The following is a 53,640-nucleotide window of genomic DNA, read 5'->3' on the forward strand; positions in this document are numbered from 1 at the left end:
AAACAAAAAACGGCGGGGAAATAACCCCGCCGCTGTCTGTCGCGCCTCGCAAGGGGCGCGACAGTCCTGTCTAACTCTTACATTCCCAGATCTTTTACATGCCGATGTCGAACACGTTCGGCAATTGGCCCGCCAAAGGCAGCGCAGTGGCGCCCAGGAAGGTCGCCACCATCGCCATCAGGCGACGGTTGTTCTGGCGCTTGCCGCGCATCTGTCCGGCGATCCACTCCAGCATCTCGCTGTTGACCTTGGCGGCGTAGGACGGCGCCCAGCTCTCGATCTCTGCCGACAGCGCGACGCTGCGCGGCGGCACCTTCAGGCCCGAGGCGCTCGCGGCGTAATGGGCAACGGCCTTGGCGAGCAGGTCGTCGAACTGGCCGCCATCGGTGCGCTCGGTTGCGGCTTCATTGATCTCGAACAGCGCCTCGGCTTCGGCGCGGCTGACCGGCTGGTCGTTGACGGCCGTAGCGGTCAGGATGCGCGCGCACCAGGCGGTGTCATCGGCATCGAGCGAGCGGGAAAAGTGGACCCGGCCCTTGGTGGTCGGGCCTTCGCCCGTGATCACGCCGTCGCGCACGACGGTCAATGCATGAGCCGCGGTATCGCGGCAGGACGGTTCGAGGGACGGCGACTCAACAGACTTATGCGCAGCGGCAGACATAGTTCACTTCCAGATTTCTTCTGATCGACCAGCATTTTCATGCGGGCGTAAAGGGGTGGTTAATGATTCGATACGGGGATCGCGACTTTTCTCAATGGTTGCCGATTAGTCGCTACGAGGACCATTTCGGTTCCGGAGGCGTCGGGGCGAGCGTGATGCGGGTCATAAAAGGCTTTATGGGGGCAATCGAGACCGTACGGCTCCGGTCGAGATGTTTCGTCGCAGGCGCGGCTGTAACAGAAAGGTGCTAGGAAATCGGCCCTTCAGAGAAGAAATTCACATTTTACTTGAAGCGGTTCACTTAGGGTCGCGAAGACCCTATACTGACCGCGACGACCGAAGATAAATTACCAAGTAAATTCAATGAGATGAGGTAGAACCATGACGCTCCCGATCGGCACCACCGCGCCCGACTTCGAAGCCGAGACCACCGAAGGGAAGATCAAGTTCCACGACTGGATCGGCAATAGCTGGGCTCTCCTGTTCTCCCACCCCAAGGACTTCACGCCGGTTTGTACGACCGAGCTCGGCGCGCTTGCCAAGCTGAAGCCGGAATTCGACAAGCGCGGCGTCAAGCTGATGGGCCTTTCGGTCGATCCGGTCGACCGCCATTCCAAATGGTCGGAGGACATCAAGGAGACGCAAGGCGCCGCCCCCAACTACCCGATGATCGGCGACACCGACTTCAACGTCTCCAAGCTCTACGAGATGCTGCCGGCCTCGACCTCGGGCGATCCCCTCACCCGCACGCCGGCCGACAACCAGACCGTCCGCAACGTCTTCATCATCGGGCCGGACAAGAAGATCAAGCTGGTGCTGGTCTATCCGATGACCACAGGCCGGAATTTTCAGGAGATCCTGCGCGTCATCGACTCGCTTCAGCTCACCGCCAAGCATCGCGTCGCCACGCCGGCCGACTGGACGCAGGGCGAGGACGTCATCATCGCCGGCTCGGTTTCCAACGACGAGGCGAAGACGATCTATCCGCAGGGCTGGAAGGAACCGAAGCCCTACATCCGCATCGTGCCGCAGCCGAAGTGACTTTTGGCGATCGCGGATAGCGACCGCAAAAAGTCATCCCGGGGCGATGCGTCAGAACCCGGGATCTCGAGATTCCCTGGTGCGCAATGCGCACCGGGGTTCGGTCCTGCGGACCGCCCGGAAATGACCGAGTTGGATTAGGCCGCGTGCACGCGGTCGAGGAAGCTGTCAACCTCGGCCTTCAGATGCAGGCTCTCGCCTGACAGCGCCTGGGCAGACGCGAACATCCGGCTCGAGGTCTCCCCCGTCTCGCTCGCGCCCTTGGCTGCGTGACGGACATTGACCGCGACATCGGCGGTGCCCGAGGCCGCAGCGCGAACGCTGGCCGCGATGTTGTGGGTGGCGCTCCTCTGCTGCTCGACGGCGGCCGAGATCGAGCCCGCGATGCCGCTGATGCGCTCGATGGTCTGGCCGATCGCCTTGATGGCGGTGACCGATTCCTCCGTGGCAAGCTGCATGCTGGCGATCTGGTTCGAGATCTCGTCTGTCGCCTTGGCGGTCTGGCCGGCGAGCGTCTTGACCTCCTGGGCCACCACCGCGAAGCCGCGACCGGCGTCCCCGGCACGCGCGGCCTCGATGGTGGCGTTCAGCGCCAGAAGATTGGTCTGCTCGGCGATCGAGGTGATCAGCTTGACGACGTCGCCGATGCGCGCCCCCGCTTCCGAGAGCTGCGCCATGCGCTGGTCGGTGGCTTCGGCCTGCCGTACCGCCTCGGCGGAGATCTCGTTCGATTCCTGCACCCGGCGGGTGATCTCGGAGATCGAGTGGGACAGTTCGTCGGAGGCCGAGGCCGCCGTGCGCACGTGCTCGGAGGCGTTCTCGGATGCGCCGGCCGACTGCGCCGACAGGTCGGCGGTGGAGCGTGCGGTGTCGGTGAGTTGCCGCGCCACCCGCTCGAACTCACCGGAGGAGCTCAGCACCTTGTCGAGGATGCCGCCGACGCTGCCGCGGAACTGCTCGACGAAATTGCGCAGCTCCGCCTTGCGCTGCTCTGCCGCGGCAGCAGTGGCCGCGGTCTGCTCGCTGCGCAGGCGCGCCCGCTCCAGCGAGTTGCTCTTGAACACCGCGACCGTGCGGGCGATCTCGCCGATCTCGTCGGCGCGATCCTCGCAATCGATCTCGACGTCGCTCTTGCCTTCGGCCAGCGCCGTCAGCGAGCGCGTGACCGAGGTCAGCGGCCTGGTGATACGGCGGACGACCAGCAAGGTGAGGACCAGGACCAGGAGCGCTCAATACCGGCCGCAATCGCCATGCTCTCGATGGCCTGGGTCAGCATGCTCTCGAACTGCGCCATGGGGATGCCGACATAGAGAATGCCGACGACCTTGCCGGTGGCATCCGCGACCGGGAGATAGGCGGTCATGAAGGTCTTGCCGAACAGAGTGGCCGGGCCCTTGTACGCCTCGCCGCGTCGCAGGGCGGCCTGCCCGGGATGATCGGCGGCAAGCTGGGTCCCGACAGCGCGGTCGCCGTTCTCCTTCTTCACGTTGGTCGAGCGGCGGACGAACTGCCCGCTCGCATCATCGAACACGAACAGGGTCGCGTTGCCGCCGACATAGGACACCGCGCGATCGACGATGGCGTGATCCCTGAACTCCGGCATTTTGGGAATCTCGGCGCGCGCCACCCCGCCATCCCGCATCGTGATCTTCGCGTCGGGAACGACCTCGGCAAAAGCCAGGGCCAGCGTGCGCAAATTGACCTCGATGTCGCGCAGCGCACGATCGTTGAAGGCGGAGGTGAGCGACCAATAGCCGGCGCCGACCACGAGCGCCGTGTTCACGGCGATCAGCAGCACGGCGCACAGGACGGCCTTGGTACCCAGCTTGAATTGCGGCAAGAACTTTGCCGTCGCACGGTTGGACATGAATGGAACCACCCCCGGAATTCCTGCATATTCATGCAATCGGCTTACGACCGAATTAACGACGGTTCACACCGCCGCACGTGGCATGCTTGCCAAATTGTAAACGAGGCCTGCCCTGACCACGCCAAGCACGCCGCCTGTCATCGTCTGGTTCCGCGATGACCTCCGCCTGTCCGACCATCCCGCCCTCCATGCTGCCGCGAAGACAGGCGCGCCGGTGATCTGCCTCTATGTGATGGATGAGATGGCCGGACGGGCGCTGGGCAGCGCGACGCGCTGGTGGCTGGCGCAGTCGTTGCGGGCGCTCGGCGCCGAGATCGCCACGCGCGGCGGATCGCTGATCCTGCGCAAGGGGCCGGCGGCCAAGGTGATCCCCGAAGTGGCGCGCGAGAGCGGAGCGGGAGCGGTCTACTGGAACGGGGTCGCGCAGGCGCCACATCAGGCCGTCGAGAAACAGCTTGAAGCGGCGCTGGCAAAGCTCGGCGTGGGCTCGCAGAGCTTCCCCTGCGACTTGCTGGCGCCACCCTCGGCGATCCGCAACAAGGAGGGCCGCGGCCTTCGCGTCTTCACGCCGTTCTGGCGACGGGTGCTGTCGCTGGGCGATCCGCCCAAGCCTCTGCCCACACCGCGGGAGCTACGCCCTGCGCCGCAGCTCGCCAGCGACGCGCTGGAGAGCTGGACGCTCGAGCCGACAAAGCCCGACTGGGCTGGCGGCCTGCGCCAGACCTGGACGCCGGGTGAAGCCACGGCCCGCGTGCGCCTGCGCGACTTCCTCAAGCACACCGCGCGCGTCTATGTCGGCGATCGCGACCGCCCGGATCGCGAGGGGACTTCAAGCCTGTCGCCTCACTTGAGGTTCGGCGAGCTCAGCCCGCGGCAGATCTGGCACGCCGCGCGCTTTGCCGCAGCGGAGAATCCCGCGATCGGGCCCGGCGTCGAAAAGTTCCTGAGCGAGCTCGGCTGGCGCGAATTCTGCCGCCATCTCCTCCACGATCACCCGAGCCTTGCCACCGAAAACCTGCAAACGAATTTCGATGGCTTTCCCTGGAAGAGAGACAAGAAGGCGCTCGCCGCCTGGCAGCGCGGACGCACCGGCTATCCCATCGTCGATGCCGGCCTGCGCGAGCTCTGGCACACCGGCGTGATGCACAACCGGGTGCGGATGGTGGTGGCGTCCTTCCTGGTCAAGCATCTGCTGATCGACTGGCGCGACGGCGAGAGCTGGTTCTGGGACACGCTGGTCGATGCGGATGCCGGCAGCAATCCCGCCAACTGGCAATGGGTCGCCGGCTGCGGCGCCGACGCCGCGCCCTATTTCCGCGTGTTCAATCCAACTCTCCAGGGCGAGAAGTTCGATCCTGATGGAGCCTATGTCCGGCGCTGGGTGCCCGAGCTGAAAGACGTGCCGGCCAGGCTGATCCACCAGCCCTGGCAGGCATCACCGATCGAGCTTGCGAGCGCGGGCGTCACGCTCGGCAAGACCTATCCGCAGCCGATCGTCGACCACGCGAAGGGGCGCGAACGCGCGCTCGCCGCCTACGCAAAGATCCGCAAAGGTTGAGCGCTGCTTTGACTCGATTTTGAAACCCGCTATCGTCATCGCTCCATACAAACCGTGGGGGACGATATGGACGACGAGAAGCCGATCACCGAACAGGCGATGGACACGATCACCACCGCCGTGGAAGCGACCAGCGAAGCCGCAGTCACCGCCGTCAAGAAGGTCAGGAAAGCCGCCAAGAAGGTCGCGAAGAAAGTAGCGCCGAAGAAGGCTTCCAAGAAGGAAGCCAAGAAGGCGACCAAGAAGGCATCCAAGAAATCTGCGAAGAAAGCTTCGAAGAAGGCTGCAAAGAAGTCGTCGAAGAAAGTGGCCAAGAAGGCTGCAAAGAAGGCCACCAGGAAGTTCGCGAAGAAGGCGGCCAAGTCGAAAAAGAAGGCCAAGCGCTGATCGCAGCGCTCGAGCAGGTCTCCGGGGTGCGGGCGCGCCCGGAGACTGCTCCCGCCCCTACCCTCGCCGCTTGGCTGCGCGCCGGCCCGGGTGATGCTCGCCTTGCGGATCACGAAATTCGCTGCGATGGCCGCGCCGGTCCTCCTTGGCGAAGCGCCTCCGCTTCTCGGATGAGCCGAACTGCTTGATCACCTTCCGGCCGTTGACCTTCTTGATGACATAGCCGCCTTCCGTCATCGAGAACGGCGCCTTGAGCGACCCCATATGGTCGAACTTGGTGCCGCGGGGATGCTCGAACGGTTCGAACCAGGACGGATAGACGAAGTTCGACATCGGAAAGCCGTTGACGAGAAAAGACTCCTCTTCCACGGCGTCGCAGACCTCGTAGGCATATTGGGTGTGCCGAGTCTTGTCGGCCCACAGATTGGCCATGGGATCGAGCACCATCTCGAACAGTTCGTGCGAGGCCGCCAGGCTGACCGGATCGTCCTCGCCGAGTGCCTTCAGAAAGATCTTTGAAATCGGCTGGCCGCGGTGCGTCAGTTCGTGCCGCCCGAGGAAGTTCTTGTGGGTGGCGTCGTCAAAATAGAGCAGCTGCCAGTCCGTCGGCTTCGGGTTGCGGGTGACGTCGAGATCGATGGGATAGCCCCAGACCGGCAGGAAATGCTCGTCGTAGCATTTCTGGAGCGCCGCCGTGAGCCTCCCCATCATCCGCTCGCTCATCATCTCCTCGGCGTAGTTGATGCAGGCAATCCGGACCGGCCTCAAGGACCTGCCGAGCAGTGCACGCCGTGCTTTTTTCATGGAAATCACCTTGCCAAAGGGAAGCTGAAATCAGTCCAGCCTAGCACGAGCGCTCGCCGCACGTCAGGGATGTATTCCGACGTACTGGCCTGCCTGCCTAGAAACGCCGATTGACGACGAACACCGCCGCCGCGCACATCGCCATGCCGGCAATCGCCAGCGCATCGAGCTTCTCCCCGAACAGCAGATAGGCCATCAGCGCCGTGACGGCGGGCACCAGGTAGAACAGGCTCGCAACCGAGGTCGCGGCAGCGTGGCGGATCAGCCAGTACAACAGCCCGATCGATCCGATCGAGAGCGCCACGGCAAGCCAGGCAAGTGCGAGCACGAACTCCCGCGTCCAGTGCACCACGCGGTCCTCGAACAGGAAGGCGCCGACCGTGAAGAAGACGGTGACGGCGATATATTGCACGAGATTGCCGGCGCGCCAGTCGATGTGGTTGCAGTAGCGGCGCTGATAGAGCGTGCCGAGCGTGATGCTGATCAACGACACCACCGAGGCGAGCCAGCCGAGCCCCGCCTCGCCGGTCATCGGACGGCCGTGCAGGATCAGCGCTACACCGCCGAGGCCAAGCACCAGCCCCGCCCATTGCACCGGCGTCACGCGTTCGCCGAGCCAGCGGTTGGCGATGGTCGAGGTCAGGATCGGTTGAAGGCCCGGAATCAACGCCGAGAGTCCGGCCGGGATCGAATGCGCGATCGCAATGGCCGTGCCGCCGAGATAGAAGCCGTGGACGAGAATGCCGGCAACGGCGCTATGCGCGACGTCGACGCGGTCCGGCCATTTCGGTCGCGCGATCGCCACGATGATCGCCATCAGGCCGACCACGATCGCCATGCGAATGGCGAGATAGGTCAAGGGATCGGCGTTGTTGATGATGTATTTGGTGCCGATGAATCCGGTGCTCCAGAGCACGACGAACAGGATCGGCGCGGCGCGGGCGGTCAGGGCTTCTTGATTATGGTTCATTGCCGCCCTCATTGCCCGACCGGGGCCTATGCGGCAATGCGAATTTCCGAACGAGCGATGCTGCGCTGCGACGGACAGCGGGCGCGCAGCTCAGCCGCTCACCATTCTTCCGGACAGGGGTCGATGATCTTCCAGAGCTCGACACCGTTCTTGATCTTCTTCATGTCGGTGGTGAGCCCGCCATTGCGGCGGATCCAGTCCTTCACTGTGTTGGGGTAATAGGACATCAGGTCGGACGTCCCTTCCGCGCTGGTGACCTTGATGCCGAAGGTGAAGGCCTTGTCGTAATAGGCCTGATGGAAGCCGAGGCTGGCGCGCGGCGTCACGCAGATCTTGTTCATCGGCACCATGCCGAGCACCAGGGTGCAGGCCGAGTTGCAGATGCCGTCGATGATGACGCGCTCACCCTTCTCGCGGACGCGCTTGTACTTGGCCTTGTACTCCTCGACGTAGCCGCCGTGGTCACGGGTGATGTGCAGCTCGGCGCGCGCCGGCGTGGCGGCGGCGACGGAGAGCAACAGCAGGCTCAAAAGCGTGATGCGCATGGTGCGTGACGGCGAAAGCCTTCAGGAATGAACCGGCCTCGAAGGACCCCCAAAGGGCCGGCGACAGGATTCTTAAGCGAATTCTCTTTGGCCATACTTGTGTGGGGAATTCGTTAAGCATCCCGAAAAGGCCAAAAATGGGCAGCCTTGGACCCGCTTCCGGCAATTCTGTCACACCCACCCCGGAATCGGCGGGATTGGCCCCGATTTCCAGGCCCCGGACGGGTGTCCCGGCGGCCCGAAATGGCTATAAACACCTGACCTATTCGCGCGGGTTCCGGAGAATCGAGATGAGCACGTTGAAGCTTGTAGCCGCGGTTGCTGCCCTGTCGGCCGCCATCCTCGCCCCCAGCCTTGCGGAGGCGCGGGGACACCACCGGTACCACCGCCACTACACCAACCCGCTGCCCTACCCGATCAGCTATCTGCACAATTACGGGCCCGGCGTTACCCCCGGCACCTTCGCCTTCTACGACGGCCCGTCGAACAACCGCTGCTACCAGAGCTCAGCCACCTATATCGGCCAGGACGGCCGCCGGCACCCCTGCTTCTGAGGGGCGCTGGCGCGTCCTCTGCGGGTGCCGCTATTTGGCGGCGCCCGACAGCAGCAATTGCTTCTCGATCTCGTAGACCGGCAGCTTGACGAGGTCCTTGCCGACCTCGCCCTGAAGCGCCTTGCGCACCACGACCGAATAATCGGCGCGGATCATCCCGAGCGCGCGTGGTGAGGCCACCATGGTCAGGGCCGAGGTCTCGCCCGCGCTGACGGCGGCATCGAGCCGGCCGGCCAGGTTCCGCAGGAAGGCACGCTCGGCCTCATCGTGCCAATCGGTCTGCTCGACCGAGCTGCGCGCGCCGCCGACGGCGGCGTTCAGCCGGCCCGGCGCATCGGTCCCTTGCGCACTGGTCGAGGGATTGGGCTGCTCGTGCACCTCCCGGGTGTGGAGGTTCGGAAACATCTCGTCGCCGAGGTTTTCCAGAATGAGCGCCTTGCGCCCGTCGCACACGATCAGCCAGTCACCCTTGTCTATTCTCATCTTGTCCATTGCACAGCTCCAGGCAATCTCGCGAGCCTGCTCTTCGAATTCCTCGAAGCGCTGGCTACGGCAAGACTAGGGATGAAGTCGTGCCGGCGAATTGCGCAGGATCAAAGATGAACGCAATGTCCTGCCAGGCAGCGCCAGTGCAAGCGCAGCATTGGTCACGCGCGCGAACCTGGGATAATCTTGCGAAGCGAAAAGTCAGGTCTGCGGCGAGCTTTGCTGAAGATTTGTTCATCAGCATTACATTTCGGTTCCGCCACAATTTGATCAGAACAACTTCGATATCCTGTATTGCGTAAGCAGAGGAAGACATCATGAATCTCAAGACTGGCCTCGTCGCCGCATCCCTGTTCGGTGCCATCATGGCATCACCGGCGGCGTCCGCCATGCCCATCGCGCCCGCACCTGCGACGCCGCAGGTCTCCGACGTCGAGCAGGTCCGCATGGTCTGCGACGCCTGGGGACGCTGTTTCTGGCGCCCGAACTATGATGGGTATTACGGCCCGCGGCCGTATTACGGGCCCCGATATTATGGGTATGGGCCGCGCGCCTATGGGCCTCGCTATTACGGACCACGCTATCGCCGCTGGTGATTTCCAAAGGGGCCCTCTCGGGCCCCTTCGCTTTTGCGAGATCGCGCGTTGTGTCCATTCGCGTACCCGCGGCTTGCGTGGAGCGATTCCAAAACTGATCTAGATCAAAGATGAAATTCGATGTGCCGTCATTCTGCGTCGATGGCGGATTTCATTGTTTTCCGATGCCCTCAGACGGGCATGAATGTGCAGACGCATCTCGAGAGGCAGCCAAGGCCTGACGAGCGGAGCCTTGACGAGCGGAGGCTTGAGGGGCGGCGGCTCGAGGGGCGGAGCTTCGAGTCCTTCGCCTGTCCCGCCTGCACGCGTCTCCATTTCATCGACCTCGCCTCAGGCCAACCGATGAACCGGAACCGTTGACGGTGACATCGACCCGACGCGCCGCGTGGCATGATGTCCGCAATACTACGGCCTGGAATCCGGTTTACTGAATCATCCTGTTTCGCCATTGATTGCGATGTATTGATTTTCATTTAATTGTCACATTGCAGCATCCGGCCAGAAGCATGTTCTTCGACGCTCTCGCCCCCTCCTCCGCCCTCCAGTTGATCCGGTTTTCCGACGTCGACGCGTTTCGGCCGGCCGAGTCGATGGAAGACGCCCGCAGCATTCCGCTCGACGTCGCCAACTTCGCTGCGGCGCGTGCGATCGTGAACCTCCCGGGGTGCCGGATCATCGTGGCGAGGTCGTTTGCGCGGATCCTCGATACCGCCTATCGCGCACCGGGCGGCATGGTGATCCTGCCGATGACCGACGATCTGCGGGCCAGCTCGAGCGGGATCGAACTCGACTCGCGCGTTTTCATCGCCTTGCGCGGCAATCATCATTGTCATTTCGTCGAGCATCAGACCAATTACCACGCGCTGATCATGTTCTCCCCCGCGCTCAGGGATCGCGGCTGGTTCGATCGCGCCGATGCATTGTGGGTTCGCATCGCGGACCCCGTGGCGCATCTCTACGCGCGTCAGCTTGTTCTCGACATCCTGCGGACCGCGTCCGTAGAGCCGCACATGTTCGAAACCACCGAGGTCGCCGCGCATCTCCAGGAGGGTCTGCTGCTCGCCTTCGACGACCTGTTTCAAATCGACCCGTTGTCTGATCGCACCGCCCCGAATGCCGGCGCGCGATCAGCCAGGCTCGTGCAACAGATCGACGATTACGTCTCGGCCTATCCGACCGCTCCGATCTATACGGCCAATCTCGCCGGCGAGTTGGGTGTTTCGGTCCGAACGCTCGGCGGCGCGGTGAGCAAGGTGCGCGGCATGAGCCTGCATCAGTACATCCGCCTGAAGCGGCTGTGGGCCACACGCTCGCGGCTCCTGAAGGGCGGCGGCGCGACGGTCGCCACGTGCGCACGCGCCCAGGGATTTCATCACCTCGGCGAGTTTGCCGCGGCCTACCGCGCGACCTTCCACGAGGCGCCCTCCGACACGCTGGCACGGGCCCGGCACACCTGCCGTTCCGCAAGCTGACATCACAGGCGCGACGCCGATGGCTTGCCTTGACCACGCGTCGGGGGGCTATGGAACAGGTTCCCTCGAACGAGGTTGTCAGGTCCGAGCAGTGCGCCGCCAGCCAGTCCCGGGGGCGCGCTGACAAACCCCGCGCGCCCTACGCGCGGGGTTTTTCTCGCCGTCAATCAAGTGGTTCAGGGAAGAGAATGTCTATCAACCGTAACGTCCTGTTTCTGATCATCGGCGCTCTGGTCGTCACGGCAGCCGTGCTCGGCTACAATCTCTACCAGGCGAAGAAACAGCCCGACGGCCTGCAGATCAATGTCGGCCCCAATGGGCTGAAGATCCAGGGCAAGTAATGGGACCCGCGAATTCGGCCGGCCGGGCCTCAAGGCTCCGGCCTGGCAAGTGGCGCGCTCGGAAGGATTCGAACCTCCGACCCTCGGAATCGAAATCCGATGCTCTATCCAGCTGAGCTACGAGCGCCCCGGCCCGGGTATGGGGCCGCAACCGAGAAGCGCCGGACCGCTGCTGGCAAGCCAGCGCACCGGACGGCGTTCGGATCGGTTCGAATTAGCAGAGAGATTGACCAATAAAAAGCCCTCCCCGTCTCGATTCGAGACGGGTCGGAGGCACCCTTACCAGGTCGTGTTGAAGAGACCGAAATGAGGCTGCTGCGCGAACAGCATCGGCCGGCCCTGTTGCGGCGCCGGGTGCGCCCTGGCGACCTTGCGCTTGGGCTGAGCCTGGATCTGAGGCGTCTGCCCCTGGGGAAGCTGAGCCTGCGCCTGAACTTGCAGCTTGGCCTCGGTCTTCTTGGCCGCAGCGGCGTTGGCCTTCGGGGCCGGCGTAAACTGGGCGAAGGTCTCGCGCACCCGCGCCTTGGCCGACATCTCGGCCAGCTCCGGCGAAGCAGCCTCCTGCACCGGCGCCTGAGGCGCAACGACCGCGGCGGTCTTCACTGCGGGTGCGGCAATCGTCGGCTGGCTGGTGTCGAGCACGACACGCTCAGGCAAATGGCGATCCGACCGAATCCGGATCAAGGGCTGATCGTTGCTTGCGGTGACAATGGCCCGTGCAACCGGTTGCGACGGCAGAACGTAATCCGCCGCGAACAACAGTGCGAGCAACGCTCCACCGACGAAAACGAAGTACCTGAAAATGGGCATCGGCCACGCTCCGCCCCCCGCATCCCCGCGTGGGCTCTTCGCCTTAAACCGGCGATACTCTAATTGGTTCCTGCACCCGGCCCTTGGTTCAAATGGCAACGCCAAGTTTTTCGGCCAAGGCCTGCGGACAGTAACTTTTCCGCTACCGGGAACTCCGGGCGTTACGCGCGCCGTGCTGCGACCAGCGAACACTTCGCCTGATCGGCGTTAACGTTGATGAAGCCGACAGGGATACGGGCAAAGGTCTTGCGGCTCTTCATCGTTACCGTGTCGGCAAGCACGCGGTTACGGTCGGTGAGATGACTGCCATCGCGCCGCGTGAACGCGCAGACGATCTCCAGATCCTTAACGGCATAGTCATTGTCGTTTCGCAGCGTGAACGTCACCAGCGCCTTCGAGCCGAGCCCGCCACGGCGCCAGGTCTGCGATGAGATTTTGAGGCGATCGAGTTCTGCCGCAGCTGGCGCCTGAGCTTCGACAATCGGCGAGACCGCCGCCGCCGTACTGCCCGGAGGTGCCGGTTCGACCGTTGCCACGTCAGACTTCACCGGCTCGGTGCTGTTGCCCCTGGAGAGCGGCAGCAACATCCACACCCCGCAGCCGACGATGATCGCCGCCAGTAGCCAGAGCAGGCTTCGCCCGAACGAGACGCTCGCGATCGTCACGGCTCGCGCCAGACGCTCGCCGCTCCCGGCGAAACGTCCCCACCCGATCCGATCAAACCTGGCGTTCATGGCTGTATCACCGACCGCGGCCTGGGCTCGTTCGACGACGGACTCGGCCACTGCTTACCTTAATCCGGGAGACGACCTAAGGTTCCCGCGCTCATGCCGAGTCGGTAAGGACGGTGGCGATCACCAGCCGGGGCCGCTAACATGCGCTGCAACATCGAAGACCCCGTTGGGAGAACATGAAATGCCAGTCGTCGTCACCTGGGATCACGTCCATCTGCGCAGTCCCGATCCGGAGGCCACAGCAGCCTGGCTGCGGGACATCCTCGGCGGCGAGGTCGTGCGCGCACCGGGACGGATCGACGTGAATCTCGGCGGCGCAAAGATCTTCATCGCATCGCTCGAGGGCGACAACGCCGTCAACCCGCCGCCGCCACACCCGCATCAGGGCCTCGACCATCTCGGTCTCACCGTGAAGGACATCGACGCCGTCGCGGCCGAGATCAAGGCCAAGGGCGTCACCTTCACGCGCGAGCCGACCACGATCCGGCCCGGCGTGCGCATCTGCTTCATCCGCGGCCCGGAAGGCATCTCCATCGAGCTGCTCGAGCGCGACAAGAAATACACCTAACGCGGCGCCGCATCTGAGGTCGACGAGAGGCCGGGCGTGCTGCCGCCCGGCTAACTCATGCTGCCAGGCATAAAGCAGCGGATGGCGACGCCCATGTAGCCGTAGATCGGCCACACCATGGTGCGCCCGACCCGGTTCGGCTCCGAGATGACGGCCTCCTCGGGCACGTCAACCCAGACAAGCTCCTGCTGCTGGCCGTCGAGCACATGACCCAGGCGCGGGATGCGGACACGATAATGTCCGTCCTTGCTCTCCCAGTCAGTGTCCGAGAGCGCCGAGCCGTCGGCATCGGAACAGCAAGGCCCCTTGCCGCTGCGCAGGCCGTCGAACCACGCCTTCAATTCGGCATTGGTGTTGACGAACTGGCCGCGGTCGCGCGCATGCCCCGAGGGGGCTGCGAGCGCGATCAAGGCCAAGGCGCAAGTGAGGCTCACCATGCTTCGCCAGCGTGGCGCGCCGCCAGTCGGCCGTTGTGTTTCGCAAATCGTGGGACGCACACTGTATAGACGCGACTCATCGCCGCCGGACTCGATCCAGTTGCTCACGTTTGTCTTGCTCCAGCACCCCGCGGCCAGTGCAACAATGGTTATGCATTTCGCGGGCCAACTTGATTCGCAACGACTGGCCTCGCGTCATGATCAGACCGTCATGGCGGTGTCATAGACAAGCCGGGACAACTACGGCTGGCGGCGGCAAGATCGCACCGCCGCCCGGCAAACTGCCGCGTTGCGTGCGGGAACGCGCTTTGGCATAAAAGCTCTACCGGTTACGCCGTTGGGCGATGGCGGCCGGCCTGTGGGACGTGATGAAGAACGGCCTCTACTCGATTCACGTGAACCTGCTCGATGGTCGAGTCGGCAAGGGCAGCGGCGTGATTCTTTTTCGCGACGGCAAGATTCTTGGCGGCGATGCGTACCTCTATTACACCGGCAGCTACGTCGTGAAGGACGACCACACCTTCAAAGGCGAGGTGCTGGTGCAACGACACACCTCGCCGCGGGGCGATGACAATCCGCTGTTCGGCGGCCCTGCCCCGGTCGGCATCGGCGTCAGCGGGACCTACACGGACACCCGCGCGGAGATGACGGGCACAGCGCTCGTCGGCAAGGCCAGCCTGATTTTCGGCGCCACGCTGCACAAGCTCGCGGAAGCTGATTAGGCGCGGGACTATTCCGCAGCCTGCTCGAGCGGCGCGGTGCGCGGCAGGATGATCTGGATGCGCGTCCCCTCGCCCGGCTCGGAATCGAGATCGAGCCGCCCGCCGAGGCGGTTCGTCACGATGCTGTAGACGATGTGCAGTCCGAGGCCGGTGCCGCCCTGGTCGCGCCGCGTCGTGAAGAATGGATCGAAGGCACGGCGGCGGACGTCGAGCGACATGCCGCAGCCATTGTCCGAGAAGATGATCTCGACATTGTCCTTGCCGGACTCGCGCACCTGGATGTCGATGATCCCCGGCCGGCCGTCCGGGAAAGCGTGCGCCACCGAATTGAGAAACAGATTGGTCAGCACCTGGCCATATGGGCCGGGATAGCTGTTCATGGTCAGGCTCGGCTGGCACTCGACGTTGAGCGTCAGATTGTGTTTGCGCAAGCCGGGCCGCAGGCTCATCACCACCTGCTCGGTGAGGTCGCCGAGATCGAAGCTGCGCTGGTCCGAGTAGTTGCGGTCGGCCGCGACCTGCTTGAACGACTGGATCAGCTCGGCCGCGCGGTTCAGATTCGAGACGAGCTGCGAGGACGCATCGCGGCTGGTGTTGAGGAAGTCGTTGAGCGTGGAGCGACGGAGCTCGCCGCGCTCGACTTCGGAGGTGAACATCGCGGTCTTGCGCTCCAGCGCGGATGCGACCGTGAGGCTGATACCGACGGGATTGTTGACCTCGTGGGCGACGCCGGCGACGAGCCGTCCGAGCGCGGCGAGCTTCTCCGCCTCGATCAGCGAGGCCTGGGTCTCGCGCAGGTTTCGCAACGCGGTCTCGGCAGATTCCTTGGCTTTGCGCATCTCCTGCTCGCCGCGCTTGCGCTCGCCGATGTCGAGCGCCACGGTGACGATCCGCTCGATCTCGCCGTCGGCATCGAGCAGCGGCAACTTGTTGACCAGCCATTGCCGCATGTTGCCGGAGGCGTCCTTGTACTCCTCTTCGTAGAAGCCGAGACCTTTTCGAAGCCTGAGCACCCGCTTGTCGTTCTCGTCGGTCTTGGCTGCGCCGTAGCGCGACATCAGATCCGCGGTGGTGCGGCCGAGCGCATCGGCGGGCTCGATGCCGAAGATGCCGGCCATGTAGCGGTTCATCAGCACGTAGCGCAGCTCGCGGTCCTTGACGTTGATGACCGCGGGCACGGTGTCGATGACTTGCTGGAGCAGGCGCCGTCCTTCGGCGATGGCGTCTTCCGCCCGCTTCTGGTCGGTGATGTCGCGCAGCGTGCCCTCGTAGCGGACGATGTTGCCCGCCTCGTCCTGCACGCCCGTGGCGCTGTCGGAAAGCCACAGGATGTTGCCGCTGCGCTGGCGCACCTGGTACTCGAACTCGCGCACGATGCCGTCGCGCGCCATCAGCCGCTGGTATTCGGCGCGCGCCTCGGGGTGGACGTAGATGGTGTGGGCGATGTCGTTGATGCTGTCGATGAGCTGCTGCGGGCTGTCATAGCCCATCATCCGCGCCAGCGCCGGATTGGCGTTGAGGAGATCGCCGGCCGGCGTCGTGACGTAGATGCCGTCGACCGAGCCCTCGAACAGCTTGCGGTAGCTCTCTTCGGCAAGGCGCTGCTCGGTGAGCGCCCGCACCGCCGCCTCGCGCGCCGTGTCGGCCTCCTCCAGCGCGCGGCGGAACACTTCGGCCGCGCGCGCGATGTCGCCGATCTCGTTGTCGAGGTCGGCCGACGGGATCGAGGTGTCCTTCTCGCCCGCTGCGAGCGCGCGGATGGATCTCGCGATCTTCGCAAGCGGCCGGACGGTCCGCCGCACCACGAAGCCCGCCGCAAGAATGCCGATCAAGACGCCGATGGTGCCGAACACGATGCTCTGCCACCGTGCCTCAGTCAGCGTACGGGCGAAATCGCGCGACAGCACGTGACCGCGCCGGGCGCTGACCTCGCGCAGCAGTTCCGTGACGCGGCCGATCAGGCGGCCCTCGGTGCCCAGCACCTCCCGGTCGATATCGGCGATCTGCCGCTCCCGGACCGCCACCGCGATGATGGCCTCGGCATAGTCGTTCACGGCCGTCTTCAGCCTGGCGTCCGCGATGTCCATCGCCCGCATCCCCTGTGCGGCCTGCTCGGCGGCGGACGGGTTGCGCGCGAGCAGCCCGAGTGCGATCCGGCTCTGCGATTCCGACAGGCGGGAGGCGAGCTCGCGGTCCGCCGCGGCTCCGACGGCCACGTCGAACCGGTCGCGCAGCGGCGGCAGGCCGGCGAGCAGCTGGGCGCGGCGGTCGATCAGGGTCGAGATCCGCTCGAGGCCATTGCGATAGGTCGCAAGGCGCTCCGTGACCCCGTCGATCATGTCCTGCTGCTCGGGCGCGAGCTCGATGCGGGTCTTCCTCAGGATGTCGTTCAGTGTCGAGGCCGCCTCGCCGACCTGCTTGAACTGGGTGCCGGCGCCGGGATCGGTGACGAAATCGCGCGCCGCAAGCCGCAGCTCGTTCATGCGGCGGTCGATGTCCTCGGCGAGGTCGCCGACGCTCTGGAGCCGCTGCAACTCAGCGAAGGTCGTATCGATGTGCCGGATCGCGATCACGCTCGCGGTCGAGGTGACGATGATCACCGCCAGCACCAGGAGGAAGCTGCCGAAGGTGAGCTGGCCGATGGAGAGCGAGAATGTTCGCTTTTTCTCAGGGGTCGGCGTCAATTCGGCGGACATTGGGGCTTTTGAGGACCGGGCTATTGGAGGCCCAATATACGATGGTTTGCGGCCCCGGGGGAACATGCCTCGCGCTGCCGAATATCCTTAATATCGCGAGTCCGCCGCCCTTCTCCCCACCTGATTATGACGTTTTAACGCTGGCCGGCCGCCGGGCCGGGATCGTCATGGCGGCGACGCCGAGGACGACGCAGGCAAGCCCGATCCAGGCGGTCCGGCTCAGGGTTTCGCCGAGGAAGGCGACGCTGATGGCGACCCCGATGGGCACGCGCAGATACGCCTGTGCGGTGGTGCCGACCGAGCCCAGCGTCTGGATCAGGCGGAAATAGATCGCGAACGCCGCCGCAGTCGAGAAGGTCGCCAGCGCGAGCAGCGCCAGCACGGAACTCAACGAGGGCGACAGCGTCCAGGGCTGTTCGACGATCAGCGAGGCCGGGATCAGCGCCGCCGCGCCCGCCAGCAGCGAGCCCGCGGCCGGTGCCATCGGATCGAGACCTTTAAAGCTGCGGCCGAAGATCGCGGCGCAGGCGTAGCAGATGGTGGCGGCGACGATGGCGGCCTCCGCGACGAGGCCACTGCCGACGTCGTGGAAGGCGTCGACGCCGACGATCAGCAGGATGCCAGCCATGCCGGCGACCACGCCGAACAGTTTTCGCGGCGTCGTCACCTCGTGGCGCGTGACGACGGCCGTGAGCAGGAAGGTGAAGATCGGCCCGGCCGAGTTGAGGATGGTCGCGAGCGACGCGTCGACATGACGCTCGCCCCAGGCGATCAGCGTCCAGGGGATGACGCTGTTGAGTACGGCCTGGAACGCGAAGCGCTGCCAGGTCGCGGCATCCATGGGCATCCTGATGCCGCGTGCCCACATGACGACGAGCAGCAGCAGCCCGGCGATCGTGGTGCGCGCCGCGATCAGCGTGATCGGCGGAATGGTGGCGACGCCGAGCTTGATGAAGGTGTAGGAGCCGCCCCAGAGCGTTGCGAGCGCGACCAGCAGCGCCAGCTCGACGGCGATGTTGGGGTCCCGTCCCTGATCCATTTTGCACGTCCCGTCCATTCGCGATGGACGGAATCTAGCGCGTCCGTGGCCGCCAATACTTCGTTTGGTATCGAAGTATCCTAGCCGACCGCCCCGACCTCGAACACCTCGCCGTCATAGCCGGCTTCGCGGGGAATGCGGAGCTGGCGGCCGGTTTCGGTCTTGGTCATGACCGGCATCACCGTGACGACCGACATGCCGCGGGCGTGCTCCAGCGCGGCGCCCACGCTGCCCTGCTTGGCGAGGCGGATCAGGTTGCGCGTGGTCGGGAACGGCAGCTTGAAGCGGCCGCTCTCGCCGCCCTCCACCGCCTCTCGCGGCGACACCCAGATCGAGTCGGTGGACTCCCGGCCGTCATGGGCGCCGAGCTGATCGGGCGGTGCGGCCGCGAGGAAGAACCAGGTGTCGAACCGCTTCGGCATGCCCTCCGGCGTGATCCAATGCGCGTAGGGCACGAGCGTATCAAGCGCGAGCTGGAGGCCGTTGTCGGCCAAGATGCTCAGGAAGCTGATCTTGTGCTCGTTGAGGGCGACGCGATGCTTGTCGGCGATCTCGCCGGCGCGCTTGGCATCGATCGGCGTGCCCGCGCCCTTCGCCCGCGCCAGCAGGATGCCGCTCTCCTCAAAGGTCTCGCGGATCGCGGCGATCCGAAAACCGCGATCCGATTCACTCAGGCCCTCGCCGCCCGAATAGAGGTCAGCACGGGCGACGATCTCGTTGTCGCCGGCATCGACACTGCCGCCGGGAAACACCAGCGCGCCCGAGTTGAACTCGATCTGATGATGGCGGACCATCATGAAGACTTCGATTTCCTTTGCGCCGTCACGGAGCAGAAGGATGGTCGAAGCCGGGCGTGATGCTGATGTCTCGGGCATTCAACTAACCTGCGGCGCTGGATTGCGGGCCAAGATTGGCGCGCTTGTCGACGCGGGCGACGCGCGACAGGAGGTAATCGACCTCCGCCTTCGCCGCCGGCGTGATGGTCGCGCCCGGCTTGCGCTGGGCGCTGGAAGAGATGATGCCGCGCTTCTGCAGCACGTGCTTGCGCACCGCCAGACCTGCGCCTGGCTGCTGCTCGTAGCGGATCAGCGGCAGATGCGCGTCGAACAGATCATGCGCAGCGTCACGCTTGCCCTCCTTCGAGAGGCGCACGACGTCGATCAGGAGCTCCGGGAAAGCGTAGCCGGTCATGGCGCCGTCGGCGCCGCGCTCCATCTCGAAGTCCAAAAAGAGTCCGCCATTGCCGCAGAGGATCGAGAGCGGACGGAGCGAGCCGTCCTTCTGGAAGCTGCGCAGCGTCGAGATCTTTTCCAAACCCGGCCAGTCCTCGTGCTTGAGCATCACGCAATTCGGATTGTCGGTGACGATCTTGCGGATCACCGCAGGGGTGAAGATCACCGAGAGCGTCAGCGGATAATCCTGCAGCACCCAGGGCACATCGGGCCCGATCGCCTCGGCCGCCTGCTTATAGTAGCCGACGATCTGGTCGTCGGTACGGAGCGACGGCGGCGGCGCGATCATCACGCCGGCCGCGCCGGCATCCATCGAGGCCTTCGCCAGCGAGCGCATGGTGGCAAAGCCCGGCGCGGAGACGCCGACGATCACCTGCATCTTCTTGGCGCGCTTGACGAAGCGCACCGCCACCTGCTCGGCCTCCGCGGCATCGAGCTTCGGCGCCTCGCCGAGGATGCCCAGCACCGTGACGCCGTCGCAGCCGACCTCCTCGTAGAAATCGGTCAGGCGGTCGATCGAGCGCTCGTCGATCCGGCCGTCATCGTGGAACGGTGTCGGCGCGATTGCGAAGGTGCCCTTGGCGTCGGCGGTCAGTTTCATTGGGTCTCTCAATCCTATCGGCTATCGTCTTTCCGGGATCGCGACGTCGTCGCGTCCCGGAATGACAGTTTTGGCTAAAACCGTCGCGCCCCCATCTTGATCTGCTCCTCGGAGAAGAAGATCTCCTTGGCGTGATCGGCGATATCCTGGGCCTTCCAGCCCGAGTGCGGCGGTTTCCAGCCGTCCATTTCCATCATCCGCATTTCGCGCACGCCGCGGGGCCCGGACACGCCCAGCACCTTGCCGGTCTGGTCGCCCGACAAGTCGCTGACCATGTATAGCACGGCCGGCGCGATGCCGTCCGGCCCCAGCGCCGCGCCGGGGTTCTCCTTATAGCGGGGCAGGTCTGCGGTCATGCGGGTCAGCGCGCCCGGGGCCAGTGTCCAGATCCGGATGTTGTACTTCCGGCCCTCGATCGCCAGCACGTTGGACAGGCCCCAGATGCCGCCCTTGGCCGCGCCGTAATTGGTCTGGCCGAAATTACCGATCAGGCCCGAGGTCGAGGAGGTGTTGACGATGACGCCGCCGCCGTTTTCCCGCATCCAGCGAAACACCGGCATGGTGCAACAAAAGGTGCCTTTGAGGTGCACCTTGATCACATTGTCCCAGTCGGACTCGGACGCCTTGGAAAAGGTCTGGTCGCGCAAAATGCCGGCATTGTTGACGAGGATATCGGCGCGGCCGAAATGCTTGATGGCGTCGTCGAACACCGACTGGCCGCCCTCCATGGTGGAGATGTCGGCGCCGTTGGCGACCGCCTTGCCGCCCTCGGCCTTGATCGCGTCCGCCACGAGCTGCGCCATCGACTTGTCGGCGCCGGAGCCGTCACGGGGCCCGCCGAGATCGTTGACGACGACCGAGGCCCCTTCCCGCGCGAACAGTTTTGCGTAGGCCTCACCAAGCCCCCCGCCCGCGCCGGTGATCAGCGCAACCTTGCCGTCGAGTAGTCCCATGGTGGCCTCTCCCTGCTAATTATTGTTCTCTTGTGTCCCGGACGCGATGCAGCGTGCAACGCTGCGTCGCAGAGCCGGGAGGCGTTCTCTCTTAGGCACGCTCTGGGCCCCGGCTCTGCAGCGCACCGCTGAAGAAGCGCTGCGCTGCGTCCGGGGCACTAGTACCCGGAATCAGAGCTGAGTGATACGGCGGCCCTTGAAACGGCGTTGACGGACCTTTTTCTTGGTCCAGACGAAGGGTTCGGCTCTGTCGTTGTATGCGTTGACGTAGGCATCGATGTGTTCCTGAAGCTGCTTGAGGCTCGTGAAGGAGGTGCCGCTGAGCGACTGCCCCTGCAAGATGGAAAACCATACTTCGACCTGATTGAGCCATGACGCACTTGTCGGCGTGAAATGAAATTGCACGTTGGGGTGGGCCTTGAGCCAGTCCTCGTTCTTTTTATGGGTGTTGAGGTTGTCGAGGATGACGTGAAGCTTGCGGTTCGGAAAAGCCGCGGTGACGCTGTTCATGAAATCGAGAAACTCGACGCGGCGCCGGCGTTTTGAATGGGTCGCGATGATCTTTCCGGTGGCGACTTCGAGCGCCGCAAACAATGTTGTGGTGCCATGCCGCTTGTAATCGTGGCTTTGGCCGGTCAAGGCGCGGCCATTGGGCAACTTCAGATAACCCTGCGCTCGCTCCAAAGCCTGGATCGAGGGCTTCTCGTCCACGCACAGCACAATGGCCTTCGCCGGCGGCGCGACATAGAGGCCGACAACATCGGCGGCTTTGGCCGTAAAGTTCGGGTCGTTGCTCTCGCACCAGGACTTGCGAGCCACCAGGTCAATCTTGTGGCTGCGCAGGAACCGCCAGACATATTGGACATCGACATCGCCCAGCGCCTCGGCCAGCAGGGGGCCGGTCCAGCGCGCAAACCCTTGCGGTGGCGGCTTATCCAGCAGCTTCAGAATCCGCTTGTCGGTCGTCTTCGTATAGATCGGCTGCTTGCCAGGCCGCGGCTTGTCTTGCAGCCCTTCAAGGCCATGGTCGGCATAGCGATGCCGCCAAAGGCTGACAATCCGCGGCTGGACCCCAACTTCCTTGGCGATCGACCGGGTGCTGCGCCCATCCGCCGCCAACAGAACTATCCGCGCCCGCTTCAAATCGCGCTGCAACGTCACCGGTGAGCGACAGCACGCCTCAAGCACCTTGCGATCTTTCCTCGAAAGGTGGACTTCTCTTGCTTCGGGTATCATCCCGACCTTGAATCACGACTCACGTTCCAAGAAAAGTGGGTACTAGACCGTCCTAACCCAGCACCGTCTTGCCGTTCTTGATCACCGTGACGCCGCGCGACTTCACCTTGGCCTCGAACGAGATCACGTCGCCGTCCTTCCAGAGGTCCATGGTCACGGTCTCGCCGGGATAAACCGGCGAGGAGAACCGCGCGACGTGCTGACGGAAGGCCGACGCGTCGTACTCGGCATAAGTCTGCAGTACGCCGCGGCAGGTGATGCCGTAGGTGCACATGCCGTGCAGGATCGGGCGCGGGAAGCCGGCCTTCTTGGCGAACTCGGGATCGCTGTGCAGCGGGTTGCGGTCGCCGCAGAGGCGATAGACCAGCGCCTGGTCGGGGCGCGTGACGATGTCGATGGTCCTGTCGGGGCTCCGCGTGGGTATCTTGTGCGGATCGGGCTGGGTCAGGTTCGGCCCGCCAAAGCCGCCGTCGCCACGGGCGAAGCGCGAGGCAACGAGAGTAGCAAGCTTCTCGCCCTTCTCGTTCTTGAGCACGGTCTGGTGGCTGATGACGACGCCCTTGTCCTTGCCCTTGTCGTAGACCTCGACCACGGAGGAATCGGCGGTGATGTTCGCGGCGACCGGCAGCGGCTGGTGGAAGGTGATGTCGCGCTCGCCATCGACCACCATGACACGGTTGAGATTCATTTCGCCCGGCCCAGAGCCCCACGCCGCGACGGACGCAAACGTCGGCACCACCTTGAGCGGCCGCGGCGTCAGCGTGCCCTCATTGACGAAGGCGAGCTCCTTCTCGTCCATCGGATCGGCGCCGAGGCCGATCCCGTAGGCGTAGAGCATGACTTCGCGATCGCCATAGGCGTATTTCTGGCCGAGATTTTTGAGGCCTTTGAGTTCTTCGTATCTGGCGGACATTTTTCTGGTTTGCTCCCGGTCTCTCCGCGAGTAGCGGCGCTCGTTAATGTGCCCTCTCCCCTTGTGGGAGAGGGCCGCGAGAGCCGTGCGGCAAACTCATTTGGGTGAGGGGTTGCTTCCGCACAGAGAGTCCCTCTGCGGAGCGATACCCCTCATCCGGCGCCGTAGCCGAAGCTTCGCTTCGGCGTCTCTTAAGGACGGCCGCCGGAGGCGGCCTATGCCACCTTCCCCCACAAGGGGGGAGGGAAGAAATTACGCCGGCGTGAAGAACGGCAATGGTGCGCCATCGGTCGGCTTGAACACCACCTTCACCTTTTGGCCGATCTTGAGCTTCTCGAGATCGCAGTCGACGATGTTGGTCTGAAGCGACGGCCCTTCCTTCAGCGTGACATAGGCGATGGCATAGGGGCCGGTCGGCGATTTGCGCATCAGGCTCCAGGTGTAGATCGTGGCCTCACCCGAACTCTCCTCCCACACCGTCTTGTCCGAATAGCAGAACGGGCAAATCGAGCGCGGAAAGTAATGCGCTTCGCCGCACGCGGTGCAGCGCTTGATCATGAACTTGCCCTGCTTGGCCGCGTCCCAGAACGCCGCGGTCTCGGGGTTCGTGACCGGTGCCGGATACTTTTTTGCATCTACCATCACACGCGCTCCAGAATGGCCGTCGAAGCGGCGTGGCGAACGCCCAGAAGGCCGCCGGTGCCGTGGGCGATGGCGAGATCGCAATTCTTGACCTGCACCTTCGGATGCGCCTCGCCGCGCAACTGCCTGACGGCCTCGATGATCTTGGTCATGCCGCCGCGATTGACGGGATGGTTGCTGCAGAGGCCGCCGCCGTCGGTGTTGAACGGCAGCTTGCCGACGCCCGAGATCAGATTGCCGTCGGCGACGAACTTGCCGCCCTCGCCCTTCTTGCAGAAGCCGAGGTCCTCGAGCTGCATCAGCACCGTGATGGTGAAGCTGTCATAGATCGAGGCGTATTTGATGTCCTTCGGCGTGATGCCGGCTTCCTCGAACGCGCGCGGGCCGGACCAGATTCCGGCGGAGTACGTGAGGTCGAGATCCTTGCCGCCGCGCGGACCCTTCATCGCCTCGCCATGGCCGATCAGCTTGACCAGCGGCTTCTTCAGGCTCTTGGCGATCTCGGGCGTCGTGACAATCAGCGCGCCGCCGCCGTCGGAGACGACGCAGCAATCCATGCGATGCAGCGGATCGGAGATCATCGGCGAGTTCAGGACGTCCTCGACGGTGACGACATCCTTGAGCATTGCATGCGGATTGTATTGCGCGTGATGCGAGGCCGCGACCTTGATCCAGGCGAGCTGCTCGCTGGTGGTGCCATAGTCGTGCATGTGGCGCATGGCACACATGCCATAGGCATTGTGCGTGGTCGCACCGTAAGCGGACTCGAAATCGGCTTCCGCGCCGGCTGCGCGCGGCGGCATCACACCGGTGCGCGGTTTGCCCGCGAGCGTGATCAGCGCGATCGAGCACTTGCCGGCCGCGATGGCTTCAGCGGCGTGGCCGAGATGGATGATGTAGGAACAGCCGCCGGTCTCGGTGGAATCGACGTGGCGGAGTTTTTTGGTGTTCAGGCCGAGATAATCGACCATCGGCCATGCGCCGCCGGGGGCGTCGCCCGCGCAGAAATAGCCGTCGACGTCGTCCTTGCTGATCCCGGCATCCTCGATCGCGCCCTTGGCGACCTCGGCATGGAGCTGGGCGGTGGATTTGTCCGGCGCATGCCGGGTCGGGTGTTCGTAGATCCCGGCAATGTAGGCCTTGCCCTTGATGGTCAAAACGTCAGGTCTCCGCGCTCGCGTTTCTTCTTGCTCCGTTTTTCTGAACCGCGGGGGCCAGCTTGGCAAGCGCGGAAATATTCCGTCGGGCGAGAGGGCAGCGCGTTGGCGCAATTCCCGGCTACCGCAATCTCGAAGTGCGGCGGGAAGGCCACTCTGCCACCGCGTCGTCATTGCGAGCGCAGCGAAGCAATCCAGAGTCTATCCGCGGAGGCATTTCTGGATTGCTTCGCTGCGCTCGCAATGACGGCCAGAGTCCTAAAGGTGTTTTGCCCGACGGCACAAGCGATTTTCTTTTTTGCGAAAACAACCCCATGCACAGTAGGACGGTGGTTGATTTCAAAGACGAAATCGTAGGGTGGGCAAAGCGAAGCGTGCCCACCTCTTGCGGTGCAACTTGGTGAGATGGTGGGCACGGCGCTTCGCGCCTTTGCCCACCCTACGAGACCGCCCTACTCCGCCGCGATCTGCCTCGGCGCCGGCGGCGGGCTCGCGAGGTCGGCCGCGAGCTGGGCGTAGCGGGCTTTCGCGTCCGCGACGGCCTTCTCCTTGACCGGGCCGTAGCCGCGGATGCGATCGGGCAGTGACAAGAGCTCGACGGCGGTGTCGACGGTGACCGGCGAGAGCAGGCCGAGCACGGTGGCGACGTCCTTCTCGTAGCCCACGATCAGATCGCGCTCGAGCTTGCGGTCGGCGCTGTGGCCGAAGATGTCGAGCGGCGTGCCGCGCAGGAACTTGAATTTCGCCAGCACGCGGAAGACCTTCAGCATCCACGGGCCGAAGGCGCGCTTCTTCGGGCGTCCCAGCGCGTCGACACCACTGCTGAGGATCGGCGGGGCAAGGTTGAAGTTGAACTTGAAGTCGCCCTCGAACTGGTCGCGGAGCTGCTGCTCGAAGGCGCCGTCGGTGTAGAGGCGCGCAACTTCGTATTCGTCCTTGTAGGCCAGAAGCTTGGCATAGTTCACCGCGACCGCGCGCGGCAGCGCATCGTCATAACCGCCCTGCTTGGCGGCTTCGCGAACCTGATCGACCAGCTTGCGATAGCGTTTTGCGAGGCGGCCGCTCTGGTAGGCGGTCAGGTGCTTGGCGCGATGCGCGACGACCTCATCCAGCGTCATTGCATCCAGCGTCTTCGGCGCAACCACCTCGTCCGTCCCCTTCAGCATGTCGGCGAGGCGCTGGGGATCGGCGACCGCGAGGCGGCCGAGGCGGAAGGCCTCCTTGTTCATCTTGATCGCGACGCCGTTGACCTCGATCGCCTGCTCGATCGATTCAGCCGACAGCGGGAACAGGCCTTTCTGATAGGCGTAGCCCATCATCATCATGTTGGTGGCGATGCTGTCGCCGAGCAGCTGCTCGGCCGGCTTGGTGAAATCGAAGAACACCGAGTCCTTGTGCAGGGCCGTTTCCAGCAGCCCGTTCAACTTGCGGGTCTGGAAGTTGAAGTCGCGGTTGAGGACGAAGTCGGCGGTGGGAATGACGTGGCTGTTGATGATGCCGCGCGTGCGGCTGGTGTCGCAGAGCGAGATCGTGTCCTTGGCGACCGCGACCACCTCGTCGGCGGCGAGCACGAGATCTGCCGTACCAGTGACGATGCGCGAGCAGGTCACCTCGGCCGGATGATCGGACAGGCGGACGTGGCTGAGCACCGCCCCGCCCTTCTGCGCCAGGCCCGACATGTCGAGGATCATCGAGGCCTTGCCCTCGATATGAGCGGCCATGCCGAGCAGCGCACCGATCGTGAGGACACCGGTGCCGCCGACACCGCCGACTGCGATGTTATAGGGCTTGTCCACCGTCGGCCGAGACGTGGGCTCCGGCAGCTCGCCGATGTCACCGAGATCGGCCGGCGCACGATGGCGCGGCTTGCCGCCGTCGACGGTGACGAAGGACGGGCAGAAGCCCTTCACGCAGGAATAGTCCTTGTTGCAGGACGACTGGTTGATGGCGCGCTTGCGGCCGAACTCGGTCTCCAAGGGCTCGACAGAGATGCAGTTCGACTGCACCGAGCAGTCGCCGCAGCCTTCGCAGACCGCCGGGTTGATCATGACGCGGCGCGCCGGATCCTCCATCAGGCCGCGCTTGCGGCGGCGTCGCTTTTCGGCCGCGCAGGTCTGCACGAAGACGATCGCCGAGGTGCCCTTGTACTCGCGGCACATCTTCATGACGTTGTCGAGTTCGTCGCGGTGATACAGCTTCACGCCGGGCGCGATCGTGTCGGCAGGATAGGTGTCGGGCGCCTCCGAGACCAGGTAGATCTCGCGGATGCCTTCGGCGTGGAGCTGGAACGTGATCTGCTGCGGCGAGAGATCGCCGTCATGGCGCTGGCCGCCGGTCATGGCCACCGCGTCGTTATAAAGGATCTTGTAGGTGATGTTGGTCTTGGAGGCGACCGCCTGCCGGATGGCGAGAAGGCCGGAGTGGAAGTAGGTGCCGTCGCCGAGATTGGCGAAGATGTGGTTCTCGTTGGTGAAGGGCGCGATGCCGACCCACGGCACGCCCTCGCCGCCCATATGAGTGAACGTCTCGGTCGAGCGATCCATCCACAGCGCCATGAAGTGGCAGCCGATGCCGGCGAGCGCGCGGCTGCCTTCGGGGACCTTGGTGGACGTGTTGTGGGGACAGCCGGAGCAGAAATACGGTACGCGAGAGACAGGCGCCGTCGCCTGCATTTGCGTGGCCTGGCGGCCGTTGAACCAGTCGGCCTTGGCGCGGAGCATCTCCGCGATCTCGGGGTTGAGATTGAGGCGGAGAAGCCGCTCGGTGATCGAGGTCGCAAGCGAGGCGACGCTGAGCTCGGCGGCGAAGGTCAGGAAGCGTTTGTCGTGCTCGTCCATCTTGCCGACGATGCGCGGGCGGACGTCGTCGCGCCAGTTGAACAGCTCCTGCTTGACCTGGTTCTCGACGATCTCGCGCCGTTCCTCGATGATGAAGATCTCTTCGAGGCCGACCGCAAACTGGCGTACGCCTTCCGGCTCCAGCGGCCAGGGCATGCCGATCTTGTAGAGGCGAAGCCCGATCTTGGCGGCGACCTCCTCGGTGATCCCGAGCTCGCGCAGCGCCTGGCGGACGTCCTCGTAGCTCTTGCCCGACGCCATGATGCCGAAACGGGCGTTCGGCGAATCCATAGTGACGCGGTTGACCTTGTTGGCGCGCGCAAAGGCGATCGCGGCAAAGCCCTTGTAGTCCTGGAGGCGGCGGTCCTGCTCGAAGCGGTCGTCAGGCCAGCGCAGATTGAGGCCACCGGGCGGCAGCTCGAAATCGGGCGGGATGATGAACGGCTTCATCTCGTCGGTGAGGTCGATCTCGGCGGTGGTCTCCACCGTCTCCGTGATCACCTTCATGCCGACCCAGCAGCCCGAATAGCGCGACATCGCGATGCCGAGCAGGCCCATCTCGATCATTTCGTGGATGCTGGAGGGATAGAGATACGGCATCAGCGCCGACATGAAGGCGTGGTCGGACTGATGCGGAACAGTGGAGGATTTTGCACCGTGGTCGTCGCCGGCCAGACACAGCACACCGCCGTTCTTGGCCGAGCCGGCGGCATTGCCGTGGCGGAACACGTCGCCGCAGCGATCGACGCCGGGGCCCTTGCCGTACCAGATGCCGACGACGCCATCATATTTGGCGCCGGGCGAGAGGTTGAGCTGCTGCGAGCCCCACACCGCGGTCGCCGCCAAATCCTCGTTCACGCCGGGCTGGAACTTGATGTTGTACTGCTCGAGATGCTTTCGCGCCGCGAAGAGCTGCTGGTCATAGCCGCCGAGCGGCGAGCCGCGATAGCCGGAGATGAAGCCCGCGGTGTTGAGGCCGTTGGCGCGGTCGCGCCGGATCTGGGCCATCGGCAACCGGACCAGGGCCTGGATGCCCGTGGTGAAGACGTGTCCGGTTTCCTGGGTGTATTTCTGGTCGAGACTGATCGGACCCTGGTTGATACCCATTCTTGTCCTCTTCCGCCCGTTTGAGCGTTTGGCCACTTAAGCCGTTGCCTGCCCGTTGTTTTTAGCTAGGGCGCGCCGACCAACTCCGCCACTCTATGTCGGATATTTAACGCTCCGCATCACAAATCTGGACCAAAGGAAGCGCCGGGTAATAATCGCAATTTCGTGGCTGCAAAGGCATCGCGCATTTTCAATTTGTGTCACCATACCCCCACCGACGCGAAACGACGTGAGGCTCCTATCCGGGCGATTGGTCGCAGGGGAAGCTTTCGATGCGAATGATTCTGGCTGTTGTCGCATTGTGCAGTGCAGTTGCGAGCGCGGCCCGCGCCGCCGAACCATCGCCGGAGCTGATCGCCTATGGCAAGGCGCTGGTCGAAGCCGGCGACTGCGCGGGCTGCCACACCGCCGATCCGGCAAAGCCATTCGCAGGCGGAAAGCGCATCGATACGCCCTTCGGCGCGATCTACGCGCCGAACCTGACGCCGGATCGTGACACCGGGATCGGCGCCTGGACCGACGCCGATTTCACCCGCGCGGTGCGCACCGGCATCGCGCCCGACGGCTCGAACTATTACCCGGCCTTCCCCTATCCCTATTTCACGAAGGTGACGAAGGACGACACGCTGGCGATCCGGGCCTATCTCGGAACGCTGGCGCCCGTGGCGAGCCGCAACAAGCCGCCGGAGCTGCGCTGGCCGTTCGGTTATCGCCGCCTGATGCGGGTCTGGAACGCCATGTATTTCAAGCCCGGCCTGTTCGAGCCGGACCAGAGCCAGAGCGCGGCGTGGAACAGGGGCGGCTATCTCGTCACCGGGCTCGGCCATTGCGGCGCCTGCCACACGCCGAAGAACTACTTCGGCGCGGACAAAACTGCGCAGGCGCTGTCGGGCAACGAGGTCGGCGGCTGGTACGCACCAAGGCTCGATGGCGCCGCGCGCACCGGGCTGAAGTCATGGAGCGTCGAAGACATCACCGAATATCTGCAAAGCGGGCGAAACGTCAAAAGCCATGCCGGCGGGCTGATGGCCGAGGTGGTCGTCGGCTCGACCTCGAAGATCAGCGATGCCGATGTGCGCGCCATCGCGGAATATCTGAAGAGCCTGCCGCCGTCGCGGCGCGAGACGATCGTGACGCCGCCCGACGAGGCCGAGATGAAGGCCGGCCAGGCCGTCTACGCAAAACTCTGCATCGCCTGCCATGAAGCCGACGGCTCCGGCGCGCCGCGCATCTATCCGCCGCTGCCCGGCAACGCGCTTCTGCAATCGGTCAATCCGTCCTCCAGCTTGCGCATCATCCTCGACGGCGCCCACACCGTGACGACGCCACGCGCGCCCAACAGCGGCGAGATGCCGGGCTATGCCAAGCAATTGTCCGACGAAGAGATCGCCGCAGTGACGAACTACATCCGCAATTCCTGGGGCAACGCCGCGCCGCTGGTGACCACGGCGCAGGTGGCGAAGGCGCGGAAGGAGCAGTAGTTCACGCTCCTCAGTATTCACCAGAGGTCGTCATGCCCGGGCTTGTCCCGGGCATCCGCGTTCTTTCGTGCGGTGGCAAAGGTCGTGGATGGCCGGGACAGGTGTTTAGCCCGGACAGATCACTGACGGGTGTTCGGAGACATAGCTGACACATCAACATTGGCTGGATTGGTCCGATTCGGGAGGCCGTCCATGCCTTGGAGCGAGGTGTCAGTGATGGATCAGCGTCACGAGTTTGTGCGGCTGGCTTTGCAGGAGGGCGCCAACCGGCGCGAACTGTGCCGTCGGTTCAACATCAGTCCTGACGTCGGCTACAAGTGGCTGGCGCGCTGGCAGGCCGGCGATCGGGAGCTGGCCGACCGCTCCCGGCGCCCGCATGCGATGCCCAAGCGGAGTGAGGCTGCGGTCGAAGTAGAAGTCCTGGCTGTACGCGACAAGCATCCGGCTTGGGGAGCACGGAAGATTGCCCATTGCCTGAAGCGGGGCGGGCAGACGGTGCCTGTGCCATCAACGGTGCACCAGATCCTGTGTCGGAACGGCCGGGTCAAACCGAGTGAGAATGCGCCGCCCAATCCGGGCCACCGGTTCGAGAAGGAAGCTCCCAATCTGCTGTGGCAGATGGACTTCAAGGGCCACCTGCCGCTGGCCGACGGGACACGATGCCATCCGCTGACCATCGTCGACGATCACTCGCGCTACGTGCTGTGCCTGAAGGCATGTGCCGACGAGCAGCGTCTCACCGTGCAGAATCACCTGTCGACGACGTTCCGCTGCTATGGCCTGCCAGAGGCCTTCTACACCGACAATGGCTCACCCTGGGGCGATACGTCCGGCATTCGTTGGACCGGACTGAAGGTGTGGCTGCTCAAGCTTGGCGTCAGGGTGGTGCACGCCAGGCCATGCCACCCACAGGCCCGCGGCAAGAACGAGCGCTTCCATCGCACCCTGAAGGCCGAGGTGTTTGCAATGCGCCGCTTCCGAACTCTCCCGGAAGTCCAGCGCGCCTTCGACGCCTGGCGGCCGGTCTACAATCTGGAGCGGCCTCACCAAGGCCTCGATATGCAGGTCCCTGCCGATCGCTTCCGGCCAAGTGCTCGCCCCATGCCGGCCCGCGTTCCGAACGTCGAATACGACAGCGGCGAGATCGTGCGCAGGGTCTCATCGACAAGACCCTACATCTCCTTCAAGGGACGCTTCTGGAAAGTTCCCCAGGCCTTCGCCCGCGAACGCCTTGCCATCCGGCCACTGGTTCGTGACGGCCACTACGGAATCTTCTTCGCCAGCTGGCAGGTCGCATCGATCGACTTGACCAATGGCCAACCTGTCAGTGATGTGTCCGAACAGGTGTCAGCCATGTCTCCGGACTAAACAACAGGCCCGGCCATGACGCCGTGGATGCGATAGCGCTCAAACTCTACGAAAGGCGAAGTAAGCCCTACCGCTCCTCGCCTTCCGTGAACACGAATTTCGGCATCTCCCATTTGTAGCGCACCGCGAGCAGGCGGAAGCTGACGCCGAGGACAAACGTCAAGATCGTCCAGAGCTCCGCGTTGAGTTTCAAGCCGAACGCGGTGGCGTAGAACAGGCCGGTCGCCACCGAAACGGTCGCGTAGAGCTCGGAGCGGAACAGCAGCGGCACGTCGTTGCAGAGCACATCGCGCAGCACCCCGCCCGCGCAGCCGGTCACCATGCCGGAGACGATGACGATCGGCAGCGTGGCACCCGTCTGCCAGGCGATGTCGCAGCCGGCCATGGTGAAGACCACGAGGCCGATGGCATCAAGCACGATGAAGGCCACCTTCAGCCGATGCACGAGCTGCGCGATCAGGATGGTGAGGAAGGCAGCGCCGCCGGCCAGCGCGAGGTAGATGGGATGAGCGACCCAGGCCAGCGGATAGTGCCCGAGGAAGAGATCGCGCAAGGTGCCGCCGCCGAGCGCGGTGATACAGCCGAGGAAGCAGACGCCGAGCCAGTCCATGCTCCGGCGGCCGGCCGCGAGCGCGGCGGTCATGCCTTGCGCTGCGACCGCGACCAGCGACAACAGATGCAGCACGCTATCGCTCGGCGGCACGCTCCACATCGCTTGTTCCCTTCCCCATCGATGGAACCGACGCGCACGGTTCCAAAATGAACAGGTTCCCGATTCCTCGCGCAAGGGCAACATGCGACGAAAGCACTAGGGAGGGCGGAACAGAATCTCGCATCTAGGGGTTGTCCAGCCGCAATAATCGAGGAGACAAAATCGATGGCTGACGACCGTTTTCCCAACGATCCGTATCGCCCGAATCTCGCCGATGATGAGTATGTCCGTGCGGCGCGACGGGATGCCGAGCTTCAGGTCGATCCCGAGCTTGGCGAAGGCCCCGCCTCCAGCGGCAAGGTAGCCTTGTTCGCAGTGGCGATCGCCTTGGTACTGGGTGCCGTGTTCTACGGACTGAACAACACGAGCACCGGCAACCAGGCCAGCAACACGCCGGCAACGCAGACCGCCCAGCAGGCTCCGCCTGCGAATCCGGCCGCGCCTCCCGGCATGCGCGATGTGACGCCGCGCAACAACACGGGACCCGGCGTGACCACGGGTGCTGCCCCGAGCAAGCCGGCGGCGCCTGATCCGGCCGCCCCGTCCGAGGGCGCGAAGTAACGACAACAACTGTCGTCGCCCGGCTTGACCGGGCGGCCCAGTATTCCACCAGCGGCAGCGATTGAATCGAGAAGTCGCGGCGTACCGGATGCCCCGCTTGCGCGGGGCATGACACCGAGAGGATGAGAGAGCGGCGGGACCTCACATCCCGCCGCTTTTCGTTTAGCTGAATATCTTGTTGAGTTCGCCGCCGGAATAGCCGGTGCCGAGCTCGGTAAAGGTCCCCTTCTCCGCCATCTCCTTCGCGGCGCGCATGAAGCCGCCCCAGGCGGCGCGGGCGAGCGAGCCGCCGACGCTGATGCGGCGCACGCCGAGATCAGCGGCCTCCTGCAAGGACAGGCCGGACGCGCCGATCAGCAGGTTGAACGGCTTTGGGGCGACAGCCTTCACCACCGCGGCGATGTCCTCGCGCGTCTTCAGGCCCGGCGCGTAGAGGCAGTCGGCTCCCGCGTCGGCGTAAGCGGTAAGCCGGTCGATGACGAGCTTGAGGTCGGTCACGCCCCACAAATACGCCTCGCAGCGACCGACCAGCAGCGTTCCGCTGTCGCCGATCGCCTTGCGCGAGGCCTTGATGCGCTCGACCGCCAGCGCGCGCTCGTAGAGCGGCTTGTCCTTGTCGCCGGTGGAGTCCTCGATCGAGAGGCCGGCGACGCCGGTGCGCACACCGCGCTCGACATTGTCCGCCACCTTGTCCGGCTCGACGGCAAAGCCGCCCTCGAAATCCGCATTCACGGGGATGTCGACGGCCGAGCACAATGCTGCCAGATGCTGACAGACGTCATCGACCGTAACGTGGTTGTCGGCCTTGCCGATGGTCCAGGCAAAGCCCGCGCTCGATGAGGCCAGTGCCTTGAACCCGAGATGCTGCAACGCCTTGGCGCTGCCGACGTCGACCGGATTGGGCAGGATGAAGCAGCCGCTCTCGTGCATCGTCTTGAACGTCGCGCGCTTGTCAGCGGTTGTCACATGCATGTTTCTCTCCCTTGTTGGCCGCGCAGAGATAAGCGCGCGCACTGGGCAGCGCCAGTGCGCGCCCGCAAAAGCTAGTGCGCGTCGTGCACGGCGCGGCTGTCCTTCGGCGCCTGCTCGCGATCATTCATGCCGTAGTCGCGGATGACGCTGGCGATGCGCAGGTGATAATCGGCAAAGATCTTTGCCCTGCCCTTCGCCTGCGTGCGCCGGTGCTCCATCGTGTTCCGCCATGCCTGTACCGCCGCCTCGTCCCGCCAGAACGACACCGACAGGATCTTGCCCTTCTCGGTCAGGCTTTCAAAGCGCTCGACCGAGATAAAGCCATCGATGGTTTGCAGGATCGGCTTCAGGTCGGCCGCGAGGTCGAAGTAGTCCTGGCGATGTTCCGGCTTGGGCCAGACTTCGAAAATCACGGCAATCATGGGCGTCTCCTTTGCGTTGGCGGTCTACAATACCACCTTGCGCAGGAAGGTGCGCTCTTCCGCGAGGATGAATTGGTTCTCCTCGGCGAAATGGAAATTGGCCATGCCGTCTGCGTCCTGCCGCAGCCGGGCGCGATAGGCCTCATAGGCGGCCAGACTCTCGAACGTGATTAGCGCAAACGCGATGTTGTTGGTGCCCTCATGCGGCATGAAATAGCCGATCAGGTCGCCGCCGCATTTCGGGATGATGGTGAGCCAGCGCTTCGAGTATTCCTCGAACTGCGCGCGCTTGAAGGGATCGAGCTGGTAGCGGATGAAGACGGTGACGGACATGGTTGGCTCCCTGATTTTTCATTGCGGCAAGCGCGAGCAACACCGTCGCCGCTGAAGCAACTGGATTGCTTCGCTTCGCTCGCAATGACGTGTTCGCAGGGACAGACTACGTCCTTGCTCCACCGCAATGCTTCGGCTACCATCGAAGCATGAAATCAGGTCCTGACATCGCCATGATTGCCTCGCTGGTCGGCGACCCCGCCCGCGCCAACATGCTCACCGCGCTGATGAACGGCCGTGCACTGACGGCGAGCGACCTCGCACAGGAGGCCGGCATCACGCCGCAGACCGCGAGCTCGCATCTGGCCAAGCTCGAGGCCGGCGGGCTGATCGAGCCAGAGAAGCAGGGTCGCCACCGCTACTACCGCCTCACCGACGATGACGTCGCCGGCGTGCTTGAAGGCCTTGCGGGACTTGCCGCGCGCACCGGCCACATGCGCGTGCGCACCGGGCCGAAGGATCCGGCGCTGCGGCGCGCGCGGATCTGCTACGACCACCTCGCCGGCGATCTCGGCGTGCAGATGCTCGACAGTCTACGCACGCGAAACCTGGTCAGGCAGAAGAAGCAGGACATCGAGCTGACGGCCGAGGGCGAGCGCTTTCTCGCAAAGCATTTGCAGATCTCGCCCGACATGCTCACTCATCCGCGCCGTCCGGTGTGCAAGGCCTGCCTGGACTGGAGCGAGCGGCGCCATCATCTTGCTGGCACGCTGGGCGCCGCCATGATGCAGCGTTTCGCCGAGCTGAAATGGGCCGCGCGCGACGCCACGCCCGGCAGCCGCGTGGTGAACTTCACCCGCACCGGCGAGAAGCAGTTTGCGACGCTGTTCGGGACTGGGAAGGATTGATCACGCCAGGTGCGTGAGATCGCACGTTTGCGTGTGAACCACGGCTTCCGTCATGGCCGGGCTTGACCGGGCCATCCATCGCTTTAAGCGCAGTGTCGTTCCGGGGCGATGCGAAGCATCGAACCTGGAACCTTGAGATTCCGGGTCCGCGTCTTCGACGCGCCCCGGAATGACGGCTCCAATTACGAGATCTTCATGAACCGCATCCTCCCGGTCGCGCTTGCCGCAGCCCTCCTCGCTTCCCCGTTCACGTCCACCCACGCCGCCGACACCACCCCGCGCGAGCCCTACGGCATCGCGCTCGAAGGCTTTGCCTATCCGTATCCCGTGCATCTGCTGCCTGTTGTCAATGACGGCGAGCAGCTCAGCATGGCTTATATGGACGTCGCGCCCGAGCGGCCGAACGGCCGCACCGTCGTGCTGCTGCACGGGCGCAATTTTCCGTCGAGCTACTGGGCGCCCGTCATCAAGATGCTCAGTGACGCCTGTTTTCGCGTGATCGTGCCGGACCAGATCGGCTTCGGCAAATCTTCGAAGCCGCAAGGCGAACTGCACTTCGACACGCTGGCGCGCAACACCATTGCGCTGCTCGATCATCTCAAGATCGACAAAGCTGAGGTCGTCGCGCATTCGCTCGGCGGCATGCTGGGCGTGCGCATCGCCCGCGCCTATCCGGACCGCGTCGCCCATCTCGTGCTGACCGCGCCGATCGGGCTGGAAGACTACCGCCTCTACGTGCCGCCGACGCCGACCGAGAAGATCATCGAGAGCGAGGACAAGCTCACACCCGACGGCTATCGCAAGCAGCTCCAGACCAATTACGCGATCAAGCTGCCGCCGGACGCGATCACGCCGTTCGTCGACGCCCGCTTCAACATCAAGGGCAGCCCCGATTATCCGCGCTGGCTGCGCCTACGTCAGCTCCGGCCAGATGATCTATCGCGAGCCGGTCGCGCACGAGGTCGCGTTGATCACAGAGCCGACGCTGTTCATCATGGGCGCCGACGATCACAACGCGCCGGGCCGTCCGAACGCGCCGGAGGCATTGCGCGCGAAAATGGGCCAGAACGCGGAGCTCGCGAAAGCGCTTGCGGCCAAGATGCCGAACGCGCGGGCCGAAGTGATCCCGGACACCGGCCACCTCGTCTTCCTGGAGGCGCCGGAGAAGTACAAGGAATTGGTGCTGGGCTTTCTCGGTCGCTAGAGCGTTTTCGAGCGAAGTGGATACCGGTTCGCGTCAAGAAAACGCGACAAAACAAAAAACATGGAGCCCCGTTCCGATTCCATCGGGACGGCGCTCCAGCGCCATTGCTGTCGCCGGAAGCCGTATGCAGAGAATGTTCATGCCGCATTCAGGTCATGATTGGCAGGTTTGGATCGCGACGTGTCGGCACGTGCCCAAATTTAACGTGTCGAATCGTGTCTTTTGATTCATTGTGCGCCGCAAGCGCCCCAAAAACCTGCCCAAGGAAAAGAGGAAGATCACATGAAGTACCTGTTTGCCGCCGTCATGCTCGCCAGCGCGGTCGTCGGTTTCAGCGAAGCGGCCAGCGCCGCCGGTGGCTGCGGCCCCGGCTGGTACCGCGGCGCCTATGGCGGCTGCCGCCCGATGCGCGGTGCGGTCGTTGTGCGGCCCGGCCCGGTGGTGGTTGCCCCGCCGGTCGTCGTCGTGCCCCGCGCCCGCGTCTGCCCGTACGGCTTCCGTTGGTGGGGTGGCCGCTGCCGCCCGATCTGATCTGACCTTTTCGTATCGCGAGATGGCCGTGCGGCGAAAGCCTGCGCGGCCATTTTCGTTTTGAACGCCTGGCGTCGCATCCGCCGGCTCCGAATAAAAACGGGGACCGCAATCGCGATCCCCGTTCAAGGCCTGGCTTGTGCCGAGCTTACCAGTGGTGGCGGTGCCAGCGCCGGCGATGCCAACCCCAGTGGCGGCGGCGCCAGCCCCAATGGCGGTGGTGGCCATGCCAATGCACCTGCTCGGGCTTGAGCTGCGCGGTCTCCTCACTGGTGGTGACGGCGGGACGAGCGTCGGGATAGCCTTGCGGCGCGCGCGCGGGATCACCAAGCGGCTGCGGCGCCAACGGCGCAGCTTGTGCGGTCGCGGTCAACGTCGCGGCTCCAGCCGCGACGCCGAATGCAAGTTTCAAAAAGTTCCGACGCTCCATGACATGTCCTCTAGGCTATCGAGCAAGTGATGCAGAGGGAGTGTCGTGGTCACGACATGAACGAAAGCTGAATCGCATCTTCAGATTCATGACATGGGTGTCAGGGACGAGCGAGCTACGGCTACGCTCCAAACTCCTGCGCCAGCACCAGCGTCTCGCGCGTGCGCTTCACGTCGGGCCAGTCGCGGTTGAAATCGGCGACGAGCTGCTTCAACGCATCGCCCTTCAACATCGCAGCCAGCTTGGCCTCGTCATCGAACTGATACATCGCCTGATGCAGCGAGGGATCGTCCAGGCTCCAGAACCGCCAGGCCTCAGCTACGCCGAACGCCTTCACCGCGTCGGGCACATGTTCCGTCTCGTACCATGTGTCGAAGGCGGCGCGCTTGCTGGCGTCGGTGACGGTGGCGCGAACGACGAAGTAGGCAGCAGGCATGTGTTTCCTCCCGTTGTTTGGCCGCAGCATAGACGGTTATAGTGGCGGCAACAAAAAGCCCGCGCGACGGAACTTGATGATCGCGCCGATGGGGGAAGGAACGGCCATGCGCAGGATCATCACGGGCGTCGTTGCGATCACCTGCCTGTGGCCCACGGCCTCGCTCGCCGAAATCATCCGCTTCGACATCCTCGCGCGCGAGCCCGCCTTTGCGGGGCGCAGCTTCGGCGATGTCGGCACCTATGAGCGCATCACCGCGCGCGCGACCTTCGCGCTCAACCCGTCCGACGATCGCAACGCCGTCATCACCGACCTCGCGCTCGCGCCGCGTAGCTCCGACGGCAAGGTGGCAGCCACCGCCGACGTCGTGATCCTGCGGCCCACCGATCCCACTCACGGCAACGGCACGCTGCTGCTCGAGGTGCCCAATCGCGGCCGCAAGCTGGCGCCGCAATTGTTCGACGATTCCGCCCAGCCCGGCGCCAACAATGCCGACAAGGCCGAGGACGCCGGCATCGGCTTCCTGCATCGCCAAGGCTTTACGATGGTCTGGGTCGGCTGGCAGGGCGACATCCCCTCCAGGCCCGGCCAGATGGCGATGACGGCGCCGGTGCTGAAGACCGTCACCGGGCCCGCGCGCGAAGAGATCGTCTTCGACAACACGACCAATCCCGCGCGCGCGACGCTGACCTGGCCGGCGACTGATGCCGCCGACCTCAAGGTCTCCGTACGCGCCGCCTGGGCCGATGCGCGGCAGGCGCCTTCCGGCCTCCTCGCAAAGCTCGTCGATCCCGTGACGGTGGAGATCACCCGGCCCGACGGTTTTGATGCCGGCGCGCTCTACGAGATCACCTACACCGCGCGCGATCCTGTGCCGCTCGGCATGGGCTATGCCGCCGTGCGCGACGTCGTCAGCTTTCTCCGCCACGACGAGACCCAGGCGAACCCGCTGCTGAACGGCCTGCATCCCTCCGTCAGCCGCGCCATCGGCTTCGGCGTGTCGCAATCCGGCCGCTTCCTGCGCGACTTCCTCTATCTCGGCTTCAACGAGGATCTCCAGGGGCGCACGGTGTTCGACGGATTGATGCCGCATGTCGCGGGCACGCGGCGGATGGCGACAAACATCCGCTTCGGCCAGCCCGGCCGCAACCCGCGCCATCCGCAGGATCCGGCGTGGCAGGCTGATCTGTTCCCCTTCACCTATGCGAGCCTCAGCGATCCCTATTCCGGCAAGACCGACGGCCTGCTCCGCCGCTGCGCGCTCTCGGCGACGTGCCCGAAGGTGATGCAGACCGACAGCGAGCACGAATGGTGGGCCTCGCATGCTTCGTTGCTGGTCACCGACCTCGCCGGCAACCACCTCGACCTCCCCGACAACGTCCGCGCCTACATGATCGCAGGCACGCCGCATTTCGCCGAAGCTTCCGACGTGATGCGCAAGGGCGTGCCCGCGATGTCGCTGCCGCAAAACCCGATGCATGCGGGCGGGCCGATGCGCGCGCTGCTCACCGACCTCAACGCCTGGATCAGCGGCGGCATCAAGCCGCCCGCAAGCCGCGTCCCCATGCGCGCCCACGGCACGCTTGTGCCGGCGCAAGGCGCGGTGCCGATGGATATCCCCGGCCTGCCCTATGCCGGCATCCATACGCTGGCCGCCTTCTCCGACCAGAGCGTGCTGCCGCCCAAGGAGATCGGCCGCTATCCCGTGTTCGTGCCGAAGGCGGACAATGACGGCATGGCCATCGCGGGTATCCGCCAGCTTGCGTTGGCGGTGCCACGCGCGACCTACACCGCGTGGAATCCACGCGCGCAGGGATTCGGCCCGACCGCGCTCTATCCGCTGCAAGGCGCGGTGGTGCCATTCGCACCGACCGAGGCCGCGCGGAAGGAAGTGCACGATCCCCGGCTGTCGATCGGGGAGCGCTATGCGGACGATGGCGCGTATGTGGCCGCGGTACGGCGCGAGGCGGCGCGGCAGGTGGCGGAGCGGACCCTGCTGCCGGAGGATGCAGAGCGCGCGGTCGAGGCCGCGAAGCAAGGCAAGTTGGCGAAGCTTGGGCAGTGAGCCAAGCCCAGTGGCCCCGTAGGGTGGGCAAAGCGGAGCGTGCCCACCACTTCTGTCGTCGGCCAAAAGATGGTGGGCACCGGCGCAAGTGCGCCTTTGCCCACCCTACGGTCCCTGCCCGCGGAGAAAAACCGTCCGCGCCTGTCGCCCGTCCCTCATCCGTCCTATGCCCAGACAGCACGGAGACACCGCATGGCCAACCTCACCCTCACCACCTTCGATTGGGTTCCCGAGATGCCGCGGGGTTTCGTACGCGACCTTCGCGTGCGCTGGGCGCTCGAAGAGGCCACGTTGCCCTATCGCGTTGCGAGCGTACCGTTCGGCCCGCGGGACGCCGCACATTTCGCGCACCAGCCGTTCGGCCAGGTGCCGTGGCTGACCGATGGCGACCTCTCGATCTTCGAGAGCGGCGCGATCCTGCTGCATCTGGGTGAGCTCAGCGACAGGCTGATGCCCACCGATCCGCGCGGCCGCAGTGACACGGTCGAATGGGTGTTCGCCGCGCTCAATTCAGTGGAGATGCCGGCCCTGCCCTGGACCATGTTCAAGTTCACCCGCAGTGACGATGGCTCACCCGCCGTGAAGTTCGTCGACGACTTCCTAAAACTCCGGCTCAAGCACATGGAGACGGTGCTTGCGGTGCGCGAATGGCTGGCGGGGTCTTTCTCCGTCGCCGACATCCTGATGTCGGACGTGCTGCGCGTCGTCGACAAGTTCGACGGCCTGGCGGACAGTCCTGCCTGCCGCGACTACGTCGCGCGCGCCACGGGCCGTCCGGCGTTCGCAAAAGCCCACGCCGACCAGATGGCGCATTTCGCTGCGGCGGACGCCAAACGCAGGGCGGATTAGCGCAAGCGTAATCCGCCAGCGCATGTTTCAACAAGGATGGTGGGTTACGCCGCGCGAACTGCGCTTCGCGCAGTCGCGGGGCTAGCCCACCCTACGAATTTCGCCTCACACCAACTTCAGCGGCGTGTCCTCAACCACGCGAAGATCGATCCTGCCGATCAGTTGCGCGCGAAGCGCCTCGGCAGCACCGATGGCGCTCTCGGTTTGCTGCAACGTGCTGATGTTCGAACCGAGCGACACGATCCCGCCTAGCACCAAGGCGATCGATCCGAGCGCCGCGGTCAGACCTGTCCCGAACAACCCAAGGATCGTGATCAACAACAGCGCGCCGCCGCCGCCAATCGCGATTTTGGATGCCAGAATGTACTTCCGGCATCGCTCGGCGATCTCGGCCAGCCGCTCGATCCGCGCCTCAATGTCTGAAATCTCGTCGGTCGGATCGTCTTCGGTCATCAGCGACATGCGGCACTTGGGTTAAAAACCCGGATTTCGCTACGCTCCATCCGGGCTACTTGTCGTCACAACGGCAAATTGTCGTGCTTCTTCGCCGGCGTTTCCACCTTCTTGTCCTTCAGCATTGCCAGCGCACGCGCGATCCGCTTGCGGGTCGAGTGCGGCATGATGACGTCATCGATGTAGCCGCGCTCGGCTGCGATGAACGGCGACAGGAAGCGATCTTCGTATTCCTTGGTGCGCGCGGCGATCTTGTCGGGGTCGCCGATGTCACTGCGGAAGATGATCTCGACCGCGCCCTTGGCGCCCATCACCGCGATCTGGGCGGTCGGCCAGGCGTAGTTCATGTCGGCGCCGATCTCCTTGGAGGCCATGACGTCGAAGGCGCCGCCATAGGCCTTGCGGGTGATGATCGTCACCAGCGGCACGGTGCACTGCGAATACGCGAACAGCAGTTTTGCGCCGTGCTTGATCAGGCCGCCATATTCCTGCGCGGTGCCCGGCAGGAAGCCCGGCACGTCGACGAAGGTGACGATCGGGATGTTGAAGGCATCGCAAAAACGGACGAAGCGCGCCGCCTTCCGTGACGCGTCGCTGTCGAGCACGCCGGCCAGCACCATCGGCTGGTTGGCGACGAAGCCGACGGTGCGGCCCGCAATGCGGCCAAAGCCCGTGACGATGTTCTTGGCGAAGGCATCCGCGATCTCGAAGAAATCGCCCTCGTCCACGACCTTCAGGATCAGCTCCTTCACGTCGTAGGGCTTGTTCGGATTGTCGGGGATCAGCGTGTCCAAGGACATGTCGACCCGGCCGATGTCGTCAAAGCTCGGCCATTCCGGCACGCCGTCGGTGTTGTTGGACGGCAGGAAGTCGATCAGGCGACGCATCTGCAAGAGCGTCTCGACGTCGTTCTCGAAGGCCCCGTCCGCGATCGAGGAGCGCGTGGCGTGCACCGAGGCGCCGCCGAGCTCTTCCGCCGTGACGACCTCGTTGGTGACGGTCTTCACCACGTCGGGGCCGGTGACGAACATGTAGCTGGTGTTCTTCACCATGAAGATGAAGTCGGTCATCGCCGGCGAATAGACGTCGCCGCCGGCGCAGGGGCCCATGATGACGGAGATCTGCGGGATCACGCCCGAGGCGAGCACGTTGCGGCGGAACACATAGGAATAGCCGGCGAGCGCCGCGACGCCCTCCTGGATGCGGGCGCCGCCCGCGTCATAGAGGCCGATGATGGGCGCCCGCGCCTTCATCGCCATGTCCTGAAGTTTCGTGATCTTCAGCGCATGGGTCTCCGACAGCGAGCCGCCGAACACCGTGAAGTCTTTCGCGAAGACAAACGTCTTGCGGCCGTTGACGGTGCCCCAACCGGTGACGACGCCGTCGCCGGGGATCTTGTTCTTCTCCATACCGAACTCGGTGGAGCGGTGCTCGACGAACATGTCGAACTCCTCGAACGATCCCTTGTCGAGCAGGAGCTCGATGCGCTCGCGCGCGGTCAGCTTGCCGCGGGCGTGCTGCGCCTCGATGCGCTTCTCCCCGCCACCGAGCTTTGCGCCGGCGCGACGATCTTCAAGGGCGTCCAGGATATTCTTCATTTGCTCCCGCCAGTTCTTAGCCTAAATGCGATTGCCGGGGGTTCTAACACGGCATTTTGCGGGCCGGGAAGCCGCTTTCGGCGCCGCAGGGCTGCCTTGCCGCAGCGGGAAAGCGCAAGGAATTACAGAGTTTTGCCTGGGAGACGACGATGAATGAAGCAACGGCCGAGACCGGCGCGGCGACCGGCGGCGTCAAGATCCTGCTGCGGCTGGAAGGCCTGACCCTGTTTACGGGGATGGTGATGCTGTACGCCTCCTGGGACGGCTCCTGGCTGGTGTTCGCCCTGCTCTTCTTCGTCCCCGATCTGAGCTTCCTGGCGTACCTGGCCGACGCCAGATTCGGGGCGCTGGTCTACAATGCCGCCCACAGCTACATGGCGCCGGTGACGCTGCTGACGCTGGGCTTCGGCTTCGCCTCGCCCCTCACGCTGTCCATCGCCTTGATCTGGCTCGCCCATATCGGCATCGACCGGGCGCTCGGCTATGGCCTGAAATATTCGGCCGGGTTCGGCTTCACCCATCTCGGGCGGATCGGCCGCCAGAAAGACGCCTGAGGGGAGTGCCGTCGTTTTGTCGGCCCCCACCGGTTGACCGGGCCGGCCGATTCAGGCTTGCTCCCTTCACGATCAGGCGCCGAATGTTGCGTGAGCCCAGTCGGTACGGCGGCGGTCACCACGTCTGGCTGCAAGCATTGCCCATGTCCGTCACGGTCGTCCCCCTGCCGCCGAACTCATCGTCCGAAACCACCGACTTCCTGCGGCGGATGGCCAGCATGGTGTCGGGGCGCAACGGCGAGATGCTGCTGCGCGCGGCCGCGCTGATCGAATCGCTCAAGCAACGGGCGATGTCGGCCGAACGGCTGTTTCACGAGCAACAGGAAGAGAACAAGCGCCTTGTAGAGCTGCGCGAGGCGACTGATCTCACCTCCCGCGCCATGGTCAGCCAGATCGCGGCGCTGGGGACCCACCTCGCCGAAGTGACCGCGGCCGCGGCGGCCGAGCGCACCGCGTTCGACGCCGAGCGCGGCAAGCTGCTCGGCCTGATGCAGGATGCGGAAAGCCATATCGGCAAGCTCACCACCGAGCTCGACGGCTTGCGCGCCTCCGTCGACAGCTTCAACGAGACCGTGGTCTCGGTGCCGCTCGAGGTGCTGCGCCTGGCACGGACGCAGTTCGATGTCCTCTCCGCCGGTTTTGCCCGCAAGGGCGACGTGATCTCGGAAGCGATGAGCGAGATCGGCGGCTTTGCGATCGACCAGGCGCTGATGGCGAAGAAGGCGGATAAGGCCTGAGGTCGTCGCGCATCAAATTGACAGTGCGCAGGTCCGTTGTTCTACTCCATGAAAATCATAGGGGGAGGATCACGATGCCGACCGCATTCCGCGTCGCTATGGCGCTCTGCATTTCAACACTGCTCGCCGGCATTGGCGCCAACGCGCAATCCCTGCCGAAGGAAGTCGCCACCCGCGCCGAGATCTATCCGATCCCCTCGCTCACCCTCTCCGACCAGCAATTCCTCAGCGGCGATGCGGCGGCCGGCAAGCCGGTGACGGTCGCTGGCGAATTCCGCGTCGCCCAGGGCACCGGCAAGCTTCCCGTCGTGGTGCTGATGCACGGCTCGAGCGGCGTCGGCGCCACCACCGAGGCCTGGGTGCACGCTTTCAACGCCATGGGCATCTCGACCTTCGTGATCGACGGTTTTACGGGCCGCGGGCTGACGGTGGTGGGGCCGAACCAGGCCCTGCTCGGCCGCCTCAACCTGATCGTCGACATCTACCGCTCACTGGAGATTCTTGCGAAGCATCCCCGCGTCGATCCTGACCGCATCGTGCTGATGGGCTTCTCGCGCGGCGGACAGGCGACGCTCTATGCGAGCCTCGATCGCTTCAACAAGCTCTGGAACAAGTCCGGCGTGCAGTTCGCGGCTTACATCCCGTTCTATCCGGATTGCTCGACGAGCTACGTTGGCGATGCCGAGGTCGCCGCGCGCCCGATCCGGATCTTCCACGGCACGCCCGACGACTATAATCCCGTGACGAGCTGCAAGGCGTTCGTCGGACGGCTCAATACGGCCGGGCGCGATGTGATGCTGACCGAATACCCCGACAGCGCGCACGGCTTCGACAGCGGCCTGCTCGGCGTCAACACCGTTGCGGTGTCGGCCAACGCGCAGACCGTGCGCAACTGCCATATCAAGGAGGGCGACGGCGGCGTGCTGATGAACGGCGACACCAACGCGCCCTTCACCTATAGGGATGCCTGCGTCGAGCTGAACCCGCATGTCGGCGGCAACCCCACGACCGCCGCGGAGTCGCGCAAGGCGGTGGAGGAATTTTTGCAAGCGCTGTTCAAGCTGGGATAGAAAAACCAGCTTGGCCTGCATGGTTCGCCCGGCGATGCAGAGCATCGTCCGAAGACGCCCGCTTTGCGGGCTCCTCACCATGAGGTGCATGTAAGAGCTGACGTCGCCACCACATACTCCGTCATTGCGAGCGCAGCGAAGCAATCCAGAGTCTTTCCGCGGCGGCAGTCTGGATTGCTTCGTCGCAAGCGCTCCTCGCAATGACGAGTCCTCTACGGCTCTCCCGGCTTGAACGGTTCCTGCTTGTCCGGCGGCACCGTCTCTTCGGCCATCGCCAGCAGCATCGCGACCATCACGTAATTGCCGGCAACCGCGGTGAGATCGACGATCTGCTGATCGTTGAACACCTTCTTCGCCCGCGTGTAGGTCTCGTCGGAAACTTTCTTGGTCGTGGTGATCTCGGTGACGAAGTCGTAGGCCACGGCCTCGTCCTCGGCCATTTTCGACGGCCGCTTGTTGGCCTTCAGCTCCGCGATGATATCAGGCGACAGGCCCGCCTTGGCTGCCAGCGGCGCGTGCGCGAACCATTCCACCTGCGAGCGCCACTGCCGCCCGATGATCAGGATCGCGAACTCATTCAGCTTGGTCGGGACCGAGGTCTCCCAGCGCAGATAGTAGAACAGGTCGAACAGTCGCTGGCCGAGCACCGGGCTGCGGATCATCGGATTGTAGGGCCCGCCGATGCCGACGCTCGACACCTTCATGATCTGCTCGCCGAGCGGCTTCTGCTTGGCGTCGAGCTGGTCCATGGTGAGCTGCGGAAAGCGCGGCTCCTTGCTGGTGGCGGGTACGGCAAACATCGTGGCTGCGAGCCAGCCGCCGGCGGCGGCCAACGTGAGCGACGACAGCCAGAGTGGCGTTGAATTCATTTTATCCTCCCGACCTTTTCTTTTGTTTGGTCGGAAGGATGCTAGCAGGTTCGTACGCGCCAGCTAGGGTCTGTACCTAAATAGCGCCACGTGATTCTCTTGCCTACGTGTTGATTCGGGGGCGAGAGAATGCGCGCTGGTTTGTTTTGGCTGAACGACAGGCAATGGGCGCGTATCGAACCGCATCTGCCGAGGGGACTGACGGGGCCGGATCGGGACGACGACCGACGCATCGTCAGCGGCATCATTCACATGCTGCAATCGGGTGCACGATGGCGTGATTGTCCACGTGAATACGGCCCTTACACGACGATCTACAATCGCTTCAATCGCTGGGCCAAGCGAGGACGATGGTGCGCAATCTTCGAAGCGCTGGCCAAGCCTGGCGAAGACGGCGTCGTACTGTCGCTCGACTCGACCTCGATTAAAGCTCACCGGTGTGCCTCCGGCGGAAAAGGGGGGAGCACAATCAAGCAATCGGCCGCTCGCGCGGAGGCCGCACGACAAAAATCCATGCGCTGAGCGATCCGCTCTGCCGGCCGGTCGTCCTGCATCTGACTCCAGGCCAGGATGCCGATATCGCTGCGGCTCCCGATGTCCTGGCGCTCGCGCCACCCATGAGCGTGCTCCTCGCCGACAAAGGGTATGATGGCGACAAGCTTCGCGGCGCAATCATTCGTCGTGGCGCCAAGCCCGTAATCCCCAATAAATCTAACCGTGTCGTCATCCATCGCTTCAACAAACGCGCCTACAAAGGACGAAATGTCATCGAACGCTGCTTTTGCAGGCTCAAGGACTTCCGGCGCATCGCCACGCGATATGACAAGCTCGCCCGTAATTTTTTGGCCGCTGTTCATCTCGCCGCTCTCGTCGCATATTGGCTCAATTGAGTCTGGACCCTAGATCGCGCCGATCTCGGCAAGGCAGGCTTGCGTCAACGGCATGCGCTCGCCGACGAGACGCGGCTCCTTGCAGTCCATGTTGAGCGCGAACACGGTGTGCGCCTCGCCCTTCTCGGCCCAGCCGACCATCCAGCCGAGCGACGGCTCGCCGCGCTCGGCGCCGAGCAAGCCGGATTTGGCGCGGATGACGCTGTCGCCGACCTTGGTCACCGGCAGGATGTCGGCGACGAGATCCTGGCTGCGCTTGCTGATCGGCAGCGTGCGGCGGCGCAGCCGGTCAACGAAATCGATCTGCTCGACCGGGTCGATGCGCAAATTGCCGGTGAGCCAGAACTGGTCGATGCCGCCGCCGATATCGCGATTGCCGTAGTCGAACATGTCGACATACTTTTGCATCCGCTCTTGCCCGATCCGGCGCGCGATCTCCTGATAGACCGGCACCGCGCTGACCGCGATAGCGCTGCGCATCGTGTGGTCCTTGTTCCAGGCCTCGATCGGCCGCTTCACGCCGTCCCAGGGGAACACGTCCTTGTCGGGATCTGTGACCACGCCGGTCTCCAGCGCAATCAGCGAGTTCGGAATCTTGAAGGTTGAGGCCGGCAGCTTCGCTTCGCCGGAACGTTCCCTGTCGCTGGCGACGATCAGATATTCCTCGACCTTGTAGCCGACGAAGGTGCCTGCCGTGCCGAGATCGGTGAAGCGCTTTGCGAGGCTGTCGCGAATCTCGTTGCGCGGCGGCGCGACGTGGCCGAACGCGCGCTGCGGCATGGTGGCGGCTGCGGCGAGAAGGCCGAGGGTGGAACGGCGGGTCAGCACGAGCAGTATCCGTTGAGCAATGAAGATGGCCGCGACCATGCAGCCGCTATCGTGGTGAAACGATGACAGGTTATTTCTTGAGCATGATCTTGTCGGAAAACCGCTGCACACTTTTCCGGATCATGCTCTATCGCCCCCGGCCCGACAGCCGCAGCACGAATACCAGCACTTCGGCGACGGCCTTGTAGAGGTCGGGCGGGATCTCCTCGCCGAGTTCGACCTTGGACAGCGCGCCAGCCAAGATCTCGTTCTCTTCGATCGGGATGTCGTTGGCCTTGGCGATCTCGACGATCTTTTCGCCGATCGTGCCCTTGCCCTTGGCGACGACGACGGGCGCGTTGCTGCCCTTCTCGTAGTGCAGCGCAATGGCGAGCTTGGATGGATCGCTCATGTGGCGCGATCCAGGAAGTGGCCGGCGCGGGCCGGCGCCGGCTGCGGCGGCGTGCCGTCGCGCACCAGGATGTCGCCGGGCTTGAGCTCGGCGCGCGTCAGGGCCTGGTTGAGCTCGCCGCTGCCGGCGCGAAGTTGCTGCGCGGTCGCGGGCCGCTCCGCCCACATCCGCACAAAAGTCTTGTCGCCGTTGAGCGTGATCAGGGCATGCACGGGGCCGGCCGGCTCGACATTGAGCGTGAAGCGCGCGCGCCAGGCGCGCTTGGCGGGATCAGAGGACTCATTGCCGCCATCGCGCGAGATCTCGAATTGCGCCATCGCGGTGCCCTGCGGGGTCGCAAAGGGAATCTCGAAATTCCATTGCGGCACGGCCGGGTCGATGCGATGGCCGGAGGCATCGGTGCGATCGGGCAGCGAAGCGACCTGCAACAAGGTCTGCCGCGCGATCGCGGCATCGGTGTCGTCGAGCAGGCGGTGCACCGTTGTGGAGAGCGGCGTATCCGGCGCGAGCGATGGCGAGGCGATCGCCTGCGGCGCCGGCAGCGCGCCGCGGAACGGCGGCGGTGTCGCGCGTGCGGCGGCCTCGAAGAGATGGCCGTCGGGCACGGCCTTGTTGGAGCCGGGCACATTGCCGGTCATGCGCGGCAGGTTTTGCGTGACCTCCTGAAGGAGGGCCGCGGCAAGGCCGGCGGACATGGTTCGCGGCATCGCGGCCTGCGGAGCGCCGCCGGCGATATCGGCGAGCACAGCGGCTGCGAGATTGGCGCTGCGCGGCATCTGCGGCTGTTGGGCCATATCGGGCTCGGTTGACGGCGATGCAGCCTGAGGCGGCACGGCGGCGACCTGCGGTTTCCCCGCCGTAGCGATCGCGGCGCCTTGCGCCTGTGGCGCGGCGGTCTCGAGCGCGGCCAATGTCTGGCGCAGCACCAGCAGCGCGGCCTTCAGGTCCGGCATCGCGCCGGAGGACGGCGTTGTACCTGCGGCGAGCGAGGCCTCGAGAAACAGACCGGACTTCTGGAAGGCGGATTCGATATCGCCGCCATCGAGGGCGGTGTTGAGCGGCGTCTGCTGCGCCAGCACGTCCAGCACCGCCTGCTTCAGTCCCGCCGGCAGATCGCTGCCGGTGACGACGGAGGCGAGATTGGCGAACAACGGCGCCTGGCTGCCCTGTTTTGTCACCGCCTCGGCCGAAGCCACCGTGACGGCGACCTGCTCCAACGGCGTCAGCGTGTTGCGTGCGGTGGTCGCAGAAGGCGCGAGCGACGGGCTGTCCACGAGCGAAGCCGCGCGCGGCGTCAGCGTGATCTGATCCGCCGTCGCCTCGCCTGCCCCGTTCATGATGGCGAGCCTGATGGTGCCGTCGTTCTGCGACACTGCGAGCTGAAGATTTTGCCCCGGTGTCAGCGACACCTCGGACATCACATCCATCGACAGATTGGCGATCGCGATCCGCACCAGATTGTCGGCCATCACGCTCACGACCCTTGCGTCCACGACGCTGCCGGCCTGGAGCACAAGATCGGGCGTCGCCGCGTCAGCCACGGGGCTGGCGGCACTGACGGGAACGATCGAGCTTATCGGCGTTGGCATTTCAGGGGCCCGTGGAACGCTGGCCCCACCCTAAGGCCCCCTCGTAAACCTCTCGTTAAGGACCTTTGTCCGCTTGCGGCTCTACGGCCGCCAGCACTGCCACGGCGGCCTCAAAATCCTTCAGGCGGGCGGCGCGGCGGCTAGCTGCCTCCTCGTCCACGCCCCATTTCTCGGCGTTCCAGTCCTCGTCGACATGGGCGGCGGCCCAGACCTGGCCGGCATCGCGCACGCCATGGGCGAGCGCCAGCGCCAGCAGCGCAGAACCGGTCAGGGTCGTGACCACGTGGAGCGCCGCGATCGACCAGGGATCACCGGGCAGCGCCGTGCGGGCGGCCTGAACGGCCTCGTCCGGCTGCTTCACATGCATGATGCCCTCGGACAGGATGAAATGCGCGCCCAGCGTCTCCGCGGCCCAGAACAGCACGGGGTCCCAATGCGCGGCCTCGCGGGCGACCAGCCCTTCGGGGTGGCCGGCGCGATAGAACAGCAGGTCGGTCTCGAAGTATTTCGCAAGGTCCTCGCTGACGAGCTCGACGCGATCGATGACACCCTCGACGACGCTGTTGGCGATCCGCGTCAGCGGCATGGTCACGGGATTAATCGTCTCGCCCTGGGCCGCCCATTCCGCGGCCACGGCATCGGCCAGCGCGCGCGACGGGATCACCACCTGCCGGGCCGATGGCGTCCGGATCGGCCTGCCGTCAAGCGTGATGGCGAAGCCGCCCTCGGCCTCGGCCACGCCCGCCTCCTTGTAGAAGCGCTTGCGCCGCGGCGTACGCGCGGCCTGGCGCACCGCCTCCTGCGGATCGAGCGGGGACCGCCCCGCAACCTCATCGAACAATTCGCGCATCTCGTTTCGGCCTCGGTCTCTGGATGCTAGGCTTGTAAGCCAAGACCGGCGGCTGATAAAGCGAGCGGCAACGCATGAGGGAACTTGCGGGCATTGCGGCCCTTCTCGCCGGGCTCTGGCCGGCCGCGGCGGACGCCGGTTTCCGCACCCCGGAATCGCTGGTCCGCAATGTCTACGCGCATTACGGCGATGGCGCGCCGGAACTGTCAAAAGGCCTGCCGCGCGATGCCGCCTCCGCCCGGCAATTCTTCGACCCCAGCCTGCGCAAGGCCTGGAGCGCGCCGAAGGTCGAGCCCTACGACTTCCTAATGCAGAGCCCGAACTGGAAGCTCGGCCCGGTCGCGATCACGGTCATTCGCAGGCAATACGACAAGACCTATGTCGCGGCGAATTTCGACAATCGCGGGCGGAAGGTCACGCTGAACTTCGTCTTGGTCAACGGACCCGAGGGATGGCTGATCACGGATGTCGAAAGCCCGCATGACAGTCTGCGGATGTTTCTGGAGCAGTTTCGTAAGTGAGCGGGCTAGTCGCCACTGCGTCAACACCGTCATTGCGAGCGCAGCGAAGCAATCCAGACTGTATCCGCAGAAGCATTCTGGATTGCTTCGTCGCTTCGCTCCTCGCAATGACGGGGCTGGAAGCGAGGCCCCGATCCCTACTCTTCCGGCGCGTTCTCGATCGGATCAAACCGGCTCGCATCGAGCCCGAGCAGATTCCAGGACTGCTGCATGTGCGGCGGCAATGGCGCGGTGGCGTCGATCACGCCGCCGCGCGGATGCGGAATGACGATGCGGCGCGCGAGCAGATGCAGCCGGTTTTGCAGTCCGCCCGGCAGCTGCCAGTTCTCGATGTTGAAATATTTGGGATCGCCGACGATGGGGTGGCCGATATGCTCCATGTGGGCGCGCAGCTGATGGGTGCGGCCGGTCACGGGCTTGAGCGACACCCAGGTCAGCTTGTTGCCGGCAGTCTCGACCACCGCATAGTACGTCACCGCGTGGCTCGCGCCCTCGTCGCCATGCTGGGCGATGCGCATGATGGTGTCGTCCTCGCTCTCTTCCTTCGCGAGGAAGGTCGAGATGCGGCCCTGCTTCGGCTTCGGCAGACCCGGCACCAGCGCCCAATAGGTCTTTCGCGCGGACCGCGAGCGAAAGGCGCCGGTCAGATGCGAGGCGGCAAATCGCGTCTTGGCGATCAGCAGGCAGCCCGAGGTCTCCCGGTCGATGCGGTGCACGAGGCGCGGCTTCTGGCCCTTGGAATCACGCATCACCTCCAGCATCTGGTCGATGTGCCGTGTCATGCCCGAGCCGCCCTGCACGGCGAGGCCCAACGGCTTGTTCAGCACGAGAACGTCGTCGTCCTCGTAGATCGTCATCTCCTTCAGCGCGGCAAGCGTTTTTTGCGCAGCTTCCGACAGTGGGCTGGCCGCCTTCGGCGTGTCGAGCTTCAGCGGCGGAATGCGGACGCTCTGGCCCTCCTCCAGGCGGTCCTTGCTGTCGACGCGCTTGCCGTCGACCCGCAACTCGCCTTTGCGGACGACGCGCTGGATGTGGGAGAACGACAGGCCCGGAAAGCGCGCTTCCAGGAAACGGTCGACGCGCATGTTGTTCTCGTCAGCCGTCACCTTGACGGTCTGCACCTTGGTCGGCAGCAGCGCCTCGACGGGCTTTGCCGGCGCAGCCACTTCGGGCGCAGCCTTGGGCGGCCGCCGCTCAGCACGCTCCGCCGCAAAGCGCGGCGGCTTCGCACCCGGCTTGCCACCCAGCCGTGGTCCCGCCTTCTTCGCAGTGCGCGCCTTGAATGGACGCGAATCGTCGCGCTCGTCACGCGAGCGGGGCTTTGGGTTCATTCTCTTGATGCGGCGGCTCATGGTTGCCTGCGTACCCTAAAAGCCGGCTCCCGTCACGGCGAAATGGCCGCTTCTAGCGCGAGCCACCCCGCTCCTTCCGCAGCTTGGCCCAGTAATCCAGCCGCTTGCGGATCTCGCGCTCAAAACCGCGCTCGGGCGGGTCGTAGAAGGTCGGGCGGCCCAGGGCTTCCGGAAAGTAGTCCTGGCCGGAGAAGGCGTCGGGGGCGTCGTGGTCGTATTCGTAGGCCGCGCCGTAGCCCTCCGACTTCATCAGCTTGGTCGGGGAATTGAGGATGTGCTTTGGCGGCAGCAGCGAGCCAGCCTGTTTTGCGACCTGCATCGCGGCCTTGAAAGCCGTGTAGACGGCGTTCGATTTCGGCGCGGTGGCGAGGTAGACGACGGCCTGTGCGATCGCGAGCTCGCCCTCGGGATGGCCGAGGAAGTCGAAGGCGTCCTTGGCCGCGTTGGCAATGACGAGCGCCTGCGGATCGGCAAGGCCGATGTCCTCGACCGCCATGCGCACGACGCGGCGAGCCAGAAACAGCGGGTCCTCGCCGGCATCGAGCATGCGCGCGAGGTAGTACAGCGCGGCGTCGGGATCGGAGCCCCGCACCGACTTATGCAGCGCCGAGATCAGGTTGTAGTGACCGTCGGCCGACTTGTCGTAGATCGGCGCGCGGCGCTGCAGGATCTCCTGCAACTGCGCCGCGTTGAAAATCTCGTCCGCCCGCGCCGAACGCCAGACCTCCTCGACAAGCGTCAGCGATGCCCGGCCGTC

The 53,640-nt window shown here is 64.7% G+C and carries 56 protein-coding genes, 1 tRNA gene and 2 pseudogenes (2 of these 59 running past the window's edge); 24 read left to right on the forward strand and 35 right to left on the reverse strand.

Annotated elements, in window-relative coordinates; translation table 11 throughout:
- On the forward strand, nt 1-24 hold the end of the coding sequence (locus tag J4G43_RS31850) for an alkaline phosphatase family protein (protein WP_063982655.1). 1,830 nt of this gene lie to the left of the window's left edge; 24 of the gene's 1,854 nt are visible here — the last part of the coding sequence; its start codon lies beyond the left edge, outside the window; it ends in the stop codon at nt 22-24.
- A gap of 70 nt (nt 25-94) precedes the next feature.
- Here J4G43_RS31850 and J4G43_RS31855 read toward each other — a convergent pair whose 3' ends face one another.
- Entirely contained in the window at nt 95-661 is a 567-nt protein-coding gene (locus tag J4G43_RS31855; RefSeq protein WP_208087395.1) for a hypothetical protein, read from the reverse strand.
- A gap of 381 nt (nt 662-1,042) precedes the next feature.
- On the opposite strand from J4G43_RS31855, the gene J4G43_RS31860 reads away from it, so the two are divergent.
- Nucleotides 1,043-1,702, forward strand: coding sequence for a peroxiredoxin (locus J4G43_RS31860; RefSeq protein ID WP_014494579.1), 660 nt, complete (start codon nt 1,043-1,045; stop codon nt 1,700-1,702).
- Between the two features lie 137 nt (nt 1,703-1,839).
- Here the strand turns inward: J4G43_RS31860 and J4G43_RS31865 are convergent.
- A pseudogene (locus tag J4G43_RS31865) lies at nt 1,840-3,569 on the reverse strand (methyl-accepting chemotaxis protein).
- A gap of 169 nt (nt 3,570-3,738) precedes the next feature.
- On the opposite strand from J4G43_RS31865, the gene J4G43_RS31870 reads away from it, so the two are divergent.
- Nucleotides 3,739-5,130 carry a cryptochrome/photolyase family protein gene (locus J4G43_RS31870; RefSeq protein WP_249814878.1) on the forward strand — a complete coding sequence of 464 codons (1,392 nt, stop codon included), beginning with the start codon at nt 3,739-3,741 and terminating at the stop codon, nt 5,128-5,130.
- Between the two features lie 66 nt (nt 5,131-5,196).
- Complete coding sequence (locus J4G43_RS31875) at nt 5,197-5,517, forward strand: histone (RefSeq protein ID WP_208087396.1); 321 nt, start codon at nt 5,197-5,199, stop codon at nt 5,515-5,517.
- 57 nt (nt 5,518-5,574) lie between these two features.
- Here J4G43_RS31875 and J4G43_RS31880 read toward each other — a convergent pair whose 3' ends face one another.
- From J4G43_RS31880 to J4G43_RS31890, 3 genes are all read right to left on the reverse strand, one after another.
- Nucleotides 5,575-6,321 (reverse strand): hypothetical protein, encoded by a 747-nt coding sequence (locus J4G43_RS31880; protein ID WP_063982651.1) that lies wholly within the window; start codon nt 6,319-6,321, stop codon nt 5,575-5,577.
- A gap of 97 nt (nt 6,322-6,418) precedes the next feature.
- A complete protein-coding gene (locus J4G43_RS31885; protein WP_085405495.1) occupies nt 6,419-7,291 on the reverse strand; it encodes a DMT family transporter in 873 nt (290 codons plus the stop codon).
- 98 nt (nt 7,292-7,389) lie between these two features.
- Nucleotides 7,390-7,836: a hypothetical protein gene (locus J4G43_RS31890; protein ID WP_063982650.1), complete on the reverse strand. Its 447-nt coding sequence runs from the start codon at nt 7,834-7,836 to the stop codon at nt 7,390-7,392.
- Between the two features lie 290 nt (nt 7,837-8,126).
- Between J4G43_RS31890 and J4G43_RS31895 the strand changes: the two genes are divergently transcribed.
- On the forward strand, nt 8,127-8,390 hold the full coding sequence (locus tag J4G43_RS31895) for a hypothetical protein (protein WP_063982649.1): 264 nt from the start codon (nt 8,127-8,129) through the stop codon (nt 8,388-8,390).
- Nucleotides 8,391-8,420: 30 nt separating this feature from the next.
- Here J4G43_RS31895 and J4G43_RS31900 read toward each other — a convergent pair whose 3' ends face one another.
- Complete coding sequence (locus tag J4G43_RS31900) at nt 8,421-8,882, reverse strand: host attachment protein (RefSeq protein ID WP_071912919.1); 462 nt, start codon at nt 8,880-8,882, stop codon at nt 8,421-8,423.
- A gap of 311 nt (nt 8,883-9,193) precedes the next feature.
- On the opposite strand from J4G43_RS31900, the gene J4G43_RS31905 reads away from it, so the two are divergent.
- The 4 genes from J4G43_RS31905 (at nt 9,194) to J4G43_RS31920 (ending at nt 11,285) form a co-directional block, all read left to right on the forward strand.
- A complete protein-coding gene (locus J4G43_RS31905; protein WP_071912916.1) occupies nt 9,194-9,472 on the forward strand; it encodes a hypothetical protein in 279 nt (92 codons plus the stop codon).
- Between the two features lie 141 nt (nt 9,473-9,613).
- Nucleotides 9,614-9,832, forward strand: a complete 219-nt coding sequence (locus J4G43_RS31910) for a hypothetical protein (protein WP_225005769.1) — start codon at nt 9,614-9,616, stop codon at nt 9,830-9,832.
- A 146-nt stretch (nt 9,833-9,978) separates the two neighbouring features.
- Complete coding sequence (locus J4G43_RS31915; RefSeq protein WP_166097176.1) at nt 9,979-10,944, forward strand: AraC family transcriptional regulator; 966 nt, start codon at nt 9,979-9,981, stop codon at nt 10,942-10,944.
- 188 nt (nt 10,945-11,132) lie between these two features.
- On the forward strand, nt 11,133-11,285 hold the full coding sequence (locus J4G43_RS31920; protein ID WP_014494567.1) for a hypothetical protein: 153 nt from the start codon (nt 11,133-11,135) through the stop codon (nt 11,283-11,285).
- Nucleotides 11,286-11,335: 50 nt separating this feature from the next.
- On the opposite strand, the gene J4G43_RS31925 is transcribed toward J4G43_RS31920, so the two are convergent.
- From J4G43_RS31925 to J4G43_RS31935, 3 genes are all read right to left on the reverse strand, one after another.
- Nucleotides 11,336-11,412, reverse strand: a tRNA-Arg gene (locus J4G43_RS31925).
- A gap of 152 nt (nt 11,413-11,564) precedes the next feature.
- Nucleotides 11,565-12,095, reverse strand: coding sequence for a hypothetical protein (locus J4G43_RS31930; RefSeq protein WP_208087397.1), 531 nt, complete (start codon nt 12,093-12,095; stop codon nt 11,565-11,567).
- Nucleotides 12,096-12,256: 161 nt separating this feature from the next.
- Complete coding sequence (locus J4G43_RS31935; protein ID WP_208087398.1) at nt 12,257-12,829, reverse strand: hypothetical protein; 573 nt, start codon at nt 12,827-12,829, stop codon at nt 12,257-12,259.
- Nucleotides 12,830-13,010: 181 nt separating this feature from the next.
- Between J4G43_RS31935 and J4G43_RS31940 the strand changes: the two genes are divergently transcribed.
- Complete coding sequence (locus tag J4G43_RS31940; RefSeq protein WP_063982639.1) at nt 13,011-13,397, forward strand: VOC family protein; 387 nt, start codon at nt 13,011-13,013, stop codon at nt 13,395-13,397.
- 50 nt (nt 13,398-13,447) lie between these two features.
- Here the strand turns inward: J4G43_RS31940 and J4G43_RS31945 are convergent, their stop codons facing one another.
- On the reverse strand, nt 13,448-13,942 hold the full coding sequence (locus J4G43_RS31945; RefSeq protein ID WP_208087399.1) for a hypothetical protein: 495 nt from the start codon (nt 13,940-13,942) through the stop codon (nt 13,448-13,450).
- 260 nt (nt 13,943-14,202) lie between these two features.
- Between J4G43_RS31945 and J4G43_RS31950 the strand changes: the two genes are divergently transcribed.
- A complete protein-coding gene (locus J4G43_RS31950; RefSeq protein WP_063986297.1) occupies nt 14,203-14,556 on the forward strand; it encodes a GrlR family regulatory protein in 354 nt (117 codons plus the stop codon).
- An 8-nt stretch (nt 14,557-14,564) separates the two neighbouring features.
- Here the strand turns inward: J4G43_RS31950 and J4G43_RS31955 are convergent, their stop codons facing one another.
- The 10 genes from J4G43_RS31955 to J4G43_RS32000 all read right to left on the reverse strand — a co-directional run bounded on the left by J4G43_RS31955 (nt 14,565) and on the right by J4G43_RS32000 (nt 28,969).
- Complete coding sequence (locus tag J4G43_RS31955) at nt 14,565-17,252, reverse strand: PAS domain S-box protein (RefSeq protein ID WP_071912904.1); 2,688 nt, start codon at nt 17,250-17,252, stop codon at nt 14,565-14,567.
- Between the two features lie 124 nt (nt 17,253-17,376).
- Nucleotides 17,377-18,291 carry a DMT family transporter gene (locus J4G43_RS31960; protein WP_208087400.1) on the reverse strand — a complete coding sequence of 305 codons (915 nt, stop codon included), beginning with the start codon at nt 18,289-18,291 and terminating at the stop codon, nt 17,377-17,379.
- Between the two features lie 80 nt (nt 18,292-18,371).
- Nucleotides 18,372-19,166: an NUDIX hydrolase gene (locus J4G43_RS31965; protein ID WP_063982635.1), complete on the reverse strand. Its 795-nt coding sequence runs from the start codon at nt 19,164-19,166 to the stop codon at nt 18,372-18,374.
- Between the two features lie 4 nt (nt 19,167-19,170).
- Nucleotides 19,171-20,124, reverse strand: a complete 954-nt coding sequence (locus tag J4G43_RS31970) for a dihydrodipicolinate synthase family protein (protein WP_063982634.1) — start codon at nt 20,122-20,124, stop codon at nt 19,171-19,173.
- Between the two features lie 74 nt (nt 20,125-20,198).
- Nucleotides 20,199-21,077: an SDR family oxidoreductase gene (locus J4G43_RS31975; protein WP_208087401.1), complete on the reverse strand. Its 879-nt coding sequence runs from the start codon at nt 21,075-21,077 to the stop codon at nt 20,199-20,201.
- Between the two features lie 171 nt (nt 21,078-21,248).
- A complete protein-coding gene (locus tag J4G43_RS31980) occupies nt 21,249-22,313 on the reverse strand; it encodes an IS630-like element ISRj1 family transposase (protein ID WP_026192128.1) in 1,065 nt (354 codons plus the stop codon).
- A 52-nt stretch (nt 22,314-22,365) separates the two neighbouring features.
- A complete protein-coding gene (locus J4G43_RS31985; RefSeq protein WP_208087402.1) occupies nt 22,366-23,226 on the reverse strand; it encodes a MaoC family dehydratase in 861 nt (286 codons plus the stop codon).
- Between the two features lie 252 nt (nt 23,227-23,478).
- Nucleotides 23,479-23,868 (reverse strand): Zn-ribbon domain-containing OB-fold protein, encoded by a 390-nt coding sequence (locus J4G43_RS31990; protein ID WP_208087403.1) that lies wholly within the window; start codon nt 23,866-23,868, stop codon nt 23,479-23,481.
- Nucleotides 23,868-25,025 (reverse strand): thiolase family protein, encoded by a 1,158-nt coding sequence (locus J4G43_RS31995; RefSeq protein ID WP_039147548.1) that lies wholly within the window; start codon nt 25,023-25,025, stop codon nt 23,868-23,870. Before J4G43_RS31995 ends, J4G43_RS31990 begins: the two co-directional genes overlap by 1 nt.
- Before the next feature lie 452 nt (nt 25,026-25,477).
- Entirely contained in the window at nt 25,478-28,969 is a 3,492-nt protein-coding gene (locus J4G43_RS32000; RefSeq protein ID WP_208087404.1) for an indolepyruvate ferredoxin oxidoreductase family protein, read from the reverse strand.
- A gap of 272 nt (nt 28,970-29,241) precedes the next feature.
- On the opposite strand from J4G43_RS32000, the gene J4G43_RS32005 reads away from it, so the two are divergent.
- Both J4G43_RS32005 and J4G43_RS32010 read left to right on the forward strand, forming a co-directional pair.
- On the forward strand, nt 29,242-30,450 hold the full coding sequence (locus J4G43_RS32005; RefSeq protein ID WP_208087405.1) for a c-type cytochrome: 1,209 nt from the start codon (nt 29,242-29,244) through the stop codon (nt 30,448-30,450).
- Between the two features lie 192 nt (nt 30,451-30,642).
- Complete coding sequence (locus tag J4G43_RS32010) at nt 30,643-31,818, forward strand: IS481 family transposase (RefSeq protein WP_208083680.1); 1,176 nt, start codon at nt 30,643-30,645, stop codon at nt 31,816-31,818.
- A 67-nt stretch (nt 31,819-31,885) separates the two neighbouring features.
- Here the strand turns inward: J4G43_RS32010 and J4G43_RS32015 are convergent, their stop codons facing one another.
- On the reverse strand, nt 31,886-32,530 hold the full coding sequence (locus J4G43_RS32015; protein WP_208087406.1) for a trimeric intracellular cation channel family protein: 645 nt from the start codon (nt 32,528-32,530) through the stop codon (nt 31,886-31,888).
- A gap of 165 nt (nt 32,531-32,695) precedes the next feature.
- Here J4G43_RS32015 and J4G43_RS32020 point away from each other — a divergent pair, with 165 nt between their 5' ends.
- On the forward strand, nt 32,696-33,091 hold the full coding sequence (locus tag J4G43_RS32020) for a hypothetical protein (RefSeq protein WP_063982629.1): 396 nt from the start codon (nt 32,696-32,698) through the stop codon (nt 33,089-33,091).
- 162 nt (nt 33,092-33,253) lie between these two features.
- Here J4G43_RS32020 and J4G43_RS32025 read toward each other — a convergent pair whose 3' ends face one another.
- The 3 genes from J4G43_RS32025 to J4G43_RS32035 all read right to left on the reverse strand — a co-directional run bounded on the left by J4G43_RS32025 (nt 33,254) and on the right by J4G43_RS32035 (nt 34,818).
- On the reverse strand, nt 33,254-34,063 hold the full coding sequence (locus tag J4G43_RS32025) for an isocitrate lyase/PEP mutase family protein (RefSeq protein ID WP_208087407.1): 810 nt from the start codon (nt 34,061-34,063) through the stop codon (nt 33,254-33,256).
- 71 nt (nt 34,064-34,134) lie between these two features.
- On the reverse strand, nt 34,135-34,485 hold the full coding sequence (locus J4G43_RS32030; RefSeq protein WP_028151163.1) for an antibiotic biosynthesis monooxygenase family protein: 351 nt from the start codon (nt 34,483-34,485) through the stop codon (nt 34,135-34,137).
- 24 nt (nt 34,486-34,509) lie between these two features.
- Nucleotides 34,510-34,818: an NIPSNAP family protein gene (locus tag J4G43_RS32035; RefSeq protein WP_208087408.1), complete on the reverse strand. Its 309-nt coding sequence runs from the start codon at nt 34,816-34,818 to the stop codon at nt 34,510-34,512.
- Nucleotides 34,819-34,967: 149 nt separating this feature from the next.
- Here J4G43_RS32035 and J4G43_RS32040 point away from each other — a divergent pair, with 149 nt between their 5' ends.
- The 3 genes and pseudogenes from J4G43_RS32040 to J4G43_RS32050 all read left to right on the forward strand — a co-directional run bounded on the left by J4G43_RS32040 (nt 34,968) and on the right by J4G43_RS32050 (nt 37,401).
- The gene (locus tag J4G43_RS32040) at nt 34,968-35,666 is read left to right on the forward strand and encodes a winged helix-turn-helix domain-containing protein (RefSeq protein WP_208087409.1); all 699 of its coding nucleotides are present in this window, start codon (nt 34,968-34,970) and stop codon (nt 35,664-35,666) included.
- Between the two features lie 195 nt (nt 35,667-35,861).
- Nucleotides 35,862-36,870, forward strand: a pseudogene (locus J4G43_RS32045) (alpha/beta fold hydrolase).
- Nucleotides 36,871-37,152: 282 nt separating this feature from the next.
- Complete coding sequence (locus J4G43_RS32050; protein WP_063982626.1) at nt 37,153-37,401, forward strand: GCG_CRPN prefix-to-repeats domain-containing protein; 249 nt, start codon at nt 37,153-37,155, stop codon at nt 37,399-37,401.
- Between the two features lie 148 nt (nt 37,402-37,549).
- On the opposite strand, the gene J4G43_RS32055 is transcribed toward J4G43_RS32050, so the two are convergent.
- Nucleotides 37,550-37,831 carry a twin-arginine translocation (Tat) gene (locus tag J4G43_RS32055; protein WP_208087410.1) on the reverse strand — a complete coding sequence of 94 codons (282 nt, stop codon included), beginning with the start codon at nt 37,829-37,831 and terminating at the stop codon, nt 37,550-37,552.
- A gap of 121 nt (nt 37,832-37,952) precedes the next feature.
- A complete protein-coding gene (locus J4G43_RS32060) occupies nt 37,953-38,267 on the reverse strand; it encodes a hypothetical protein (protein WP_208087411.1) in 315 nt (104 codons plus the stop codon).
- Between the two features lie 106 nt (nt 38,268-38,373).
- Here J4G43_RS32060 and J4G43_RS32065 point away from each other — a divergent pair, with 106 nt between their 5' ends.
- Nucleotides 38,374-40,332, forward strand: coding sequence for an alpha/beta hydrolase domain-containing protein (locus J4G43_RS32065; protein WP_208087412.1), 1,959 nt, complete (start codon nt 38,374-38,376; stop codon nt 40,330-40,332).
- Nucleotides 40,333-40,524: 192 nt separating this feature from the next.
- Nucleotides 40,525-41,181, forward strand: coding sequence for a glutathione S-transferase family protein (locus J4G43_RS32070; protein ID WP_208087413.1), 657 nt, complete (start codon nt 40,525-40,527; stop codon nt 41,179-41,181).
- Nucleotides 41,182-41,286: 105 nt separating this feature from the next.
- Here J4G43_RS32070 and J4G43_RS32075 read toward each other — a convergent pair whose 3' ends face one another.
- Both J4G43_RS32075 and J4G43_RS32080 read right to left on the reverse strand, forming a co-directional pair.
- Nucleotides 41,287-41,634, reverse strand: coding sequence for a hypothetical protein (locus tag J4G43_RS32075; RefSeq protein WP_085405578.1), 348 nt, complete (start codon nt 41,632-41,634; stop codon nt 41,287-41,289).
- A gap of 65 nt (nt 41,635-41,699) precedes the next feature.
- Nucleotides 41,700-43,232 carry an acyl-CoA carboxylase subunit beta gene (locus tag J4G43_RS32080; RefSeq protein ID WP_208087414.1) on the reverse strand — a complete coding sequence of 511 codons (1,533 nt, stop codon included), beginning with the start codon at nt 43,230-43,232 and terminating at the stop codon, nt 41,700-41,702.
- A gap of 149 nt (nt 43,233-43,381) precedes the next feature.
- Here J4G43_RS32080 and J4G43_RS32085 point away from each other — a divergent pair, with 149 nt between their 5' ends.
- From J4G43_RS32085 to J4G43_RS32095, 3 genes are all read left to right on the forward strand, one after another.
- On the forward strand, nt 43,382-43,786 hold the full coding sequence (locus J4G43_RS32085) for a DUF4260 domain-containing protein (protein WP_028154904.1): 405 nt from the start codon (nt 43,382-43,384) through the stop codon (nt 43,784-43,786).
- Nucleotides 43,787-43,929: 143 nt separating this feature from the next.
- A complete protein-coding gene (locus J4G43_RS32090) occupies nt 43,930-44,523 on the forward strand; it encodes a hypothetical protein (RefSeq protein WP_208087415.1) in 594 nt (197 codons plus the stop codon).
- Between the two features lie 74 nt (nt 44,524-44,597).
- A complete protein-coding gene (locus tag J4G43_RS32095; RefSeq protein ID WP_208087416.1) occupies nt 44,598-45,593 on the forward strand; it encodes a dienelactone hydrolase family protein in 996 nt (331 codons plus the stop codon).
- Between the two features lie 212 nt (nt 45,594-45,805).
- Here J4G43_RS32095 and J4G43_RS32100 read toward each other — a convergent pair whose 3' ends face one another.
- Entirely contained in the window at nt 45,806-46,462 is a 657-nt protein-coding gene (locus J4G43_RS32100) for a carboxymuconolactone decarboxylase family protein (RefSeq protein WP_208087417.1), read from the reverse strand.
- Between the two features lie 129 nt (nt 46,463-46,591).
- Between J4G43_RS32100 and J4G43_RS32105 the strand changes: the two genes are divergently transcribed.
- Nucleotides 46,592-47,352 (forward strand): IS5-like element ISBj2 family transposase gene (locus tag J4G43_RS32105; RefSeq protein WP_110115815.1). Its coding sequence is split into 2 segments (ribosomal slippage): nt 46,592-46,931 and nt 46,931-47,352, totalling 762 coding nucleotides; the frame shifts between segments, so codons are not numbered across the junction.
- A gap of 9 nt (nt 47,353-47,361) precedes the next feature.
- Here the strand turns inward: J4G43_RS32105 and blaOXA are convergent.
- The 4 genes from blaOXA to J4G43_RS32125 form a co-directional block, all read right to left on the reverse strand.
- Entirely contained in the window at nt 47,362-48,219 is an 858-nt protein-coding gene (gene blaOXA / locus J4G43_RS32110; RefSeq protein ID WP_210387375.1) for a class D beta-lactamase, read from the reverse strand.
- Nucleotides 48,220-48,307: 88 nt separating this feature from the next.
- Nucleotides 48,308-48,571, reverse strand: coding sequence for an EscU/YscU/HrcU family type III secretion system export apparatus switch protein (locus J4G43_RS32115; protein WP_028151179.1), 264 nt, complete (start codon nt 48,569-48,571; stop codon nt 48,308-48,310).
- Nucleotides 48,568-50,160 carry a flagellar hook-length control protein FliK gene (fliK, locus tag J4G43_RS32120; protein WP_208087418.1) on the reverse strand — a complete coding sequence of 531 codons (1,593 nt, stop codon included), beginning with the start codon at nt 50,158-50,160 and terminating at the stop codon, nt 48,568-48,570. Before fliK ends, J4G43_RS32115 begins: the two co-directional genes overlap by 4 nt.
- 55 nt (nt 50,161-50,215) lie before the next feature.
- The gene (locus J4G43_RS32125; protein ID WP_208087419.1) at nt 50,216-51,010 is read right to left on the reverse strand and encodes an ATP12 family chaperone protein; all 795 of its coding nucleotides are present in this window, start codon (nt 51,008-51,010) and stop codon (nt 50,216-50,218) included.
- 74 nt (nt 51,011-51,084) lie between these two features.
- On the opposite strand from J4G43_RS32125, the gene J4G43_RS32130 reads away from it, so the two are divergent.
- Nucleotides 51,085-51,531: a hypothetical protein gene (locus J4G43_RS32130; protein ID WP_208087420.1), complete on the forward strand. Its 447-nt coding sequence runs from the start codon at nt 51,085-51,087 to the stop codon at nt 51,529-51,531.
- Between the two features lie 137 nt (nt 51,532-51,668).
- Here J4G43_RS32130 and J4G43_RS32135 read toward each other — a convergent pair whose 3' ends face one another.
- Together J4G43_RS32135 and J4G43_RS32140 are read right to left on the reverse strand one after the other, a co-directional pair.
- A complete protein-coding gene (locus tag J4G43_RS32135; protein ID WP_208087421.1) occupies nt 51,669-52,883 on the reverse strand; it encodes an RluA family pseudouridine synthase in 1,215 nt (404 codons plus the stop codon).
- A gap of 52 nt (nt 52,884-52,935) precedes the next feature.
- A protein-coding gene (locus tag J4G43_RS32140; protein ID WP_208087422.1) for a replication-associated recombination protein A crosses the window boundary here: on the reverse strand, nt 52,936-53,640 show its 3' portion. 633 nt of this gene lie beyond the right edge of the window; the window shows 705 of its 1,338 coding nt (coding positions 634-1,338); its start codon lies beyond the right edge, outside the window; the stop codon is at nt 52,936-52,938.

The sequence above is a fragment of the Bradyrhizobium barranii subsp. barranii genome, from assembly GCF_017565645.3.
GTDB classification, from domain to species: domain Bacteria; phylum Pseudomonadota; class Alphaproteobacteria; order Rhizobiales; family Xanthobacteraceae; genus Bradyrhizobium; species Bradyrhizobium barranii.

What these genes read in the sequence shown, in the direction of transcription:
- J4G43_RS32025 (WP_208087407.1), bottom strand. Translation starts at nt 34,063, where the DNA reads ATGCATGTGACAACCGCTGACAAGCGCGCGACGTTCAAGACGATGCAC.
- fliK (WP_208087418.1), bottom strand. Translation starts at nt 50,160, where the DNA reads ATGCCAACGCCGATAAGCTCGATCGTTCCCGTCAGTGCCGCCAGCCCC.
- J4G43_RS31950 (WP_063986297.1), top strand. Translation starts at nt 14,203, where the DNA reads ATGAAGAACGGCCTCTACTCGATTCACGTGAACCTGCTCGATGGTCGA.
- J4G43_RS32040 (WP_208087409.1), top strand. Translation starts at nt 34,968, where the DNA reads ATGAAATCAGGTCCTGACATCGCCATGATTGCCTCGCTGGTCGGCGAC.
- J4G43_RS32010 (WP_208083680.1), top strand. Translation starts at nt 30,643, where the DNA reads ATGCCTTGGAGCGAGGTGTCAGTGATGGATCAGCGTCACGAGTTTGTG.
- J4G43_RS32130 (WP_208087420.1), top strand. Translation starts at nt 51,085, where the DNA reads ATGAGGGAACTTGCGGGCATTGCGGCCCTTCTCGCCGGGCTCTGGCCG.
- J4G43_RS31855 (WP_208087395.1), bottom strand. Translation starts at nt 661, where the DNA reads ATGTCTGCCGCTGCGCATAAGTCTGTTGAGTCGCCGTCCCTCGAACCG.
- J4G43_RS31990 (WP_208087403.1), bottom strand. Translation starts at nt 23,868, where the DNA reads ATGGTAGATGCAAAAAAGTATCCGGCACCGGTCACGAACCCCGAGACC.
- J4G43_RS32065 (WP_208087412.1), top strand. Translation starts at nt 38,374, where the DNA reads ATGCGCAGGATCATCACGGGCGTCGTTGCGATCACCTGCCTGTGGCCC.
- J4G43_RS32090 (WP_208087415.1), top strand. Translation starts at nt 43,930, where the DNA reads ATGTCCGTCACGGTCGTCCCCCTGCCGCCGAACTCATCGTCCGAAACC.
- J4G43_RS32050 (WP_063982626.1), top strand. Translation starts at nt 37,153, where the DNA reads ATGAAGTACCTGTTTGCCGCCGTCATGCTCGCCAGCGCGGTCGTCGGT.
- J4G43_RS32070 (WP_208087413.1), top strand. Translation starts at nt 40,525, where the DNA reads ATGGCCAACCTCACCCTCACCACCTTCGATTGGGTTCCCGAGATGCCG.
- J4G43_RS31860 (WP_014494579.1), top strand. Translation starts at nt 1,043, where the DNA reads ATGACGCTCCCGATCGGCACCACCGCGCCCGACTTCGAAGCCGAGACC.
- J4G43_RS31895 (WP_063982649.1), top strand. Translation starts at nt 8,127, where the DNA reads ATGAGCACGTTGAAGCTTGTAGCCGCGGTTGCTGCCCTGTCGGCCGCC.
- J4G43_RS31880 (WP_063982651.1), bottom strand. Translation starts at nt 6,321, where the DNA reads ATGAAAAAAGCACGGCGTGCACTGCTCGGCAGGTCCTTGAGGCCGGTC.
- J4G43_RS32100 (WP_208087417.1), bottom strand. Translation starts at nt 46,462, where the DNA reads ATGAATTCAACGCCACTCTGGCTGTCGTCGCTCACGTTGGCCGCCGCC.
- J4G43_RS32015 (WP_208087406.1), bottom strand. Translation starts at nt 32,530, where the DNA reads ATGTGGAGCGTGCCGCCGAGCGATAGCGTGCTGCATCTGTTGTCGCTG.
- J4G43_RS31955 (WP_071912904.1), bottom strand. Translation starts at nt 17,252, where the DNA reads ATGTCCGCCGAATTGACGCCGACCCCTGAGAAAAAGCGAACATTCTCG.
- J4G43_RS31905 (WP_071912916.1), top strand. Translation starts at nt 9,194, where the DNA reads ATGAATCTCAAGACTGGCCTCGTCGCCGCATCCCTGTTCGGTGCCATC.
- J4G43_RS32030 (WP_028151163.1), bottom strand. Translation starts at nt 34,485, where the DNA reads ATGATTGCCGTGATTTTCGAAGTCTGGCCCAAGCCGGAACATCGCCAG.
- J4G43_RS32125 (WP_208087419.1), bottom strand. Translation starts at nt 51,010, where the DNA reads ATGCGCGAATTGTTCGATGAGGTTGCGGGGCGGTCCCCGCTCGATCCG.
- J4G43_RS31915 (WP_166097176.1), top strand. Translation starts at nt 9,979, where the DNA reads ATGTTCTTCGACGCTCTCGCCCCCTCCTCCGCCCTCCAGTTGATCCGG.
- J4G43_RS31930 (WP_208087397.1), bottom strand. Translation starts at nt 12,095, where the DNA reads ATGCCCATTTTCAGGTACTTCGTTTTCGTCGGTGGAGCGTTGCTCGCA.
- J4G43_RS31970 (WP_063982634.1), bottom strand. Translation starts at nt 20,124, where the DNA reads ATGAAACTGACCGCCGACGCCAAGGGCACCTTCGCAATCGCGCCGACA.
- J4G43_RS32080 (WP_208087414.1), bottom strand. Translation starts at nt 43,232, where the DNA reads ATGAAGAATATCCTGGACGCCCTTGAAGATCGTCGCGCCGGCGCAAAG.
- J4G43_RS31975 (WP_208087401.1), bottom strand. Translation starts at nt 21,077, where the DNA reads ATGGGACTACTCGACGGCAAGGTTGCGCTGATCACCGGCGCGGGCGGG.
- J4G43_RS32135 (WP_208087421.1), bottom strand. Translation starts at nt 52,883, where the DNA reads ATGAGCCGCCGCATCAAGAGAATGAACCCAAAGCCCCGCTCGCGTGAC.
- J4G43_RS31920 (WP_014494567.1), top strand. Translation starts at nt 11,133, where the DNA reads ATGTCTATCAACCGTAACGTCCTGTTTCTGATCATCGGCGCTCTGGTC.
- J4G43_RS31965 (WP_063982635.1), bottom strand. Translation starts at nt 19,166, where the DNA reads ATGCCCGAGACATCAGCATCACGCCCGGCTTCGACCATCCTTCTGCTC.
- J4G43_RS31985 (WP_208087402.1), bottom strand. Translation starts at nt 23,226, where the DNA reads ATGTCCGCCAGATACGAAGAACTCAAAGGCCTCAAAAATCTCGGCCAG.
- J4G43_RS31875 (WP_208087396.1), top strand. Translation starts at nt 5,197, where the DNA reads ATGGACGACGAGAAGCCGATCACCGAACAGGCGATGGACACGATCACC.
- J4G43_RS32115 (WP_028151179.1), bottom strand. Translation starts at nt 48,571, where the DNA reads ATGAGCGATCCATCCAAGCTCGCCATTGCGCTGCACTACGAGAAGGGC.
- J4G43_RS31910 (WP_225005769.1), top strand. Translation starts at nt 9,614, where the DNA reads ATGGCGGATTTCATTGTTTTCCGATGCCCTCAGACGGGCATGAATGTG.
- J4G43_RS31980 (WP_026192128.1), bottom strand. Translation starts at nt 22,313, where the DNA reads ATGATACCCGAAGCAAGAGAAGTCCACCTTTCGAGGAAAGATCGCAAG.
- J4G43_RS31900 (WP_071912919.1), bottom strand. Translation starts at nt 8,882, where the DNA reads ATGGACAAGATGAGAATAGACAAGGGTGACTGGCTGATCGTGTGCGAC.
- blaOXA (WP_210387375.1), bottom strand. Translation starts at nt 48,219, where the DNA reads ATGGTCGCGGCCATCTTCATTGCTCAACGGATACTGCTCGTGCTGACC.
- J4G43_RS32055 (WP_208087410.1), bottom strand. Translation starts at nt 37,831, where the DNA reads ATGGAGCGTCGGAACTTTTTGAAACTTGCATTCGGCGTCGCGGCTGGA.
- J4G43_RS31885 (WP_085405495.1), bottom strand. Translation starts at nt 7,291, where the DNA reads ATGAACCATAATCAAGAAGCCCTGACCGCCCGCGCCGCGCCGATCCTG.
- J4G43_RS32075 (WP_085405578.1), bottom strand. Translation starts at nt 41,634, where the DNA reads ATGACCGAAGACGATCCGACCGACGAGATTTCAGACATTGAGGCGCGG.
- J4G43_RS32005 (WP_208087405.1), top strand. Translation starts at nt 29,242, where the DNA reads ATGCGAATGATTCTGGCTGTTGTCGCATTGTGCAGTGCAGTTGCGAGC.
- J4G43_RS32020 (WP_063982629.1), top strand. Translation starts at nt 32,696, where the DNA reads ATGGCTGACGACCGTTTTCCCAACGATCCGTATCGCCCGAATCTCGCC.
- J4G43_RS32095 (WP_208087416.1), top strand. Translation starts at nt 44,598, where the DNA reads ATGCCGACCGCATTCCGCGTCGCTATGGCGCTCTGCATTTCAACACTG.
- J4G43_RS32060 (WP_208087411.1), bottom strand. Translation starts at nt 38,267, where the DNA reads ATGCCTGCTGCCTACTTCGTCGTTCGCGCCACCGTCACCGACGCCAGC.
- J4G43_RS31960 (WP_208087400.1), bottom strand. Translation starts at nt 18,291, where the DNA reads ATGGATCAGGGACGGGACCCCAACATCGCCGTCGAGCTGGCGCTGCTG.
- J4G43_RS31940 (WP_063982639.1), top strand. Translation starts at nt 13,011, where the DNA reads ATGCCAGTCGTCGTCACCTGGGATCACGTCCATCTGCGCAGTCCCGAT.
- J4G43_RS32085 (WP_028154904.1), top strand. Translation starts at nt 43,382, where the DNA reads ATGAATGAAGCAACGGCCGAGACCGGCGCGGCGACCGGCGGCGTCAAG.
- J4G43_RS31935 (WP_208087398.1), bottom strand. Translation starts at nt 12,829, where the DNA reads ATGAACGCCAGGTTTGATCGGATCGGGTGGGGACGTTTCGCCGGGAGC.
- J4G43_RS32000 (WP_208087404.1), bottom strand. Translation starts at nt 28,969, where the DNA reads ATGGGTATCAACCAGGGTCCGATCAGTCTCGACCAGAAATACACCCAG.
- J4G43_RS32035 (WP_208087408.1), bottom strand. Translation starts at nt 34,818, where the DNA reads ATGTCCGTCACCGTCTTCATCCGCTACCAGCTCGATCCCTTCAAGCGC.
- J4G43_RS31890 (WP_063982650.1), bottom strand. Translation starts at nt 7,836, where the DNA reads ATGCGCATCACGCTTTTGAGCCTGCTGTTGCTCTCCGTCGCCGCCGCC.